Below are 56917 nucleotides of genomic sequence, written 5' to 3'. Positions count from 1 at the left end.
CGCGATCTGCAATGCCTGCGCAAAGCACGCCGCCGCCTCGTCCGCCTTGCCCTCAGTCGCGCGCAGGCTGCCGATGTTGAAATGCAGAACGCTCGAATCGGGCCGCAGCGCCAGCGCAGTGCGGTAGCTGATGGCCGCGTCGTCCAGCTTGCCTTGCTCCTTCAGCGCGGCGCCGAGGTTGTTGTGGGCGTCCACACAGTGCGCATCGAGCGCCAGCGCGCGCAGCGAACAGGCAATCGATTCGTCGTGCAGGTTCAGTTCGTTCAGCGCCGCGCCGAGGTTGCCGAGGGCGCCGACATGGTCGGGATTGCGTTCGAGCGCCAGCCGGCAATACGCCGCCGCCTCGCTGAATTTGCCCTGGTCCTTGAGCGCTGCGCCCAGGTTGGCGTAGGCGTCGACATAGTCGGGATTGAGCGAAATGACCTTGTAATAGCACTTGACCGCCTCATCGAACTGGCCGAGGTCGCGCAACACCACCCCGAGATTGTTGAGCGCATCGATATAGCGCGGCGCCAGCGCGACCGCCTTCTGGTAACTCATGCGGGCGTCGCCGAGCCGGTCCAGCGCACGGCAGGCCAATCCCAGGTTGAAGTGGTAAGTGGCGTTGGCCGGAATGGCGCGGATCGCTTTCCTGAACAACTCGACGGCCTGTGCATGGCGGCCGCTCTGATAAGCGACGACACCGGACAGGTTCACCGCATCGGCATTGTTGGGCAACTTGCGATAGATGGCGTCGGCCTGCTCCAGGCGCCCGGCCTGGTGATGCTCGATCGCGCTCTGCAGCTGGGAAGACGGGTTGCCCTGTTGCCTGGGTTTGCTCATGCAAAAACCTTGAAATTGAGATAAGCCGAGTCAGGTATGCGCCTGGCAGTGTGTTTCGGATCGCAGTACGCGGGCGCCCGGGCCTCACGCCGGACGACTGTTTAACCGGGCGATTCTTACCCAAGCGCACTAATTTGTACAGAACTTTATGCTTCGAAGTAAAACCGCGCGGCGCCCTTGTGTTGACATCCACGCAACGATGCGCGCGCCCGGGGGCGCCGCTCAATTTCCTGATCGCCACTGCCGGCCCGTTTTGGCGGGCAATAATAAAACTATTTTGCCCCTAAAGATGTCGGTATCGCTGTCGTCTAACGGGGCAGCGGCAGCGATATGTAGGGCGCAAAAGCGGATTTATTCACACATTGGCCCATCAACTTTTCACCCCTGCCTCCGTTACCAGCAACAACAGCGGTTTGATTGTTTCGGAACAGCGAGACAGACCAATGTGACCAAGGGCACGGCGCCCGACCAAGAACACCCAGTTTCGGAGTACACATCATGGCCGCATTCATCAATACCAACATCTCCTCCCTCAATTCCCAGCGTAACTTGAATTCGTCACAGACTGCCCTGACGACCTCGCTGCAGCGTCTCTCGTCCGGCTTGCGCATCAACAGCGCCAAGGACGATGCCGCCGGCCTGGCCATCAGCGAGCGCATGACGTCGCAGATCCGTGGTAACGACCAGGCAGCCCGTAACGCCAACGACGGCATCTCGCTGGCGCAAACGGCCGAGGGCGATCTGACCCAGATCGGTACCAACTTGCAGCGTATCCGCGAACTGGCTGTGCAGGCCGCCAACGGCAGCAACAGCGCCAGCGACCGTGCATCGCTGAACAACGAAGCGAGTTCGCTGATCGCCGAGATCGACCGCGTCGCTTCGAGCTCCTCGTTCAACGGCAACAAGCTGCTCGACGGCACCTTCACGGCGCAATCGTTCCAGGTCGGCGCCAACAACACCAGCAACGACCGCATCTCGATCGATGCCATCGCCAGCGCCAAGGCCAGCAGTCTCGGCGTCGGCTCCGGTTCGAGCTACTCGGCCAGCAAGGTCGGCACCGGCAACGTCACCACCGCCGCGCTGACCGCCGGCGAACTGGCCGTCAACGGCTACAGCGTCGGCGCTTCGACCAACGATGGCGTCTCGTTCGCCAATGCCGACGCCAGCGGCATTGCCAAGGCTGCGGCCATCAACGCGGTCAGCTCCCAGACGGGCGTCACCGCAACTACCGGCGCCACCGCCGCAGTGGGCCAGGTCGCAACCGCCTTCGGCTCGACCTCGACCGGCGACGTCCTGATCAACGGCGTCGACATCGGCGCCATCGGCGCCGGCACCAACGCGGTTGACCGCGGCACCCAGACCGCAGCGGCCATCAATGCCAAATCGGCCCAGACCGGCGTGACGGCATCAGCCGACGCTACCGGCATCGTCTCGCTGGCGGCTGCCGATGGCCGCAACATCACCGTCAAGACCACCACCGCCGGCGGCGCCGGCACCGGCCTGAACGCCGGCACCTCGTCGGCCGGCACCACCACCACGTCGAAGCTGACCCTCACCTCGAGCGGCGCGGCCGGCATCACGGTCGGCGGCACCAGCGGCCTGGCCGCGACCGGCCAGTCGGTGACGTTCGCTGCGTCAACGGCGACCGCCGGCGCCGGCGTGTCCTCGCTGAACCTGACCACCGCGGCAGGGGCGCAGTCGGCCCTGTCGACGCTCGACTCGGCCCTGGCCACGGTGAACAACTCGCGCGCTTCGCTCGGTGCTTACCAGAACCGTTTCGCCTCGGTGGTGACCAGCCTGCAAACGACGTCGGAGAACTTGTCGGCCTCGCGCAGCCGGATTCAGGATACCGACTTCGCCAAAGAGACCGCTTCGCTGACGCGCGGCCAGATCTTGCAACAAGCCGGTACCGCGATGCTGGCCCAGGCCAACTCGCTGCCGAACGGCGTGCTGGCGCTGCTGCGCGGCTGATCGCCAACCGCTCCTGCTCGCTGAGCCCGGCCCGGATCTTCCGGGTCGGGCTTTTTTGCTTTTGCGCGCGGCGTCGACATGTTGCCAGTTCGATTACAAAACGCGTCCGCCTTTCGTCATGAAATAAATTATTTATCACCTAAAGATTTGCCATCTCCTGCCGTTTAACGGGACCGCCCACCCGAATTAAAGGGCAAAAATAAACATAATTAATGTTTTCCAGTATCAACTTTTTGAACGCAGCACCGTTACCAGATTCAACTGCGGCTTGATTGTCCCGGATTAGCGAGACAGACCAATGTGAACAAGGGCACCGTCGCCCACCCCAGAAATACCTAGTTTGGAGAAATACCATGGCCGCATTCATCAACACCAATACCGCTTCCCTTAATTCCCAGCGTAACCTGAGCTCGTCGCAGACCTCCCTGACGACCTCGCTGCAGCGCCTTTCCTCCGGCTTGCGCATCAACAGCGCCAAGGACGACGCCGCAGGCCTGGCGATCTCCGAGCGCATGACGTCGCAGATCCGGGGTAACGACCAGGCAGCCCGTAACGCCAACGACGGCATCTCGCTGGCGCAAACGGCTGAGGGCGATCTGACCCAGATCGGTACCAACTTGCAGCGTATCCGCGAACTGGCTGTGCAGGCCGCCAACGGCAGCAACAGCGCCAGCGACCGTGCATCGCTGAACAACGAAGCGAGCTCGCTGATCGCCGAGATCGACCGCGTCGCTTCGAGCTCCTCGTTCAACGGCAACAAGCTGCTCGACGGCACTTTCACATCGCAATCGTTCCAGGTCGGCGCCAACAACACCAGCAACGACCGCATCTCGATCGATGCCATCTCCAGCGCCAAGGCCAGCAGCCTGGGCGTCGGTTCAGGTTCGAGCTACTCGGCCACCAAGGTCGGCACCGGCAACGTCACTTCGGCCGCGCTGACCGCAGGCGAACTGTCGATCAACGGCTACAGCGTCGGCGCCTCGAGCACCGACGGCGTCTCGTTCGCCGACGGCGCTGCCAGCGGCATTGCCAAGGCTGCGGCCATCAACGCTGTCAGCGCCCAGACCGGTGTCACGGCAACTACCGGCGCCACCGCCGCAGTGGGCCAGGTCGCAACCGCCTTCGGCTCGACCTCGACCGGCGACGTGCTGATCAACGGCGTCGACATCGGCGCCATCGGCGCCGGCACCAACGCGGTCGACCGCGGCACCCAGACCGCAGCGGCGATCAACGCCAAAACGGCCCAGACCGGCGTGACCGCATCGGCCGACGCGACCGGCATCGTCTCGCTGGCCGCTGCCGATGGCCGCAACATCACCGTCAAGACCACCACCGCCGGCGGCGCCGGCACCGGCCTGAACGCAGCAACCTCGTCGGCCGGCACCACCACCACGTCGAAGCTGACCCTCACCTCGAGCGGCGCGGCAGGCATCACGGTCGGCGGCACCACCGGCCTGGCCGCGACCGGCCAGTCGGTGACGTTCGCTGCGGCAACGGCCACCGCCGGCGCCGGCGTGTCCTCGCTGAACCTGACCACCGCGGCAGGGGCGCAGGCGGCCCTGACGACGCTCGACTCGGCCCTGGCCAACGTCAACAGCTCGCGCGCTTCGCTCGGTGCTTACCAGAACCGTTTCGCTTCGGTGGTGACCAGCCTGCAAACGACGTCGGAGAACTTGTCGGCTTCGCGTAGCCGGATTCAGGATACCGACTTCGCCAAAGAAACCGCTTCGCTGACGCGCGGCCAGATCTTGCAGCAAGCAGGTACTGCGATGCTGGCCCAGGCCAACTCGCTGCCGAACGGCGTGCTGGCCCTGCTGCGCGGCTAAGCGCCAAGCATCTGGTTCTATGCCTGACCCGGCCCGGATTTTCCGGTCCGGGTTTTTCTACATTTGGGACTTACCATGAATATCAGTCAAATCAGCAGCAGCGCGGCTCCGGCCGCCGCCACCGCCGAACGCAAGGCCGCGATCGAGCCGCAGGCACCCAAGGCCACGGCGCGCAGCGGCGGCGCCGACAGCCTCAAGGAGACGTCCGCCGAGGAGCAGCAGCAATTGCCCGAAGCCCTCAAACGCATCAATACGGTGCTGCAGGTGCGCGCCCCCGGTCTCGAATTTTCGGTCGACGACGACAGCGCGCGTGCCATCGTCAAAGTGATCGATACCAACACCAACGAAGTGATCCGCCAGATGCCGTCGAAAGAGGCGCTCGAGATCGCCAAGGCGCTCGAACGGCTTGACAGTCTGCTCATCCGCGATAAGGCTTAGTGTTAGCCAGAAATAGAAGGTGAATCCCCTTCTCAAGTTCGAATAGCCACTGCCGTTAACAAGTTATATTCTAGACTTTCGCGGGAGCACAAATGGCACTTTCCTCAGCAGGCATCGGTTCGAACCTCGACGTCGACGGCATCGTCTCGAAGCTGATGTCGGTCGAGCGCCAGCCACTGACGAAACTGGCCAGGCAAGAGGCCAGCTACCAGACCAAGCTGTCCGGCTTCGGCACCCTCAAGGGCGCCCTGACCTCGTTCCAGACGTCGGTGCGCAACCTGTCCGACATCAGCAAATTCCAGGGGCTCAAGGTCAGCGCCGCCGACGCCACCGTCGTCACCGCCAGCGCCACGGCGGCGGCCGTGCCAGGCACCTACGCACTCAACGTCACCCAATTGGCGCAAGCGCAGAAACTCGTCGCCGGCGGCGTTGTCAGCGACATCGCCCCGGTCGGCAAAGGCGTCATCACGTTCGACTTCGGCACCATTGCAGGCGGCGCCTACGACGCCGTCACCGGCAAATACACCGGCTCGACCTTCACCACGGCCGGCTCCGGCGTCAAGACCGTCACCATCGATTCGACCAACGACTCGCTCAGCGGCATCCGCGACGCCATCAACAAGGCCGCCATCGGCGTCACCGCCACCATCGTCAACGACGGCAGCGGCACGCCGTACCGCCTGTCGCTGAGCTCGAGCACGACCGGCGCGGCCGCCAGCATGAAGATCTCGGTGGCCAACACGGCGCCGGACACCGGCTTGGGCACGCTGCTCAACCACAACCCGGCCGGCAGTCAGGCGCTGGTGCAAAAATCCACCGCACAAAACGCCGAATTCACCGTCGACGGCATCGCCGTGTCCAAGCCTGCCAATATCGCCAGCGACGTGATCGGCGGGGTCACGCTCAATCTGCTCAAGACGACGACCACGCCGACCACGATCAGCATCGCGCGCGACACCGCGGCGGTGACCACCGCCGTCAATGACTTCGTCAAGGCCTATAACGAGATCAGCAAGAATTTCGTCGATGCCACTGCCTACAACGCCTCGACCAAGACCGCGGCGATCCTGAATGGCGAGGCGTCGGTGCGCGGCATGCAAGCCCAGGTGCGCGCGGTGCTTACCGCCCCCATCACCGGCGGCGCCAGCGCCTTTTCGAGGCTGTCGGAAATCGGCGTGGCGGTACAGAAGGACGGCTCGCTGGCCGTCGATGCCACCAAGCTCGGCAACGCGATCACCAACAACTTTAGCGATTTCGCCGGCTTGTTCGCTTCCGTCGGCAAGAGCAGCGACAGCCTGGTCGGCTACAAGGGCTTCACCAGCGCCACCAAGCCCGGCGCGTACGCACTCGACGTGTCGCAGCTTGCCACCAAGGGCAGCGCGACCGGCACCGCCGCCGTTACCGGCACCGCGCTGGTGATCGGCGCCGGCAACGACACGCTCGAGGTGCTGCTCAACGGCGTCAGTTCGACCATCCAGCTGACGCAAAAAACCTATGCCAGCGCGGCCGACCTGGCCGCCGAGGTGCAGTCGAAAATCAACGGCGCGCCGCTGTTTTCCGCTGCCGGCTCGGCCGTCGCGGTCAGCGCCCCCGGCGGCATCTTGTCGATGACGTCGAATAAGTATGGGTCGGCCTCGACCGTGTCGATCACCGGCGGCAGCGGCCAGGCCAACCTGAACTTCGTCGCCAGCGGCGCCACCGTGGTAACCGGGCTCGACGTCGCCGGCACCGTCAACGGCATGCCCGCCACCGGCAACGGCCAGGTGCTCACCAGCAGTTCGGGCGACTCGGCAGGACTGGCGCTGACGGTCGGCGGCGGCGCCATTGGCGCGCGCGGCACCGTCAATTACTCGCAAGGCTACGCGCACCAGTTCGACACGCTGGCCACCTCGATCCTCGGCACCACCGGCTCGCTGCTGGCGCGTACCGACGGCATCTCGGCGTCGATCAAGGGCCTCGGCAAGAGCCAGGAGGCGTTGCTTGCACGACTCGCCGTGGTTGAAAAGCGCTACCGCGCGCAGTTCACCGCGCTCGACCTGACCATCAGCAGCATGAATACGACCAGCAATTTCTTGACCCAGCAGCTGGCGCAGTTCGCCAACCTCGCTTCGCAGTAACCCGATAAAACAGAAAGGAACCGTCCATGTTTGGATCGTCGCACAAGGGAGCCAACGCCTACGCCAAGGTCGGCCTCGAAACCGGGGTCGTCGCCTCCAGCCCGCACAAGCTGATCGTCATGCTGTTCGACGGCGCGCTGGTGTCCTTGCGGGCCGCCGTCGTGCACATGAAGGCGGGCGAAATCGAAAAGAAGGGCAATGCGATTTCGAAAGTCATCATGATCGTCGAGAACGGCCTGCGCGCCAGCCTCGACAAGACAGCCGGCGGCCAGATCGCCCACAGCCTCGACGCCCTGTACGAATACATGGGGCGCCGGCTGATGCTGGCCAACCTGACCAACGACACCGCCATCCTCGACGAGGTGCACACCTTGCTGGCCGACCTGAAGGGCGCCTGGGAAGCGATCGGCGACAGCGTCAATACGGTTGCCGCGCCGCCGCCGCGGCCGACCGCCTACGACAGCCTTGCCCCACGTACTGCATCTTTTGTGAGCGCCGGATAATGATGAATAGTGACCAGGTAATTTCGCTGTACGAAACCGTGTCCGAACTGACCGGCCAGATGCTGCAGGCCGCCCAGGTGCGCGACTGGGAAAACCTCGCCGCGCTCGAGTCGCATTGCGCCAGCCATATCCAGTCGCTCAAGGATGGCGAGCCGGTCGTCGCGCTGAGCGGTGACAGGCGCCTGCGCAAGGTCGCCATCATCCACCAGATCCTCGCCCACGATCGCGAGATCCGCAACCTGACGACGCCGTGGATGGCCGAACTGTCGGCCCTCATCAACAGCAGCGGCGCCTCGCGCAAGCTGTCGGCGGCGTACGGCGCCTGATCGGAATTGACCGCCATGCCCGCCCGTGCGGTGACTGACGCCGGCGGCCTGACTGCAACAGGGGCGCAATGAGTCCCGCCGACAGCATCCACCTCGCGCCGGTCGGCCGCGTCACCGCGGCCACCGCCGTCGAAGCGGTCGCCGATGCCCGCCAGCAGGAGTTCCAGCGCTCGCTGGCCGGCCAGCTCGGCAAATCGATGCCCGCCGAAGTGCTGGCGCGCCTGACCGACGGCAGCTTCCTCGTTCGTGTGGCCGGCACGCCGGCGCGCATGATGCTGCCGGCGAACGCGCAGCCGGGCGCCGAAGTACCGCTGACCTTGGTGTCGATCAGTCCGCGCCCCACCTTCCAGGTCACCAACGCGCCGCAGTCGGCGCCGTTCCAGGCGTTCGCCGACAACCTGCCCGACCAGCCGTCGCTGTACGGCGCCAACGGCAATGCGGCCGGCAGCGCGGCCGGCAGCGCGGCCGGCACCGCCCGCGCCGGCGCCATGCAGCGCGCCGCCGGCCTGTTCAGCGATGCCCCGCCGGCCGGCCAGCTTGCCGACTCCGACTCCTCCAGCACGCGCTCGACCATCAGCGAGGCTGCGCGCGTCATCACCACCGTCCTCGGCGCCGCCGGCCGCGCGCCCAATCCCCAGACGACCATCGTCGCGCCGCTGCCGCTGATGGCGGCGCCGAGCGCCGACCCGGTCAAGCTGGCGGCGGTGCTGAAGGACGCCATCGGCGCCAGCGGCCTGTTCTACGAATCGCATGTCGCCGAATGGTCGGCCGGCAAGCGAGATCTCACCGAGCTGCAGCGCGAGCCGCAGATGCAGCGCGCCGCAGCCAGGCAGGAAGCCGGGCCCGCGGCGCCGGCGCCTGCATCTGCCGCGGCCGCCGCAGCATCGGCCGCGTTCGCGCCGGGCGGCGCCATCCCCGCCGATCCGGCCACCGCCCAGTTCATCAACCTGCAGCTGGCCAGCCACGAGCAGGGCCGCGTCGCCTGGCAGGGCCAGTTGTGGCCGGGTCAGGACATGTCGTGGCAGATCAGCCGCGACCCGCCCGAGCGCGGCGAGCGCCAGGCGAGCGGCGGCGAAGCGCCCGAAGCGCCCTGGCGCAGCGCGCTGCGGCTGCGCTTTGCCGCGCTCGGCGAAATCGGCGCCACCGTGGTGCTCGCCGGCGACCAGCTGCACATCCAGCTGCAGCCGGGCTCGGACGCGATCGGCAACCTGCTGCGCGCGCGCGCCGGCGAACTGCAGCGCTCGCTCGAAGCGTCCGGCAATCCGCCCGCCTCGCTGACCGTCGGCGCCGCCCGGGAGCCGGGCAATGTCTGACGACGCCGCCAGCCGCCGGCACCAGAACGCGGTCGCGCTGGCCTACCAGGACGGCGACGGCGCGCCCAAGGTGGTGGCCAAGGGCAAGGGCCTGATGGCCCAGCAGATCATCGGCCGCGCCCAGCAGGCCGGCGTGTTCGTGCACGAGTCGAAGGAGCTGGTCGCGTTGCTAATGGAAGTGGACCTCGACCGCCAGATTCCGCCGGCGCTGTACCGCGCGATTGCGGAACTGCTGGCCTGGCTATATCATATTGAATCTGCACAAGGAAATGGCGGCCCGGCGACGCCGGTTCCCGACGTGGTCCGACTCATCAATACCTAACATACCCGGCTGGGAACGATGCAACCAATAAACGATGTAGGTCTGGAAAACTGGCACGATTTCGAGGTCAGCTCGCGCCGTGAAATCATCGCGCTGCTGCGCAGCATCGGCGAAAAGAACCAGCTGGTACGCATGCTGGTCCAGGGCGAGGCCGACGTCTGCGTCACCTCGGTGCTCGACGTCGACGCCGACACCAATTCCGTCATCCTCGACCGCTCGATCGACAGCGCCCAGAACCTGCGCATCCTGCGCGGCCAGCGCATTTCCTTCGAAACCTCGCTCGACAAGATCCGCATCCTGTTTTCCGGCGAAGGCGTCACCGAGACCACGTTCGAAAACGCGCCGGCGCTGAAACTGGCCTTGCCTGTGTCGCTGATCCGCCTGCAGCGGCGCGAGTTCTACCGCATGGCCACGCCCCTCGGCAACCCGGTGCGCGCGATGATCCAGATGCCCGAGGAACTCGGCGGCACCACGGTCGGTTTTCCGCTGTCGGACATCAGCTGCGGCGGCATCGCCATCCTCGACAACAAGCTGGTGCTGGGCGACACCATCGGCATCAACTACGAAGGCGTGCGCATCGACCTGCCCGAGATCGGCGCCGTCACCACCACGCTGCAGGTGCGCAACTCGGTCGACCTCACGCTGCTCAATAACAAGACCAACCGCCGTCTCGGCTGCCACTTCATCGACATCTCGCGCGGCAACCTGGCGATGGTGCAGCGCTACATCACCAAGCTCGAGCGCGAACGCAATGCCCGCATCGCCGGCCTGAACTGATCACTTCGCGCTGATCGGCGAAGACATCGCAAACACCCGGCACGGATCTTGCTTGCAGCACCGGCATGAAATCGCGTCAACCTCCTCCCCCGAAGCTGCGCATCGTCGTCGCCACCACCATCGTGCCGCCTGGCGAGCACGATGACGCCGCCCTCGCCGCCCAGGTTCGGCGCGGCAACGCGCTGCGCATCGGCCTGCTCGAAGCCGGCTACGACCTGGTCGCCTCGCTACCGGCCGACATGTTCCTGCCCGAGCGCATCGCCCAGCTGCAGCCCGACCTGATCATCATCGACGCCGAATCGGACGCCCGCGACGTGCTCGAACACATCGTCATCACCAGCCGCGACGAGAGACGCCCGATCGTCCTGTTCACCGAGGACGACACCACCTCCAGCATGGAAGCGGCGATGGCGGCCGGCGTCTCGGCGTACATCGTCGCCGGCCTCAAGGCCGAACGCATCAAGCCGGTGCTCGGCGTGGCGCTGGCGCGCTTCCGGCAGGAACAAAAGCTGCTCGACGAGCTGGCCGACACGCGCCACAAGCTGGCCGAACGCAAAGTTGTCGAGCGCGCCAAGGGCGTGCTGATGGCGCACCAGCAGCTGACCGAGGAACAGGCCTTCCAGAAGCTGCGCAGCATGGCCATGAACAAGAAGCTGAAACTGTCCGAGATCGCCCAGCGCATCCTCGACGTCGAAGACCTGCTGGGCTGACCCGGCGCACCAAACAAGGAGTGGTATGGCAGGAGTGGCAAATGCGGGAGTCGGCGCACCCGAGCAGGAAATCGTGCGGGTCGGCTTCATGCCGCTCACCGACTGCGCCTCGCTGGTGATGGCGTCGGTGCTCGGCTTCGACCAGCGCTACGGCATCCGCATCGAACTGTGCCGCGAGATGTCCTGGTCGTCGGTGCGCGACAAGCTGTGCGACGGCGCGCTCGACGCCTCGCACGCGCTGTACGGCCTGGTCACCGGCGCCCACCTCGGCTTTGGCGCCCGCCAGCGCGACATGGCCGTGCTGATGGGCCTGAGCCAGAACGGCCAGGCCATCACGCTGTCGCGCCGCCTCGCCAGCCGCGGCGCCGTCGACGGCCCCTCGCTCAAGGCGCTGCTGGCGGTGACCGAGCGGCGCATGACCTTCGCCCATACTTTCCCGGGCGGCAATCACGCATTGCTGCTCAACTACTGGCTCGCCGCCCACGGCATCGATCCGCAGCACGACGTGCGCCTGGTCACCTTGCCGCCGTCGCAGATGGCCGCCAGCCTCGAAGCGGGCCACCTCGACGGCTTTTGCGCCGGCGAACCCTGGAGCGCCCGTGCGGTGCAGGACAACTGCGGCGTCACCGCCTCCACCAGCCAGCAAATCTGGCGCAACCATCCCGGCAAGGTGCTTGGCGCCAGCGCCGACTTCGCACGCCGCAGTCCGCGCACCTGCATCGCGCTGGTCGCCGCGGTACTCGACGCTGCCCGCTGGATCGAGGCCGACGAGGCCCACCGCGAGGCCGCCGCCGAAGTGCTCGCCAGCCCGGCCTACATCAACGCTGCCCAGGAGCTGATCGCCGCGCGGCTGCTGGGGCGCTACCAGGACGGGCTCGGCAAGAGCTGGACCGACCACGACCGCCTGCGCTTCCACGGCGAAGGCGACGTCAATTTTCCGTGGCTGTCGGACGCAATGTGGTTCATGACCCAGCAGCGCCGCTGGGGCATGCTGAAGACCGACCCCGACTACCTGGCGGTGGCCGGCGCCATCAACCAGGTCGAGCTGTACCGCGAAGCGGCCGAGCTCAGCGGCACGCCGGTCCCGGCCGGCGTGATGCGCTCTTCAACGCTGATGGACGGCAAGCCGTAGGACGGCAGCGACCCCGCCGGCTACGCCGCCTCCTTCACCGCGGGCATATCTCCGACCGCTATCCGGTGATCCGTCGAAGCAAAAGCTAGCGGTGTGAACATCGCATGCACGTTTCACGCTGCATCGCATCATTTTCGGGCATGCACGCACCGCGATGATGCGTATCGGTTTGCCCGCTCACCTCAGCACGGGCACGCGCCTCTGGCACGCTTCCTGCTCATACAACCATAACGGATCAACGGCGATCCCCTTAGATACACAGCGCTGGTCCAAAGGCGGACCGGCAAGGACAACGGCGTCCGCCCAACCTGGTTATACCAACCGGGCTTGTGCGGACGCCTTTTCGTTTTTAACGGGACTGACATGGCCAGCAAAGCAACCAGCATCAAACTGTTCTCCTTCTCGACGCCACCGATGCGCGCCTTCCACCTGACCTGGATGGCGTTCTTCGTCTGCTTCTTCGCCTGGTTCGCCTGCGCCCCGCTGATGCCGGTCATCAAAGGCGAATTCGGCCTGTCGATCGCCCAGATCGCCAACATCAACATCGCCGCGGTCGCCATCACCATCCTGGTCCGCCTGATCATCGGCCCGATGTGCGACCGCTACGGCCCGCGCAAGACCTACACCGGCCTGCTGCTGCTCGGCGCCATCCCTGTACTCGGCGTGGCGCTGTCGCAAAGCTACGAAAGCTTCCTGTTCTTCCGCCTCGGCATCGGCGCGGTCGGCGCCAGCTTCGTCATCACCCAGTACCACACCTCGGTCATGTTCGCGCCCAACGTCGTCGGCACCGCCAACGCCGCCGCCGCCGGCTGGGGCAACACCGGCGGTGGCGCCGCCCAGGTCCTGATGCCGCTGCTGATGGCCGCCGTCATCATGATGGGCGTCAGCGAAACGCTCGGCTGGCGCGTCGCCCTGCTGGTCCCTGGCGTGCTGATGATCATCATGGCCGGCCTGTACTACCGCTACACCCAGGACTGCCCGCAAGGCAACTACTCCGAGATGCGCGCGGCGGGCATCGCCGTTGACGGTGGCAAGAAGGGGGGCTGGGACAGCTTCAAGGCCGCCGCCGCCAACTACCGCGTCTGGCTGCTGTTCGTCACCTACGGCGCCTGCTTCGGTATCGAGATCTTCATCCACAACATCGCCGCTGTTTACTACGTCGACCACTTCGGCCTGTCGCTCGGCGCCGCCGGCATGGCCGCCGGCAGCTTTGGCCTGCTGGCGCTGTTCGCCCGTGCCCTCGGCGGCTACCTGTCCGACCGCGGCGCTGCCCGCGGCAACCTCAACAGCCGCGTCACGCTGCTGTTCATCATGATGATCGGCGAAGGCCTGGGCCTCTTGTGGTTCGCCAACGCCGACACCGTCACCTACGCCGTCATCGCCATGCTGTGCTTCGGCCTGTTCACCCACATGGCTTGCGGCGCCACCTACGCGCTGGTGCCCTTCATCGACAGCAAGGCGCTTGGCGGCGTGGCCGGCATCATTGGCGCCGGCGGCAATGTCGGCGCAGTCGCAGCCGGCTTCCTGATGAAAGGCACCGGCGACATCCAGCAAACCCTCAGCATCCTGTCCGCCCTGGTGGTGATCGCCGCGCTGTGCGCCATCGCCGTCCGCTTCAGCATCAACACCACCACCGAACTTGCACCGGCCGGCGCCGCGGCATAAGGAGAACACGCATGAAAATCATCGTCATCGGTCACGGCATGGTCGGCCACAAATTCCTCGAAACGCTGGCCGCGGAAGCCGCGCACCTCGAAGTGACGGTGCTGTGCGAAGAGCCGCGCCCCGCCTACGACCGCGTCCACCTGTCCGAGTTCTTCGCCGGCAAATCGGCCGACGACCTGTCGCTGGTGGCGCCTGGCTTCTTCGACAAGGGCAACGTCGCGCTCAAGCTCAACGCCAGGGTAACGGCGGTCGACCGCGCGGCGAAGACCGTCACTGTCAACAGCGGCGAAGTGCTCGCCTACGACAAGCTGGTCTTCGCCACCGGCTCCTACCCGTTCGTGCCGCCGCTGCCCGGCAAGGACCGCAAGGACTGCTTCGTCTACCGCACCATCGAAGACCTCGAAGCGATGCTCGAATGCGGCCAGCGCTCGAAGACCGGCGTCGTGATCGGCGGCGGCCTGCTAGGCCTCGAATGCGCCAAGGCGCTGCGCGACATGATGCTCGACACCCACGTCGTCGAATTCGCGCCGCGCCTGATGGCCGTGCAGGTCGACGACGGCGGCTCGCGCGTGCTGCGCAAAAAGATCGAGCAGCTCGGCGTCACCGTCCACACCCAAAAGAACACCCTTGAAATCATCGACGGCGAAGACGGCACCCACCGCATGCAGTTCGCCGACGGCAGCCACCTCGACGCCGACATGATCGTCTTCTCCGCCGGCATCCGCCCGCGCGACGAACTGGCACGCGACTGCGGCCTGGCCGTCGGCCCGCGCGGCGGCATCGCCATCGACAACAGCTGCCTCACCTCCGACCCCGACGTCTACGCCATCGGCGAATGCGCGCTGTGGGGCGGCCAGATTTTCGGCCTGGTCGCACCCGGCTACGAGATGGCGCGCACCGCGGCGCGCCACCTGCTTGGCGGCGCGCCCGCCTTCACCGGCGCCGACATGAGCACCAAGCTCAAACTGATGGGCGTCGACGTCGCCAGCATCGGCGACCCGCACGCCACCGAAGAAGGCAGCCGCTCCTACCAGTTCACCGACGAGCGCAAGCAGGTCTACAAGAAGATCGTCGTCTCCAGCTGCGGCAAGTACCTGCTCGGCGGCGTCCTCGTTGGCGACGCCGCCGAATACGGCACGCTGCTGCAGATGATGCTGAACCGGATCGAGCTGCCCGAGTCGCCAGAATTCCTGATCCTGCCGCAAAGCGACGGCAGCGCGCGCCCCGCCCTCGGCGTCGACGCCTTGCCCGACACCGCCCAAATCTGTTCCTGCAACGACGTCTCCAAGGGCGCCATTTGCGCCGCCGTGTGCGGCGGCGCCATCACCATCGGCGAAGTAAAAAGCTGCACCGCCGCCGGCACCAGCTGCGGAGGCTGCGTCGCCCTCGTCACCCAGGTCATGAAGGCCGAAATGAGCAAGCAGGGCCTGGCCGTCAACAACAACATCTGCGAGCACTTCGCCTACTCGCGCCAGGAGCTGTTCCACCTGATCCGCGTCGGTCAGATCAGGACCTTCCCCGAGCTCTTGGCCGCCCACGGCAAGGGCCTCGGCTGCGACGTCTGCAAACCCGCCGCCGCCAGCATCCTCGCCTCCACCTGGAACGACTTCGTCTTGACCCCCGTGCACGCCGCGGTACAGGACACCAACGACTACTACCTCGGCAACATCCAGAAGGACGGCACCTACTCGGTGGTGCCGCGCATGCCGGGCGGCGAAGTCACCGCCGACGGCCTGATCGCCGTCGGCCAGGTCGCCAAGAAGTACGGCCTGTACACCAAGATCACCGGCGGCGCCCGAGTCGACCTGTTCGGCGCCCGCGTCGACCAGCTGCCGCTGATCTGGGAAGAACTGATTGCCGCCGGCTTCGAATCCGGCCACGCCTACGGCAAGTCGCTGCGCACCGTGAAGTCCTGCGTCGGCAACACCTGGTGCCGCTACGGCGTCGGCGACAGCATGGGCTTCGCGATCGCGCTCGAGAACCGCTACAAGGGCCTGCGCACGCCGCACAAGATCAAGTTCGGCGTCTCCGGCTGCACCCGCGAATGCGCCGAAGCGCAAGGCAAGGACATCGGCCTGATCGCCACCGAAAAGGGCTGGAACCTCTACGTGTGCGGCAACGGCGGCATGAAGCCGCGCCACGCCGAACTGCTCGCCACCGACCTCGATGAAGCGACCGCGGTTCGCTACATCGACCGCCTGCTGATGTTCTACACCCGCACCGCCGACCGCCTGCAGCGCACCAGCGTCTGGCGCGACAACCTCGAAGGCGGCCTCGATTATTTGCGCGCCGTCGTCGTGAACGATTCGCTCGGTTTGGCTGTCGAACTTGAAGCGGACATGCAGCGCGTCGTCGACACGTACACCTGCGAATGGAAGGCTGCCATCGAAGACCCGGAAACGCGCAAGCGCTTCCGCCACTTCGTCAACAGCGAGCAGGCCGACCAGAACGTGGTGTTCATGTCCGAACGCGGCCAGATTCGTCCCGCCACGATCGAAGAACGCCAGCGCAAGACGATCCCGATCATCGCCCTCACCGCCTAGGAGAACCACATGAACCGCGACCTTCAAATCGCTAACTGGACGGCAGTCTGCGCGCTCGCCGACATCGTGCCCAACACCGGCGTGTGCGCGTTGTTCAACGGCGAGCAGGTCGCCGTCTTCCATGTCGACGACGGCGCCTCGCACGTCTACGCGATCGGCAATTACGACGCCAACTCCGGCGCCTCTGTCATCTCACGCGGCCTGGTCGGCAACCTGGGCGAGCGCATCGTCGTCGCCTCGCCCATCTACAAGCACCACTTCGACCTGCGCACCGGCGAATGCATCGAGGCGCCGGAGCACTCGGTCGGCAGCTTCCACGCCCGCATCGCCGAAGGAAAGGTCTGGGTCGGCGCATGAACGCGCCGCGGCAGTCGCTGGTCGTGATTGGCAACGGCATGGCCGGCATGCGCACGGTCGAAGAACTGCTCAAGCTCTCGCCCGAGCTGTACGACATCACCGTATTCGGCGCCGAGCCGCACGGTAACTACAACCGCATCCTGCTCTCGCCCGTGCTGGCGGGCGAAAAGAACATCGACGACATCATGCTGCACCCCCGCCAGTGGTATGCCGACAACGGCATTACGCTGCACGCCGGCGATCCGGTGGTCCACATCGACCGCCGCCGCCGCATGGTGCGCTCCAAGTCCGGCCGCGAAGTCTGGTACGACCGCCTGCTGCTGGCCACCGGCTCCACGCCCTTCATCGTGCCGGTGCCTGGCCACAAGCTGGCCGGCGTGATCGGTTTCAGGGACATCTGCGACGTCGACACCATGCTCGAAGCTGCGCGCAGCGGCGGCCGCGCGGTCGTCATCGGCGGCGGCCTGCTCGGCCTCGAAGCGGCCAACGGCCTGCTACGGCGCGGCATGCACGTCACCGTCGTCCACGTCACCGACAGCCTGATGAACCAGCAGCTCGACAAGCCGGCGTCGCTGCTGCTCAAAAACGCGCTCGAACTCAAGGGCCTGCACTTCATGCTGGACGCACACACCGCCGAAATCATCGGCGGCAAGCGTGTCAGCGCCGTGCGCTTCAAGGACGGCAGTGAGATCGCCGCCGACCTGGTCGTGATGGCCGCCGGCGTGCGCCCCAACATCGCGCTGGCGCAGGAAGCAGGCCTGCACTGCGAGCGCGCCATCGTCGTCGACGACACCTTGCAAACCTACGACCCGCGCATCTACGCTGTGGGCGAATGCGTACAGCACCGCAGCAGCACGTTCGGCCTGGTAGCGCCCATCTGGGACCAGGCCAAAGTCTGCGGCGCCCACCTGGCGCGCAGCGGCCACCGCCGCTACGTGCAGACCGCCACGCCGACGAAACTCAAGGTCACCGGCGTCGACCTCTATTCGGTGGGCGACTTCATCGGCGCCGAGGGCACCGAAGACCTGGTGCTGCGCGATCCGCGCCGCGGCATCTACAAGCGGCTGGTCCTGAGCGGCAACCGCATCGCCGGCGCGGTGCTGTACGGCGACGTGCAGGACGGCCCGTGGTATTTCGGCCTGATCCAGGACCGCACCGACATCTCCTCCATGCGCAACCGATTGTTGTTTGGCGAAGCGCTGTGCGCGCAAGCCGCCTGACGAGGAACCCTTCAATGAATCTCTCCCCCATTCCACTGGCCATTCGCACTGCCTGTCCGTATTGCGGCGTTGGCTGCGGCGTGTTGGCCACCCCGGTCGGCGACGGCGCCGTCATCATCGCGGGCGACGACGCCCACCCCGCCAATCGCGGGCGCCTGTGCGTCAAAGGCTCGGCGCTCGGCGACACCCTTAGCTTGGACGGCCGCCTGCTGCATCCGTCCGTGCGCGAAGATGGCGCGCTGCGCCAGGTATCGTGGGACGCCGCGCTCGACAAGATCGCCGGCGGCTTTCGCGATATCATCGCCGAGCACGGTCCCGATGCGGTCGCGCTGTACGTCTCCGGCCAGCTGCTGACCGAAGACTACTACGTCGCCAACAAACTCATGAAAGGTTACATCGGCAGCGCCAACATCGACACCAATTCGCGCCTGTGCATGTCGTCAGCCGTGGCCGGCCACAAGCGCGCCTTCGGCGAGGACCTGGTGCCTGGCTGCTACGACGACTTCGAGCAGGCCGACATGGTGGTGCTGGTCGGCTCCAACACCGCCTGGTGCCACCCGATCCTGTTCCAGCGCATCTCCGCGATCAAGGAAGCGCGTCCCGAATTCAAGGTCGTCGTCATCGACCCGCGCCGCACCGCCACCTGCGAGCTGGCCGACCTGCACCTGCCGGTCAAGCCCGGCACCGACGTCTGGTTGTTCAATGGCCTGCTCAGCTACCTGGCCCGTAATGGCAAGGTCGACGCCGGCTTTGTCGCCGCGCACACCAGCGGCTTCGATGGCGCCCTCGACGTGGCGGAACACGACTGCGCCGATCCGCTGGCGGTGGCCAAGGCCTGCCGCGTCGAACCGGAAGCGCTGCTCGACTTTTACCGTTCGTTTGCCGCCACCACGAAGGTCGTCACAGCCTTCTCGCAGGGCGTCAACCAGTCGTCGGCCGGCACCGACAAGGTCAACGCCATCATCAACTGCCACCTGCTGACCGGCCGTATCGGCAAGCCTGGCATGGGACCGTTCTCGCTGACCGGCCAGCCCAATGCGATGGGCGGGCGCGAAGTCGGCGGCCTGTCGAACATGCTGGCCGCCCACATGGATCTCGACAACCCGCTGCACCGCGAGACAGTCCAGGGATTCTGGCAGGCGCCACGCATCGCCGATAAACCTGGCCTGAAAGCGGTCGACCTGTTCCGCGACATTGAGGCGGGCAAGGTCAAGGCCGTGTGGATCGTCGCCACCAACCCGCTGGTCAGCCTGCCGGACGCCAACCAGGTGCAGCGCGCACTCGAAAAATGCGAGCTGGTGGTGGTGAGCGACATCGTCGCCGGCACCGACACCAACGCCTTTGCCGACGTCCTCCTGCCGGCGCTCGGCTGGGGCGAAAAGGACGGCACCGTCACAAATTCCGAACGCTGCATATCTCGCCAGCGCGCATTCCTGCCGGCGCCCGGCGAAGCGCGCGCCGACTGGAAAGCGCTGTGCCAGGTCGCGCAGCGGATGGGCTTCGACGGCTTCGATTTCGACGGCCCGCATCAGATTTTCGACGAACACGCTCGCCTGAGCGCATATCGCAATACGCCGGCGGCCGCGCCGCGCGCTTTCAGCATCGGCGGCTTGAGGGGCCTGACGGCGCGCCAGTACGATGAACTTGAGCCAGTACAGTGGCCCGTGTCACCAGGTGGCGCCGGCACCGCCCGCCTGTTCGCAGACGGCGGCTTCGCCCACCGCGACGGCAGGGCGCGTTTCATCGCCACCGCCACCCGCGCGCCGGTGCACATGCCGGACGCCGAGTACCCGCTGGTTCTCAACACCGGGCGCGTGCGCGACCAGTGGCACACGATGACGCGCACCGGCAAGGCCGCGCGCCTGTCCGGCCACGTATCCGAATCGTTCATCGACATGCACCCGCAAGACGCGCTCAAATTCGGCGTGCGCGAAGGCGAACTGGCGCGCGTGTCGAGCCAGTGGGGCGCCATGGTCGCGCGAGTGCAGCATGGCGGCGGCATCGCCCGCGGCGGCGTCTTCATTCCGATCCACTGGAACGGCCAGACCGCGTCCGACGCGCGCGTTGGCACGGTAGTCAATCCTGCCGTCGACCCGATCTCGGGCGAGCCCGAATTCAAGCACACGCCGGTGACGATCGAGCGCTTCGGCGTATCGTGGCACGGCTTCATCCTGAGCCGCAGCGACCTGCCGCTCGACGGCGTGGCCCACTGGACGCGGATCCAGGGCCAGCAATTTACGCGCTACGAGATGGCCGGGCGAGGCGCAATTCCCGACCATGGCGCCTGGGCGCGCGCGCTGCTCGGCGTGGCCGATGCCCACGCCGACTGGCTCGACTACGCAGATCGCAGCGGCGCCGTCTACCGCGCGGTGCACATCGTTAACGAGCGCATCGAACAGTGCGTGTTCATCTCGCCGCGGTCGGACCTGCCCTCGCGCGCCTGGCTGGAGAGCCTGTTCGCCAAGGACGAGCTGTCGCAGCTTGACCGCGTGGGACTGCTAAGTGGGCAGGCAGCCGAAAAAGGTGTCGACGTCGGGCCGACGGTGTGCTCCTGCTTCGGCGTCGGCCGCAACACGATTTGCGATGCGATCCGCGCCAACCGCCTGACAACAGCGGCCGAGATCACTGCGTGTGTGAAAGCCGGCGGCAACTGCGGCTCGTGCGTGCCCGAGCTCAAACAACTGCTGGCACAGACGCGGGCAGCCGAGGCCCTTGCGTAATTCACCGTAGGCTAAACGCGAATGGCGTTGCGCTGCTTGATCCAGTAGCACGCGGCAAGCACAACGACCCATGCCGGCATCATGGCCACGGCGATCCGCATCGACGGCGTCAGCAACATGATCACCACGATCCCCGCCATGAACGCCAGGCACAGGTAGTTAGTCCAAGGCTTGCCCCAGCTCGGAAATGTGGTGGTCTGACCTGCCAACTGCTTGCTCTTGCTGAATTTAAGATGCGTGATGCTGATGGTTGCCCAGTTGATCATCAAGGCCGCCACAACCAGCATCATCAATATCTCGAACGCTTTCTCCGGCATGACATAGTTCACCACGACGCCGAAGGCGGTGGCCGCCGCCGACACGCCCAGCGCATGCAGCGGGATCCCGCGCGCGTTGAGGTGCGCCAGCTTGCGCGGCGCGTGGCCCTGCAGCGCCAGGCCGAGCAGCATGCGGCTATTGCTGTAGACGCAGCTGTTGTACACCGACAGCGCCGCCGTTAGCACCACCATGTTGAGCGCGGATGCCACCCACCCGTTGTCGAGCGCCTGGAAAATCAGCACGAACGGGCTGCCGCCTTGCTGGACCTGGCTCCACGGATACAGCGACAGCAGCACCGACAGCGCGCCGACATAGAAAATGAGGATGCGGTACACGACCTGGTTGGTCGCCTTCGGAATAGTCTGTTGCGGCGACTGTGCTTCGGCGGCGGTAATGCCGACCAATTCCAGGCCGCCGAACGAGAACATGATGATGGCCATCGCCATGACCATGCCGCCGACGCCATGCGGGAAAAAACCGCCCAGCTGCCACAGGTTGGCGACGCTGGCCTGCGGTCCGCCGGTACCGCTTAGCAGCAAGTAGCTGCCGAAACCGATCATGCCGACGATCGCCGCCACCTTGATGATGGCAAACCAGAATTCCATCTCGCCGAACAGTTTCACGTGCAGCAGATTGATACAGTTAATCAGCACGAAGAAGCCCAGTGCAGAGGCCCACATCGGCACGCCGGGCCACCAATACTGGATGTAGATGCCGACGGCCGTCAGTTCGGCCATGCTGACGAGCACGTACAGGATCCAGTAATTCCAGCCGGATGCAAAGCCGGCGAACGGGCCCCAGTAGCGGTTGGCGAAGTGGCTGAACGAGCCGGCGACCGGCTCATCGACCACCATCTCGCTCAGCTGGCGCATGATTAAGAAGGCCATCAGGCCGGCAATCGCGTAACCGAGGATGACCGATGGCCCGGCGAGCTTGATCGTTTGGGCGACGCCCAGGAACAGTCCGGTACCGACCGCGCCGCCCAGCGCGATCAGCTGGATGTGACGGTTGCTCAGACCGCGCTCGAGCGTGTTTTGATGGGATTGTTGGATCATTGAGTCGGAAAATAGTGGAAATGGGCGGGCAAGCGTTGCGCCGTCCCGATGCCGCAAGCCGCACCGGCGCGCCCGCGCGAACTGCGATTGCGTCGCCGCAAAGCCATCTATTCTAGCGCCTTGTTCGCGTTCGCATCTTCACGCCGGCCGCCGAGTTGCCCTTCGCCGTCCATCCGATGCCGGTGTCCGATGCCGGTGTCAGGTCTGACATTCGGACATTTCGTTTTTGAAATGTCCGAATGTCAGACCTGACACCAGCTTTTAGCGCAGCAACGCCGCTACATCGGCAAGGCATACATCATGCATTTGATGCAGGTAAGCGTCAAAGTAAGCCTTGTGCGAGGCCCCGACGACTACCAGCAAGCGGCTGCCAGGCCGCGCCGTCAACACGTCGCGGATGTTCGCCACCATGCGCAGATTGCGTGTTTCCCAGTAGCCGACATAGTTGCGGCCGAAGCGCTGCGGCGACGGCTCGTTGAGCGCCGCGCCGAAATCGCTGTCGAACACCAGCCGGCCCACACCCGGCCCGTTGTGCGCCCGGTACATCGCCAGCACATCGTCGGGCGTGCCAAGCCGTTTGTTCAGCTCTTCATTTGCGCGCATGCGCTTTTTCGTCGCAGGGTTGTCCCATGCCTTCATGACTGCTTCGCCATACGCTTTTCGGTCGGTACTTATCGAGTCGGCGGATTGATCGTCCATCGCATAGACCCGTTCGTGGCCCAAGCGCGCCGCCAGCCGCGCGGCGATCTGGTAGCTTTCGTCACGCTTGCCCTCCAGCGTGCGCAGTTGTTCGACCAGCGTCGCATCGAGGCCGTCGCCGGCTTGCCGTTCGCTTTCCGGCAGCCGCAGCCACTGGACGACGGCCGGTGCCCGCTCACCGCCAGCGAGGAACACGGCTGCCAGGTGCCTGCGCTGGGACGCGCTCGGTGCTGCAGGCCAGGCGGCAAGCAGCTGCTCGGCTTGCGCCGCGGCCGCCGGGACATCGAGCCCGGTAGCCGCAGGCGCCGGCGCCAGGTCCCAACAATAGGAGGCGATGGATTCCTTGTAGCGATGCGGAAAACGGCGCAGAAAATCGCACTGCATCCCGGACAGCGCTTCGATCGCGATCGCCTGCGGCTTCCAGCTCGCCAGCCGGTCGTTCAGCAGCTGCAAGTTGGTAGCGTCGAAGGAAGCCGGCAGTTGCGACAGGTGCGGCGTGGCCAGTACCAGCACCTCATTCGGTGTCCCCGTGGCAGGACCTTTGAGCGCACTGGGACTGAAATCGAGCTGATAACCCTGCGCGGCAGCCAGGCTGGATAGCGCCATCGACACAAGCAAGCAAAATAGGCGCGACACTCAGTTTCTCCCTCAGGTTGATGATTTTTTTGGATATTTACATCAGCGCCGAAAAATGTCACTTCAAGATGGATGCATATGCCCGCTCGCTTGCGCTATATTGTTTATAGATTTTGATCCCCACATTCAGCCCAAGGCCAGTCGATGCACAGTATCCCATTCAAGCAAGTCGATGTCTTCACCGCCGTCCCTTTCAAGGGCAATCCGCTGGCCGTGGTCCTCAAGGCCGACGGCCTCACCGGCGAGCAGATGCAGCAGATCGCCAACTGGACCAACCTGTCGGAGACCGCGTTCGTGCTGCCGGCCAGTTCGTCCGCCGCCGACTACCGCGTGCGCATCTTCACGCCCGCATCCGAATTGCCGTTCGCGGGCCATCCGACGATCGGCACGGCGCACGCGCTGCTGGAGGCCGGGCTGATCGAAGCGCGCGACGGCGTACTGGTGCAGCAATGTGCCAAGGGGCTGATACCGCTGCGCGTGGAATCCGACGCCGCTGGCGGCCGCTGGATTTCGTTCGAACTGCCAAAGCCGGAGTTGACGCCGCTGACCGAAGCTGAAACGCGCGACCTGGAAGCGAACCTCGGTTGCGCCGTATCGCGCGACGCCCCGCCGCAACTGGTCGATGTTGGCGCCCGCTGGATTGTCGCGCAGTTGACGGATGCGCAGGCCGTGCTGGCTTGCCAGCCTGATTTCGCGCGCCTGAAAATCCAGGATACCAAAGCGCGCGCGACCGGCGTCCTCATTTTTGGCGCTCACGCAACGGGCGCAGCGGCGCAGGTGGAGGTGCGCGCGTTCGCGCCGGCAAGCGGCATCGACGAAGATCCGGTTTGCGGCAGCGGAAACGGCTGCATGGCGGCGTTTATTCGGGCAACGGGCCAGATCGAGCGTTTCGGCGCGCGCTTTGTCGCCTCACAGGGAATGGCGGTCGGCCGCGCCGGGTTGATCCGCATCGCCATCGACGTCGACCGGATTGAAGTTGGCGGCATGTCGGTTACCTGCGTTGACGGCCAACTGCGGCCGGAACGGGAATGACAGCTTAAGCGGGCGGCACAGAAGACCGCGGATTACACCTGCATATTCATCATCTCGTGGTACGCCGACACCATCTTGTTGCGCACCTGGACCGTCGCCTGAAAGCCAATGCTGGCCTTTTGCATCGAGATCATCACGTCCGACAAGCTGACCGAATCGTCGCCCATGGCGAACTTGTGGCCCAGTTCCTCGGACTTGAGCTGCGCGCCGCTGACCTGCTCGAGCGACGACTTCAGCGCGTCGGAGAAGTTGACCTTCGCCGCCGGCGTCTCGCCCGCGCCAACCGGGGCCACCGGCGCGCCGGTCGGCTTGGTCGCCGCCGCCTTGAGTTGGGCCATCATCGCTTCGATGCGCCCACTGTCGATTCCGCCTACATTCATTGCTGCCTCCTGTTATGCCGGCCCGCGCGCAGGTACAATGTGCGTACAAGCGGACTCAGGCTGTCACAATAGCACCGCGTGCAGACGTATTCCCGTGGAGCAAGGCCGCAAACCACGCTCTGTTTCAGCGATTGACTGTGGTGCGGCAACCCCATAATTGTGGTTAAGCCCCATTCCTTGTTCAAGGTGCGGGAAGAATTCACACATTGGGCGTGTCGCTCTCGGAAATCAACATGGCAGCAGCAGCGGAAAACCTGGTCCTCGACCCACCCGGGCAACAGACGTTCCTCCAGACTTCGTTTGGACGCAACATCGTGCTCGGCGTCGGTGCGGCGGTCGTGCTGGCAGTCATGGCGGCTGTGTGGATGTGGAGCCAGCAGCCGGAATACCGTGTCCTGTTTGCCAACTTCACCGACCGCGACGGCGGCGCCATCACCGCCTCGCTCGACCAGATGGCAGTCAAGTACAAATTTTCCGAAGGCGGCGCCGCGATCCTGGTGCCGGCCAGCCAGGTCCACGACATCCGCCTCAAGCTGGCCGCGCAGGGCCTGCCGAAAGGCGGCAACGTCGGCTTCGAGCTGATGGAAAACCAGAAGCTGGGCGTGTCGCAGTTCCTCGAACAGGTCAACTACCAGCGCTCGCTCGAAGGCGAACTGGCGCGCTCGATCCAGTCGCTGGCCGCCGTCAGCGCCGCCCGCGTCCACCTGGCGCTGCCGAAACCGACCGTGTTCGTGCGCGACCAGCAAAAGCCGACCGCCTCGGTGCTGCTCAACCTGCAGACCGGCCGCGTCATCGATGCCGCCCAGGTCAGCGCGATCGTCCACCTGGTCGCCTCCAGCGTGCCGGAACTGCCGCCGTCGAACGTCACTGTCGTCGACCAGGCCGGCAACCTGCTGTCGGATACCTCGAAGCCGGCCGGCGCCAAGAACCTCGATCCGAACCAGCTCAAATATGTCATGCAGATCCAGCAGGGCATCGTCAAGCAGGTCGAGTCGCTGATCGTGCCGCTGGTCGGCCAGGGCAACGTGCGCGCCGAAGCGACCGCCGACGTCGACTTCGCGCAGGTCGACACCGCCGCCGAAATCTACAAGCCCAATTCGCCGCCGGCCGCGTCAGCCATCCGCAGCCAGCAGTCGTCGGAAGCTGCCACGCCAGGCGCCACCGCCGGCGGCGTGCCGGGCGCGCTGTCGAACCAGCCGCCGGGCGTGGCCACCGCGCCGATCACCGGCGGCGCTCCCGCCCCGGGCGCGCCCGCGGCCGGCGCTGGCCCCAGCCGCAAGGACAGCACCACCAATTACGAAGTGGACAAGACAGTGCGCTTCGAGCAGCGCCCGATGGGCGGCATCAAGCGCCTGTCGGTCGGCGTGGTGGTGAACTACCGCCGCATCGTCGACGCCAAGACCGGCAAGGTCACCATCAAGGCGCTCACCACCGCCGAAGTGGCGCAGATCAATGACCTCGTCAAGGAGGCAATGGGTTTCTCGAAGGAGCGCGGCGACACCCTCAACGTGACCAACGCGCCGTTCGACGGCGTCGACAAGCCGGTCGCGCCGGCCGAGGCGCTGGCGTGGTGGCGCGATCCCGAGCTGCAGGAGATCGGACGCCAGGCGCTGAAGTACCTCGCCGCCGGGCTGCTGCTGCTGTTCCTGTACTTCCGCCTGCTGCGCCCGATGCTGCGCCCGGTGATGCGCAAGTTCGACCAGATCACCGACCTGCCGCCGGCGCCGGTCAAGCCAAGTATCGAAGAAGTCGAGGAAGAAGCCGAGCGCGCCGAACAAAGCGCGGAAGTGTCGCAGCAGGTGGCTGGCTACCGCGAAAATTTAAACATGGCGAAAAAGCTGGCCCACGAAGATCCGCGGGTGGTGGCCAACGTCGTCAAGGCATGGGTAGGCGCAAATGAATGATAACGGCATCCAGAAGGCTGCCATCCTGATGCTCGCCATCGGCGAGACGGAAGCTGCGGAAGTGATGAAGTTCCTCGGCCCGCGCGAAGTGCTGAAACTGGGCGCGGCGATGGCGACGATGAAGAGCGTGCAGCACGAACAGGTGGTCACCGTGCTCGACGCGTTTCGCGCGCAGACCGAACTCAATTCGACCGTCGGCCTCGATTCGGACGAATACATCCGCCAGGTGCTGACCAAAGCGCTCGGCGACGACAAGGCGTCGGTGCTGCTGTCGCGTATCCTGGGCGGCAAGGACGCTTCCGGCATCGAGAGCCTGAAGTGGATGGACGCGTCGTCCGTGTCGGAGCTGATCCGCAACGAGCACCCGCAGATTATCGCCACCATCCTGGTCCACCTCGAGCGCGACCAGGCCTGCGAAATCCTCGGCAATTTCACCGACCGCCTGCGCAACGACGTGGTGCTGCGCATCGCCACATTGGATGGCGTGCAGCCGGCCGCGCTGCGCGAACTGAACGACGTGCTCACCAAGCTGTTGTCGGGTAACGAGAACATCAAGAAGTCGTCGCTCGGCGGCGTGCGCGCGGCGGCCGAAATCCTCAACTTCATGAGCGGCGAGCAGGAAGGCTCGGTCATGGACAACATCAAGAACTACGACAACGACATGGCGCAGAAGATCATGGACGAGATGTTCGTGTTCGATAACATCATCGACATCGACGACCGCGGCATCCAGCTGCTGCTGCGCGAAGTGCAGTCGGAGATGCTGATCATCGCGCTGAAAGGCGCCTCGCAGGACCTGCGCGAGAAGATCTTCCGCAACATGAGCCAGCGCGCCGGCGAGATGATGCGCGAGGACCTCGAATCGAAGGGCCCGGTGCGCCTGTCTGAAGTCGAAGCGCAGCAAAAACAGATCCTGCAGATCGTGCGCCGCCTGTCCGACGAAGGCCAGATCGTATTAGGCGGAAAAGGTGAGGATTCGTTTGTCTGATACGCCCAAAGAGATGCAAACCGCTTACCAGCGCTGGGAAATGAACTCGTTCGGCGACGACCGTCCGAGCGTGGTGGCCAAGCGCGCCGCCGCCGCGCCGGTCGAACCGGTCGTGTTGCTGCCGTCCGACGAGGAACTGGCCGCCATCCGCGAGCAGGCGCGCGCCGCCGGCCACGAAGAAGGCCACGGCGCAGGCTACGCCGACGGCCTGGCGATCGGGCGCGCCGAAGCTGCGCGCGAACTCGAACACCTGCAGGCGATCGCGCTCGAATTCAGCGGCGCGCTGGCCGCCGCCGCCGAGACCATCGCCGCCGATGTGCTGGACCTGGCGCTGCACCTGGCCAAGGGCATGCTGCGCAGCGCGCTGGAGATCAAGCCCGAACTGGTGATCCCGGTGGTGCGCGAGGCGATCGAATACCTGCCGGTGGTGCAGCAGCCGGCGGTACTGATGCTTAATCCCGCCGACATGCCGATCGTGCGCGAAGCAATCGGCGAAGAACTCGACAAGGGCGGCTGGCGCGTGGTGCAGGACGCCAGCATCGCGCGCGGCGGCTGCAAAGTCGATACCGCCACCAATCAGATCGACGCCCAGCTGGCGACGCGCTGGGAACGCATGACGCACGCGCTGGGCAAAGACCTCGACTGGCTCGGCCCGTGAGCGTGCCGCCGGACCGCCACACCGCGCGCTGGAAGTCCTACCTGCGCGACTGCGATTCGCTGCTCGACTTTGTCGAACCGATGCAGGTGTCGGGCCGCGTCACCCGCGTCGCCGGCCTGGTGATGGAATGCGTCGGCCTGCGCCTGGCCGTCGGCAGCGCCTGCACCATCCCGATGGCCAACGGCATCCGCGTCGAAGCCGAAGTAGTCGGCTTCGACGGCGACCGCCTGTTCCTGATGCCGCAAAGCGATGTCGAAGGCATCGTGCCCGGCTCGCGCGTGTTCCCGATCGAGGCCTCGGTGCCGAAACCTGGCAGCGTGGCGCACCCGCGCCGCCGGCCAAGCGACCGCGCGCGCCACCTGCCGGTCGGTGACGCCCTGCTCGGACGCGTGGTCGACGGCGCCGGCCGCCCGCTCGACGGCCTGGGTCCACTGGGCGCCCAGCACATGGCGCCGATCAGCGCGCGCCCGGTCAATCCGCTCGACCGCGCGCCGATCACCGAAACGCTCGACGTCGGCGTGCGGGCCATCAACTCAATGCTCACCGTCGGCCGCGGCCAGCGCCTTGGTCTGTTCGCCGGCACCGGCGTCGGCAAGTCGGTGCTGCTGGGGATGATCGCGCGCTACACCACCGCCGACGTCATCGTCGTCGGCCTGATCGGCGAACGAGGCCGCGAGGTGAAGGAATTCATCGAGCAGATTCTGGGTCCCGTCGGGCGCGCGCGTTCGGCCGTGGTGGCGGCGCCCGCCGACAGCCCGCCGCTGATGCGGCTGCAGGGCGCCGCCTACGCCACCGCGATCGCCGAACACTTTCGCGACGAGGGCAAGAGCGTCCTCCTGATCATGGATTCGCTGACCCGCTACGCGATGGCGCAGCGCGAAATCGCGCTGGCGATCGGCGAGCCGCCCGCCACCAAGGGCTATCCGCCGTCGGTGTTTGCCAAGCTGCCGGTGCTGGTCGAACGGGCCGGCAATGGCCTCGAGGGCGGCGGTTCGATCACCGCGTTCTACACCGTGCTGTCGGAGGGCGACGACCAGCAGGATCCGATCGCCGACGCCGCGCGCGGTATTTTGGACGGCCACATCGTGCTCGACCGCCACCTGGCCGAAGCGGGCCACTACCCGGCGATCGACATCGAGCAGTCGATCAGCCGCGCCATGCACGGCATCACGTCGACGCCGCACCAGCACGCGGCGCGCCGTCTCAAGCAGCTGTATTCGCGCTACCAGCGCTCGCGCGACCTGATCAGCGTGGGCGCCTACGCGCCCGGCAGCGACCCGGTGCTCGACCAGGCCATCGCGCTGCACGACCGCATCGAAGCCTTTCTGTGCCAGGAGATCCCGGACAAGGTCGACATGCAGGAGAGCTTGACCCAACTTACCGCTCTGTTTGAGTGATGGCGGCGGTGCCAGGCCGACTATAATCTTTCACTATGGCAAGCCTCTCCGCACTCGACACCCTGATCGACCTGGCCCAGCGCGAGTGCGACGCGGCGGCCAAGCGGCTCGGTGCGGCGCTGAAGGCGGCCGAGGAGTGCGAAGCGAAGCTGACCATGCTGCTTGGCTACCGCGACGATTATGCGATGCGACTCGACGCGGCCCAGGTGGCCGGGATCACACCGATGGCGTACCGTAATTTTGTCGCTTTCCTGGGCAAGCTTGACAACGCCATCAACGGCCAGCGCGAGGTAACCAAGCACGCGCACCACAAGAGCGCGGTGGAGAAGACCAGCTGGCAAACGAGCGAGAGGAAGCGCCTGTCGTACCGCACGCTGTCCGAACGCGCCGCCGCCGAAACGCTGCGCATCGAGAACAAGCGTGACCAGAAGCAGGTGGACGAATTCGCGGCTCGCAAGGCCTTTTACAAACGCTGACCTGATAGACAGCCAACGAACCCAAACGACCATGCACACTCCTCCCCTGCCCCAGATTTCCGCCGCCGCGCCGCGCGCGAACGTCAACGCCAACGCCAACGCCAATGCGTCCGGCGACGGCGCGCAATTTAGCCAGGCGCTGTCGCGCGAGATCGAACAGCGTAAGCCTGCCCCGAGCCCGGCCGCCGCGCCGGTCAAGCCGCAGGCCGCCGCCGCCAAGCCGCAACAGGCGGCACCGGCGCAGCAGGCCGAACGCCAGCCGGCGGCCGCGCCGGCCACGCCGGCCGACGGCAAACGCACCGCGGCAAGCGGCGACGCCGCCACCGACGAGGCCAAAGACGACGCCGCCGACGCGGCCGCGGTCAGCCCGGTGGCCGACATGCTCGCGCTGGTCGCCGCTTTCAACCAGCCGGCCGCGGTTGCCGCCGCACCGGTCACCGATCCGCTGGCCGCGGCTGCCGCACTCGCCGCGTTGAAGAAGGCGTCCGCGCCGATCGAGTATTCCACCGAGCCTGTCAAGCTCGACTCCACCGCGCTGAGCGAAACGCTCGCCGGCGCGGCGCTGCCGGCCGCCGATGGCAAGACGTTGTCGTTCAAGGAAGTCGCCGCCGCGGTCGACGGCGCCGCCGCGCGCATGATGGATGCACCGGCGCCCGAGCCGCTCAAGGTCGACCTCGCGCTGCAGCGCGGCGCGGTCGATGCCGACGCCACTGCCGTCGCCGACAAGGCCCCCGCCAGTTTGACACCGCTGGCTGCGGTTGCCACTCAGGGCGACGGCGAGGCCGTGCCGGCGATGACGAAAGCCGAACCGGCGCTGGCGCCGACGATGGTCAAAGTCGATGCCGCCGCGCCGCGTGCACGCGAAGGCGCGGTCGACATCACCGCCATCAAGGAGCCGGCCGCGGTTGCCGCCGCGCCGGTCAGCGCGCCGGTGCAGCAGGCGTCGCAGGTGATGGCGCAGGGAGTCAATGCCGCCAACCCGGGCGAGCGCATCGCGGCGCGGGTCGGCACCCCCGGCTGGGATAACCAGGTTGGCCAGAAGATCGTCTGGATGGTCGCCGGCAAGGAGCAAAGCGCCACGCTGACCTTGAACCCGCCCGACATGGGACCGATGCAGGTGGTGCTGAGCGTGACGAACGACCAGGCGACGGTATCGTTTACCGCCGCGCAGCCGGAGGTGCGGCAGGCGCTGGAAAACGCGATGCCGAAGCTGCGCGAGATGATGAGCGAGAACGGCATTTCGCTGGGCAACGCGTCAGTCAGCGAAGGCGCGCAGGATCAGCGCCAGGCGCAGCACGGTGAGAAGTCGCGCGGCCAGGGCGGCGGCAACCGCTTCGGCGACGGCGGCGACGTCGCCGGCACGGCCGAAGCGCCACGCGCGACCCGCGGCGGCACCGGCCTGGTCGATACGTTCGCATAAACGCCCGCACCTGGCACCGTCATCCTCGCGCATGCGGGGATTTATACTGAATCAGTCGCAGTGGCAAAACCCAATTCGCCACTGCGTTATAAATGGCAGCGGTTCCCGCCTTCGCGGGATGGCGATCGCTTTACTGGATTATCGACCGCCGTATTGGCTTATCGACATCCATTCCCGCGCCGTTTGTTTTTACTTTCGCATTAATGTCCCCAGCAAGCCACGAGTTGGAAGCTGTTATTCCTTCTTTTCCACGCATCCGATCGCCCGGTTAATCCCGATAATGACATAATGACGGCGACGATCCACTTACAGCATCTGGAGTATCTTGAAAGCGAATGACAAAATGAAGGCTGATTCCAAAGCAGAGCCAGCGTCGGCGCCGAATGGCTCGAAGAAGAAAATGCTTATCATGATAATCATGGCCGTCGTGGTCATCGGTCTCGGCGCCGGTGCGGCCTGGTTTTTCATGCAGGACAAGCCGGCCGGCGCCGCCCAAAAGGTCGCCAGTACCGAGCCGCCCGTCTACGTGCCGATCGAATCGTTCACCGTCAACCTGCAGCCGGAAACGGGCGAACAGTTCTTGCAGATCGCATTCACGCTGCAGGTGCAGAACGCGAAAGAAGGCGAAACGATCAAGGCCAACATGGCCAAGGTGCGCAGCCGCGTGCTGCTGCTGTTGTCCGGGAAAAAAGCGTCCGAAATTTCGACCGTCGAAGGCAAGCAATTGCTGGCCAAGGAAATCGTCGCCGCGGTCAAGCAGCCGTTCGTCGACAAGGGCGAAGCGCAGCAAGTGAGCGACGTGCTGTTTACCGCTTTTATCATCCAGTAACGCTCAATGGCCGATAATTTTCTCTCCCAGGAAGAAGTTGATGCCCTCCTCAAGGGCGTCAACGGCGATCAGGACGACGCTGCCGCGCCGGAAGAGAGCACGGGTGTCCGCACCTACAACCTGGCGACGCAGGAACGCATCGTGCGCGGCCGTATGCCGACGCTCGAGATCATCAACGAGCGCTTCGCGCGCCTGCTGCGCGTCGGCCTGTTCAACTTCCTGCGCCGCAGCGCCGAAGTGTCGGTCGGCTCGGTGCGGGTGTCCAAGTACAGCGAATTCATCCGCAACCTGGTGGTGCCGACCAACCTGAACCTGGTGCACATGAAGCCGCTGCGCGGCACCGCCCTGATGGTGTTCGATCCGGGCCTGGTGTTCCTGCTGGTCGACAACCTGTTCGGCGGCGACGGCCGTTTCCACACCCGCGTCGAGGGCCGCGACTTTACCCAGACCGAGCAGCGCATCATCTTGCGCATCCTCGATATCGTGTTCGAGGCCTACACCAAGTCGTGGGAGCCGGTCTTCCCGGTCGAGTTCGAATACATCCGTTCCGAGATGAACACCCAGTTCGCCAACATCGCCACGCCGAATGAGGTGGTAGTGTCGTCGACCTTCACCGTCGAGCTCGGCTCGGTGTCGGGCCAGATCCACTTCTGCATGCCGTACTCGATGATCGAGCCGATCCGCGATGCGCTGACGTCGAGCCTGCAGGGCGAGGCGCTGGAAGTGGACAAGCGCTGGATCCGCCTGATGACCCAGCAGATCCAGATCGCCGAAGTCGAGCTGATCGCCACGCTGGGCACCGGCCGCGCCTCGTTCGACGACATCCTGAACATGAAGGTGGGCGACATCATTCCCCTCACCGTGCCGGAAACGATCCAGGCCACGGTCGACGGCGTGCCGGTGATGGATTGCACCTACGGCGTGCTCAACGGACAGTACGCGCTGAAGGTCGAGAAACTGCTCGCCAATTCCGATTCCACTAAATAAAAGCAGCACCACAGGAGAGCACGATGTCCGATAATCAAGACGACCAGAGCATGGATGACGACTGGGGCGCCGCCATTGCCGAGCAGGCCAAGGCGGAAGCCGACGCGCTGCAGAACCAGGCCGCCAGCGCCGCCGTGTTCAAGGATTTCTCGAACAAGGGCACCAAGCTCGATACGCCGAACGACATCGACTTCATCCTCGATATCCCGGTCCAGCTGACGGTCGAGCTTGGCCGCACCAAGATCGCCATCAAGAACCTGCTGCAGCTGGCGCAAGGTTCCGTGGTCGAACTCGACGGCCTGGCCGGCGAGCCGATGGACGTGCTGGTCAACGGCTGCCTGATCGCCCAGGGCGAGGTGGTGGTCGTCAACGACAAGTTCGGTATCCGCCTGACCGACATCATCACGCCGTCCGAGCGGATCAGAAAACTGAATAAATGATGGTCCGTTTCCTTCTCGCCGTCGCCGTCGCAGCAACATTTGCGGGCGGCGCGGCGCAGGCCCAGGCGCCGGCGGTCCAGCCGCCGGCCGCCACCGTCCCCGCCCCTGCCACCGCCACCGCGTCCGTCCCCGCCGAGCAGAACACCACCACCGCGCCCGGCCGCCCGGTCGTGGTGCAGCCGATGACGTCGGCGCCGGCCGCCGGCAGCCTGATCCAGACCATCCTGGCGCTGTGCGCCGTGCTCGGCCTGCTCGCGGTGCTGGCCTGGTTCATGAAGCGCTATGGCCCGAAGGCCATCGCCGGTTCGGCCCACGTACGCCTGGTCGGCGCCCTCAACCTTGGCGGGCGCGAGCGCATCATGGTGGTCGAAGTGGGCGACCAGTGGATCGTGGTGGGCGCCTCGCCCGGCCGCGTCAACGCGCTGGCGACGATGCCGCGCCAGGCCGCCTTTGACGCCGCCACCGCCGCGAATGCCAGCTTGCACCCGCACCAGCCACCGGCGTCCAGCTTTGCCGAATGGCTCAAACAGACGATCGACAAACGTAATGCGAAATAAGAAACTCCTGCTGGCGCTCGCCATCCCCGCGCTCGCCCTGCCCGCCTTGGCGTTCGCCGCGCCCGGCATTCCTGCTTTCACCAGTGCGCCGGCCGCCGGCGGCGGCACCGCCTATTCGCTGCCGGTGCAAACGCTGCTGTTGATGACGGCGCTGTCGTTCCTGCCGGCCGCGCTGTTGATGATGACCAGCTTTACCCGCATCATCATCGTGCTGTCGCTGCTGCGCCAGGCGCTCGGCACCCAGTCGGCGCCGCCGAACCAGGTGATGGTCGGGCTGGCGCTGTTTCTCACGCTGTTCGTCATGGGCCCGGTGTTCGACAAGATCTACACCGATGCTTACTTGCCGCTGCAGGAAAACAAGATTCAGATGAGCGAGGCGATGGACAAGGGCGTCGCGCCGCTGAAGGCGTTCATGACCAAGCAGACGCGCCAGTCCGACCTGGCGCTGTTCGTCAAGATTTCGCGCTCGCCGGCGCTGCAGGGCCCGGAAGACATCCCGCTGCGGATCCTGATCCCGGCGTTCGTCACCAGCGAACTGAAGACGGCGTTCCAGATCGGCTTCGCCATCTTCATTCCGTTTTTGATCATCGACATGGTGGTCGCCTCGGTGCTGATGTCGATGGGTATGATGATGATGTCGCCGGCGGTCATTTCGCTGCCGTTCAAGCTGATGCTGTTTGTGCTGGTCGACGGCTGGCAGCTCCTGCTCGGCTCGCTGTCTCAAAGTTTTTACTAGGGGAAGCGAGATGACTCCGGAAACCGTCATGACGATGGGCCGCAACGCGATGGAAGTGACGTTGATGGTGGCCGCGCCCATGTTGCTGGTGGCGCTGATCATCGGCCTGATCGTCAGCATCTTCCAGGCCGCCACGCAGATCAACGAAGCGACCTTGTCGTTCATCCCGAAACTGGTCGGCATTTTTGTCGCGCTGATCATCGCCGGGCCATGGATGCTGGCCGTCATGCTCGACTACATGCGCCAGGTATTCACCAGCATTCCCGGCCTGATCGGCTAGGCGCGCGGCGCCTTCCTTACCATGCTGACGCTTACCAGCGGCGAGATGAACACGTGGATCGCGGCCCTGTTGTGGCCGCTCACGCGCATCCTCGGGCTGATCGCCGCCTCGCCCCTGTTCGGCAACAGCAGCGTGCCGCAATCGATGAAAATTTCGCTCGGCGTGCTGCTGGCGATGATGATCGCGCCGGCCATTCCCGCGTTGCCGGCGGTCGACCCGATGTCGATGGCGGGCTTTCTGATCCTGTTGCAGGAGTTGCTGATCGGGCTGTCGATGGGCTTTGCCATGCGCATCGTGTTCGCCGCCATCGAGATGGCCGGCGAGGTGTCGAGCCTGACGATGGGCCTCGGCTTCGCCACCTTTTTCGACCCGCTGTCGAAGGGCCGGTCGTCGGCGGTGAGCCAGTTCCTGGCGCTGATCGCCACCATGGCGTTCCTGGCCGTCAATGCGCACCTGGTGCTGCTGGAGGCGCTGGCCGAAAGCTTCATCAGCATGCCGGTGTCGGCCACGCCGATGGCGGCCGGCGCGCCGCTCGAGCTGGCGCGCTGGGGCGCGCGCATCTTCAGCGCCGGACTGCAGCTGTCGTTGCCGATCGTCGCCGCGCTCTTGATCACCAACGTCGCTCTCGGCATCCTGACGCGCGCCGCGCCGCAGCTGAACATCTTCGGCATCGGCTTTCCGGTGTCGCTGGGCGTCGGGCTGCTGGTGATCAGCATGTCGCTGCCCTACCTGAGCGCGCCGATCCTGAACCTGTTCAACCAGGGCATCGAAGCGGCGCGCAGCCTGCCGCGCGCCGGCGCCGCGCGCACGCCGCCGCCGGCGCCGCCGCCGCCGCCGCGATCGTAAAGAGCGTCAACCTCGCGCAGCGGGGATGACGCTCTGGAGTGAGAGGGAAATTGTCGGGCGTTTCAGTAGCGCGACCGCCAAGGGACGACGCTATTGAAGCCGATGGGAAGTGACGCGGAGGTGGCGGCGCGCACCGCCCGTGCGGCTTTACCTGATGTAATTGAACAGCGACAAGCTCGAGATCGTCTTGAAGGACATCTGCGCCGCTTCCAGCGACGATTTCTGCTGCGAAAACTGGGTGATCGCCTTCAGCACGTCGAGCCCTTCCAGGTCCTGCAAGGTTGCCGTGTACTGGATGTCGGCGTCGTCGCCGGCCAGGTCGAGGGTGTCGAATTCCTTCATGCGCGAACCGACCGACGAGCGCACCGTCAGCACGTTGTCGAGCGCGGTGCTGAGGTTGCCGTTCGCTTCGGCCAGGCCAGCCGTCATCGCTTTCTTTTCGACGTCGGTGTTGGCCGGCGCGCGCAGCGTGTCGATCATCTTGCTCAGCGTCTGGAACAACGACTGGCGCTCGCTCGGCTTGACGCTGAAGTTGTCGGTGTTGGCCGGCGTGCCGGTGACCTCGAATTTCATGCCGCCAACCAGGATTGGCTGGCCGCTGGTGTATGGCACCGACGCCACCGCCGGCGCCGGCGGCACGGTCACGCCCATGGTCGTGTCGGTGATCACGTAGCTCACCTGTTCCGGCGTGCCCGGCACGGCAGGCACGACGGTGAAATCGATGCTGTAGGCATGGCCCGTCAGCTGGCGCGCGTCGGCCACGGTGCCGGCCGAAATGACCGCGCCGCCGGTGTTGGTGCCGCCGGCGCCGGTGACGAAGTTGCCGTTGCCGGTAGGCAGATTGGTAAACACCGAACTGCCCGAGTCGCCGATCGCCACCTTGCGCGACGCGGCGATCTGCAGCTGGGCCTGGCCCTGGTCGCCGTGGTAGTCGACGCCTTGCGACGTCTTGACGAATGGAACCGTGTTCGACTGGTAGCCGGAAAACACATAGCCGCCATTGCCGTCGGAACTGTTGGCCAGCGACATCAGGTCTTCGAGCCGGCCCTGCAGTTCGTTGGCGTAGGTGGTGCGGTCGCTGTTGTTGTTGGCGCCGCCGGCGGCCGCCACCGCGATCACCTGGACGTCCTGGATCAGCTGCTGCACGCCGGTCAGCGCAACTTCTTCCTGCGACAGCGCGGAGCGGGCGTTCTGCCGGTTCGTGGCGTACTGGGCATTGATCGATTGCGATTGCGTCACTTCCAGCGCGCGAGCGGCGGCGATCGGGTCGTCCGCCGCGCTGAGCATGCGCTTGTTGCTCGACAACTGCTGCTGCGTGCGCGCCAGCTGGCTTTGCAGGCTGCTGAGCTGGTTGGTCGACGTCGTGTACATCATATTGGTGCTGATACGCATGATCATCCTTGATTATCGTCCGAGCGACAGCAGCGTGTCGAACATGGTACTGGCAATCTGCATCACCTTGCCGGCGGCCTGGTAAGCCTGTTGGTATTTCAGCAAGTTGGCCGCTTCCTCATCGAGGTTGACGCCCGACACGCTCTGCTGCACCGCGTTCGCGCGCGCCAGCATCGATTCGCTCGCCAGGCCGTTGACCTGCACTTCGCGCGCCTTGTTGCCCACCGAGCTGACCAGCTGGGCAAAGCCGGCCTGGTAGGTCGCCGTACCCTTGTCGAGCAGCGGCTTGGAGGCCAGCTCGCCCATCAAGACCATGTTGCGGTTGTCGCCGACGCCGCCGCTGTTGCGCTTGACGGTGAACTGGTCGCCGTCGACCGGCAAGCCGCGCATCGTCATCGTCACGCCGCCGAATTCGTAGCTGGCGCCGGCGACGAACGGAATCACCGGCGCCGTGCCGGCCGTGTATTGCGTCTTGACGCCGGCGACGGTGACTTCCACCGTCTGGTTGTTAACAAAACCGCTCAGCTCGTTGGTGGCGGCGTTGTACTTGATCGTCACGGGCGCGAATGCCGGATTCGGCGGCAGGAAGTTGCCGTTGACGCTGCCGTCGCTGACGACCGCGTTGCCCTTGTTGCCCGTCCAGCCCGGTGGCGAAGCCGGCAACGGGCCGATGATCACCGGCGAGGCCGCGGCGATGTCGCCGACCTGGCGTGGCACGACGGCGAACTGGGCGGCGCCGTTGATGGTCGGGCGTACCAGGAACGCGTCGCCGCTGACTTCCTTGCCGGTAATGGTGAAGCTGATGCCGTCCTTGGAACCGACGTGCGCGCCCGACGGCGAATACGGCACAATCGTGACGTCGCGGTCGGACAGCCTGGTGATGGTGTAGGCGGCCTCCGAATCGTTCCACTCGACCATGTAGTCGCTGGTGGTCAGCATGCTCGGGTCGATCACCTGCGCGGTGACGTCGGAGGGCGGCGAATCTGGCGGCGCGCTGTTCATGTTCGCGCTGACCGACGCCGGCGCCACCTTGAACAGGTCGCCGCCGAGGTTGCCGGCGCTATCCTGGCCCATACGGTGCTGGGCATTGAAGCTGACGGCCATGCCGATGGCGACGCGGCCGATGGCATTTTGTGCGTGGTCGAGCGTGGTCGAGCGGAAATCGAGCAGGCCGCCCAGTTCGCCGCCGCCAAGCGATGCTGCCGACAGTTGCGTGACCCTGGTGCCGGTGACATAGCCCACTTCGAGACGGCTGCGGTCGCCCGGCGCCGGCGTCACCGCCAGTTCGAACGACTTGTTGCCCACTACCAGCGGCTGGCCGCTGCCGATCGACACCGTGATCGTGTTGTTGTCGCCGCGCATCGCAGTCGCCTTGATCTGCTTGTTCAAATCGAGCACGATCTGGTCGCGCTGGTCGAGCAGGTCGTTGGGGGCATGACCGGTAGAATTGCTCAGCGAGCTGATCTGGTCATTCAGCGTGGCGATCTGGGTCGCGTACGAATTGATCAGCGTGACGTTCGACGTGATCTGGCTGTTGACGCCGGAGCGCATTTCTTCGAGCTGGCCGTTGATGCCCTGGAAGCGGGCCGCCAGCGTTTCCGCGCTCGACAGGAAATTCTGGCGCGACGGCGTCGAGGCGGCGTTCGCACTCAGGCTTTGCACCGACTTGAAGAAATCCTGCAGCGCCGGCGACAGGCCGGACGTGGTGTTGGCCAGCAGGTTGTCGACCTGCGTGATCTGGGCATTGTAGGACGCCAGCGCGCTGGTGGTGCTTTGCGCGTTGCGTACCTGGACGTTGAGAAACTCGTCCGAATAACGCTTGATGTCGGCCACCTGGGTACCGCTGCCGACGAAGCCGTAGCCGGCGTCTTGTGCCGTCATGGTCGTTTGCACGGTCTGCTGTCGGCTATAGCCGGGCACGTGGGCGTTGGCGATGTTGTGGCCGGTCGTCGCCAGGCCTGCCTGCGCCGCGAACAACCCGGTCTTGCCGATACTGAGGAGATTTCCAGCCATGATGGATTCGATTCTGTTTGAATTCGTTACTCTACTCTACGGCAGATTTGCGGAAAACTTGACTTGCCGTAAACACAAGCCCGGTTTTGGCTAGCCGACCAGCGAGTGCGTGATGATGCGGCTAAGCTTGGCAGCGTACTGCGGATCGGTGGCGTAGCCCGCCTTTTGCAGGCCGCGCGCGAAGCTGGTGGCGTCGCCGGCGCTGGCCATGACCTGCTCGTAGCGCGGGTTCTTGCTGATCAGCCTGGCGTAATCCTTGAAGCCGTCGGCGTACGTGTCGTAGGCGCGGAACTTCTCGACCCTGGTCTGCGGCACGCCGTTGACGTACTCGGTCGTGACCGCGGTGGCAACCTTGCCTTTCCAGCCAGGACCGGCCTTGATGCCGAACAGGTTGTGGCTGGCGCTGCCGTCGGCGTTCTTGATCTCGCGCTTGCCCCAGCCCGACTCCAGCGCCGCCTGGCCGAGCATGAACTTGGCCGGGATGCCGGTGCTGCGGCTCGCTTCTTCGGCGTGGGCGCCGAGCTTGTCCTGGAACGAGCGCACGTGCGGTGCCTGCACGCGGCCCGACGCCGTCAGCGCCGCCGGTGCGGCCGCCGCCGACGCATTGTTGGCGGCGCGGTTGACGGCGCCGTTGACAGCGCCGGCGGCCGCGCCGTATTGGAGCGCGGCCGGCGACAGCACCGGCGGGCGCGACGGCGCCAGCAGCGCGCCGGGCGTCTTGAGCAGCCCGTCGGCCGCCATCGGCGCCGGCATCGCACTCGACGTCGGCACGTTCTGGTCGCCGCCGATGGCCAGCGCCTGCGCGTTGGTCGCCTGCGCCGTCAGCTGGCGGATCAGCACGTCGGCCAGGCCGACGCCGCGCTTGGCCATGTTCTGGCTCAGCTGCTGGTCGAGCATCGACGTAAACATCTTCGTCTGCTGGTTGTCGAGCATGCCTTCCTGCGGCGTGGCGTCGCGCATGCTCTTCATCATCATGTTGATGAACATCGCCTCGAACTGGGTGGCGGCGCCCTTCAGCGCTTCGGGCGAGCCAGCTTTGGCCGACTGTTTCAGTTCGCCCAGGCCCTTGGTGTCGAACGCGAGTTTGGACGACAGGTCGTTGGATGTCGGAATCATGGCGGCGCCTAGATGATCTCGAGCTCGGCGCGCAGCGAGCCGGCCGCCTTCAGCGCCTGCAGGATCGACAGCAAGTCTTGCGGCGAAGCGCCGATCGCGTTCATCGCCTTGACTACTTCGGCCAGCGAGGCGCCGCCCTTGACCATGACGACCTTGCCCGGATCCTTCTTCACTTCGACCTGGCTGGCCTGGGTGACAACAGTCCTGCCGCGGCTGCCCGGCGCCGGCTGGCTCACCTGCGGCTCCGGGCTGATCGTCACCGACAGGTTGCCGTGCGAAATGGCGCAGCTCTCCAGGGTCACCGCCTGGTTCATCACGACCGAGCCGGTGCGCGCGTTCATGATCACCTTGGCGTTGGCGGTGGCCGGGTTCACTTCGAGCGACTCGAGGATGCCGAGAAAGGCGACGCGCTGGTCGGACGACGACGGCGAGCGCACGCGGATGACGCGCCCGTCCAGCGCGGTAGCGATGTCCGGGCCGAAATGGTTGTTGATCGCTTCGACGACCCGGCTGGCGGTCATGAAGTCGGTGGTATTGAGCTCGAGGCGGATCTGGTTGTCGGCGCCAAGGCTGTTGGCGACAGCGCGCTCGACGGTGGCGCCGCCGGAAATCTTGCCCACCGCGAGGTGGTTGACCTGCACCACGGCGCCGCCGGCGGCAGCGCCGACGCCGCCGACCAGCACGTTACCCTGAGCCATTGCGTAGACCTGCTGGTCGGCGCCGTGCAGCGGCGTCATCACCAGGGTGCCGCCGCGCAGGCTCTTGGCGTTGCCGATCGACGACACGGTGATGTCGATCGTCTGGCCCGGCTGAGCGAACGCCGGCAGCGAGGCGGTGACCATCACGGCGGCGACGTTTTTCAGCTGCAAGGTGGTGCCGGCCGGCAGGTTGACGCCCTTTTGCTGCAGCATCGCCATGATCGACTGCACCGTAAACGGCGTCTGCGTGGTCTGGTCGCCGGTGCCATCCAGGCCGACGACGATGCCGTAGCCGGACAACTGGTTCTGGCGCACGCCGGCGATGCTGGCGAGGTCCTTCAGGCGCTCGGCGTGGGCGAGCGGCGCCAGCAGTGCCGTTGAGACCAGCGCGCAGGCAATGGCGGCGAAAAAGCGCATCGGGATTCCCATCAGAATGGCAGCAGCGACTGGAAGAAGCGCGACACCATCGCCGTCATTTCCGCGCGGTCGATCTGGCTGTTGGTGCGGTACTCGATGCGGGCATCGGCGACCTGGGTCGACGCCACCGTGTTGCCGGCGCCAATCGTATCCGGGCTGACCATGCCGGAGAAGCGGATGAACTCGACGCCCTTGTTGAGCGCGATCTGCTTCTCGCCGGCGACGATCAGGTTGCCGTTGGAAAGCACCTCCGTCACCGTCACGCCGATGACGCCGGAAAACGTGTTGGTGGCGCTCTGGTTGTCGCCGTCGGCAAACTTGTTGGCCGCATTGGCCGCCACGTTGACGCCGAGCCGGCTCTGCAACAGGCCGGGGGCGTTGAAGCTGACCGAGCCGGACTTGCTGCCGGAACTGGCGCCGGCCTTCATCGCGTTGGTGCGCTCGGTGATGCTGATGGTGAGCATGTCGCCGATGTGGCGCGCGCGCCGGTCTTCGAACATCGGCTTGTAGGCCGCCGCCTGGTAGATGGCGCCATTGCTGGCCAGCGCAGGTTCCGGCAGCATCGGCCGCACGCTGGTGGGACGCTGCACGATCGAGGTCGGGGTGGCCGAGCAGCCGGCCAGCGCCAGCAGCGCGAGAATAGTGAGCGATTTCATAACTGGGACAGCTTTTGCAGCATCTGGTCGGAGGTGGTGATCGCCTTGCTGTTGATCTCGTAGGCGCGCTGGGTCTGGATCATGCTGACCATTTCCTCGACCACGTTGACGTTCGAGGTCTCGACATAGCCCTGCATCAGCACGCCGGCGCCGTTGGTGCCTGGCGTGTTGGTGTTGGCGGTGCCGGAGGCGCCCGTCTCGACGTACAGGTTCTCGCCCTTCGACTCCAGCCCGGCCGCGTTGACGAACGTGGTCAGTTGCAAGCTGCCCACCTGCGACGGCGTATTGGTGCCGGGCAGGGTCACCGACACGACGCCGTCGCGGCCGATCGTGATCGACTGCGCGTTGGGCGGAATGGTAATGGCCGGCTGCACCACGTAGCCGGACGACGTTACCAGCTGGCCATTGGCGTCGGTCTGGAACGAACCGTCGCGGGTGTAGGCCGCGGTGCCATCAGGCAGCAGCACCGACAGGAAGCCGGCGCCATTGATCATCACGTCGCGCGAATTGCCGGTGCTCTGGGGATTGCCCTGGGTGAAGATGCGTTCGGTGGCGACGGCGCGCACGCCGGTGCCGATCTGCAGGCCCGACGGCAAGTTGGTCTGCTGCGACGACTGCGCGCCCGGCTGGCGTATGTTCTGGTACAACAAGTCCTCGAACACGGCGCGCGAACGCTTGAAGCCGTTGGTGCTGACGTTGGCCAGGTTATTGGTGATGACGTCCAGGTTGGTCTGCTGTGCTTCCAGGCCACTCTTGGCGATAAATAGGGAACGGATCATTTGATTCTCCAGTAACGTGGCAGACGAACACCGCCATGCACACGTTAATTATGCCTTGGAGAAACTCAACTCAAAGCGAGGATCTGGGTTGCTTTCGCCGCGTTATTCTCGGCGTTCTTCATCAGCGACATTTGGGTGTCGAAAGAACGTGCCAAAGCGATCATGTTGACCATCATGTCGACCGGGCTGACGTTGCTGCCCTCGAGCGTGCCGCCGGCCACCACCACGGCCGGATCGGCCGGCGCGGCGGCGCCGTCGCGCAGCCGGAACAGGCCGTCGTCGCCGCGCACCAGGTCGGCCTCGGGCGGGTTGACCAGCTTCAGGCGCCCCAGCACGGCCGCCGCGCCCGGCGTGGCGCCGGCCGCCACCGTCGAGACGGTGCCGTCGCCGCCGATCGTCACCATCACCTCCGGCGGCACCGTGATCGGGCCGCCCTCGCCGGCGATGTTAAAGCCGCCGGCGCTTTGCAGCACGCCGTTGGCATTGGTCTGCAAGGCGCCGTTGCGGGTGTACGCTTCGGTGCCGTCGGGCATCTGCACGGCCAGCCAGCCCTTGCCGCGCACCGCCACGTCGAGGTCGCGTCCGGTCATCTGGATGGCGCCGCTGTCGAAATTGGCGCCGGCGGTCGAATTGACGACGAAGGCGCGCGTCGGCAAGCCGCCGGACTCGACCTGCACCGCGCGAAACGCATCGATCTGCGCGCGAAAACCGGTGGTGCTGACGTTGGCCAGGTTGTGCGCCGTCGTCGCCTGCTGCTCCAGGATGTGCTTGGCGCCGCTGGCGGCCGTGTAGATTAAACGATCCATCTGCTCCCTCTTGAAAAAATACCGGTGCGTTTGACCTTGCTTGAGCTGCGCTTAGCGCAGGTTCACCAGCGTCTGCAGCACCGAGTCCTGGGTCTTGATGGTCTGCGCATTGGCCTGGTAGACGCGCTGCGCGGTGATCATGTTGACCAGCTCGGCCGTCAGGTCGACGTTCGAGTTTTCCACCGCCGACGATTGCAGCACGCCGAGGCTGCCGGTGGTCGGCGCGCCGACCAGCGGCACGCCGGATGCGGACGTTTCGGCCCACGCATTGTTCCCCAGTGGCGACAGGCCGTTCGGGTTGGCGAAGTTGGCCAGCACGATCTGGCCCAGCGCCTGCGACTGGCCGTTGCTGTACTGCCCGAGGATCCTGCCGTCGGCGCTGGCGGCAAAGCGCTGCAGGGTGCCGGCGGTATAGCCGTCCTGGCTCGATTTCTTTTCACTGGTGGGCGCGCCGTACTGCGACGAGCCGGTGAAGTTGAGCGTGACCGACAGCACCGCGGCGGCGCCGGTCGGTGGGAAAATCGGCAGGTCGACCTGGATTGGCGCGCTCGCGGCGATCAGCGAACCTTTCGAGTCGAACTTCAGGCGGGCGACCGGTTCCGGCTTCATGCTGACGGCGGCGGCGATATCCCTGTCGACGGCTTCCGGCGTGTTGCTCTGCACCCGCGCGGAGTCGTCGCCGGCGGTGGTGATGGCAGTTGCCTGCACAGCGTCGCCGCCGGCCAGGCTCGAGGCCGCGGCCACGGCGTCGCCGGCCGCGTCGGCGTAAGCGATCAAGGCGTTGCGCAGCTGCGCCGGGGTCGATGCGGGGTCGGCCGCCAGCGTGCGCCAGGCGCCGCGCTTGGCAGTGATGTCGTCAAGCACCACCGTGCCAGTGCCCTGAGCGGCCGAGGCGACCGCCAGGCTGTTCACTTCGGTGCCATCGTTTGCGACGTAGACGTCCCATTCGCCGGCGTCGGTGCGCACGTAAAACGACGACATCACGTGTGGATTGCCGAGCGTGTCGTAGACGTCGATCGGGATTTGCTTGTTATAGGTGTTTGGATCGCTGGCGTCGAACGGGTTCTTGACCGGGTTCAGCGAGCGGGAATCGAGGTTCAGCTGGGTATCGATCCTGGTGGTGGCGACCGGCTTCAGGTCGGCCGTATTGACCTGGATTGGTACGGGCGAGCCGGCCAGTATGCCGCCGGTGGCGCTGGTGGCGTAGCCGGTCAGCTTGGCGCCCTGGGCGTTGACCATGAAGCCGTCTTTATCGAGCGAGAACTGGCCATTGCGCGAGTATTGCGTGGCGCCGGCGACGGTGGTGCGGAAAAAGCCGGCGCCGTTGATGGCGATGTCGAGCGGGTTGGCCGACGACTCGACGTTACCTTGGGTAAATTGCTGGGCGATCTGAGACACCTTGGTGCCGATGCCGGCCTGGTTACCGCCTGCGCCGTTGAGCGAATTGGCGTAGACGTCGGCGAACTGCGCCTGCGAGCCCTTGAAGCCGACGGTGCTGGCGTTGGCGATGTTGTTGCCGATGACGTCGAGCGATTTCGCCGCGCCGTTCAAGCCGCTAAGTCCTTGTTGGAAAGACATGATGTTCTCCTGGTAAAAGTTATTGTAAACGGCCGGGCTTACAGAATTTGCCTGATATCAGCCATCGACACGACACCCGAGGTGGGCAGGTTCAGTTGGACGCCGTTCTTGGCGCTGGTGGTGACACTGGCGACGGTGTCGAACGACAGCGCCTTGACATCCTTGAGCACTTCCTCGCCGCGGGTGGCGACGATACGGATCAGGTATTTGCCGTCCTTCAGCGCGACCGGCAAGCCGTCGGCGCCGACCTTGGTGGCATCGACCACGCCGTCCCACGGCAGCGGGATGATGCCCGCCTTCTGCGCTCCGAGGTCGATCGTCTGCACGTCCTTGCCGGTGCTCGGGTCGGTAACGATCAGCTTGACGCTGTCGGCGTCGCTGCCGACGTCGACGCCCATGATGCCCTTGCCCTGGTACAGGTCGACGTGGCCGCCTTCGACCAGCACGCCGTGGCCGATCATGTTGGCCGCCTGCAGCGCTTCGGACGACACGTAGCTCGCCTTGAGCGACTCGAGCGTCGTGTTCAGCTTGTTGACGCCGGTGACGGTCGACAGTTGCGCCAGCTGGCTGGTGAGCTGCGCGTTGTCGAGCGGATTCATCGGATCCTGGTTCTTCAGCTGGGTGACGAGCAAGGTCAGGAACTTGTTGGTGTCGGCCTCGACGCTGCCTTCGGCGGCGGCCGCCTTCTTCGGGTTGACCGCGTTGAGCAGGTCTTGCGAGACGAACGGGGGAGCGGTATTGACGGTTGCCATAAAAGCCTAAAGTGGGTTATTGACCGAGCGTCAAGGTCTTGAGCAGCAAGGTCTTGGCCGCATTCATCGTTTCGACGTTGGTCTGGTACGAGCGCGACGCCGACAGCATGTTGACCATCTCGTCGACCACGTTGACGTTGGGCATCGCCACATAGCCCTTGGCGTCGGCCATCGGGTGCTTCGGGTCGTACACCTGCTTGAGCGGGCTTGGATCGTCGACCACCTGCGCCACCTTCACCGCGGTGCCGCCGGCGTCGAGCGGGACCGCTTCGAACACGACCTGCTTGGCGCGGTAGGCCTGGCCGCTGGCGCTGGTGGCGCTGTCGGCATTGGCCAGGTTCGAGGCGACCGTGTTGAGCCGCTGCGCCTGGGCGCTCATGGCCGAACCGGACACGTTAAAGATATTAAACAGCGACATGGTTACTGGCCTCCCTGGATCGCCGCGAGGATGCCGCGGATCTGGTGATTGATCATCGTGATGCCCGCTTCGTAGCGCAAGGCGTTGTCGGCGAACTGGTTGCGCTCGACATCCATGTCGACCGTGTTGCCGTCGACGGCGCCCTGCACCACGCCGCGGTATTTCAGCGCCGTGCCGTCGGGCAGCATGTCGCCGGTCTTGCCGGCGCCGCCGATGTGGCTCGCCGACGTCGCCGCCATCACGCCGGCCGCCGGCGCGCTGCGCGCCATCACGCCTTGCAGCGCGCTGGCAAAGTCGATGTCGCGTGCCTTGTAGTTAGGCGTGTCGGCGTTGGCGATGTTCGATGCGAGCACTTGCTGGCGCTGTGAGCGCAGGCTCAGCGCGGCTTCGTTGAAACGCATGTAGTCGTCGAGTTTGCCAATCATGTCAGCTCCAGGTGGGTCAAGGCGCCAGGCTGGCGGCAATGATCTTGTTATGACAGGATCGATCATACGGCGGCCGGCACCGACTCAATCGAAAGAGGAAGATGGGCAAAGCGCGGCTATTCGATGTTTCACCGGGGAATCATGCGATCTACCATGGCATCACTCGAACAGGCAGTCCCTTCATGAAACCGACCCTCTTTACCGCTCTCTTTCTCGCTTCCTCGCTGGCCTTCGGGCAGCAGGGGGCCAGCCCGCGCCAGGACCTTTCGGCGCTGCGCGCCGTCGCCGAGCAGTTCCTGCAGGCGCAAAGCGCCGGCATGCCCGGCCAGGTGCAAGTCGAGGTCGGCGCCATCGACCCGCGCATGAGCCTGGCCGCGTGCGCGGCGCCGCAGGCCTTCCAGCAGCCCGGCGCGCGGCCGTGGGGCAAGACCACGGTCGGCGTGCGCTGCGCGGCCCCGACCGCGTGGACGGTATATATTCAAGCCAGGGTGGCGGTGCACGGCGAGTATGTTGCCGCCGCCGTGCCGCTGGCGCAGGGCCAGCCGATCACGCAGTCGCAGCTGGTCGTCATGAGCGGCGACCTGGCGGCGCTGCCGGCCGGTGTGGTCACCGACATGGCGCAGGCGATCGGGCGCAGCGCGACGATGTCGCTGCCGTCGGGCGCGCCGCTGCGGCTCGACGCGCTGCGCAGCAAGCCGGTGGTGCAGAGCGGCCAGCAGGTGCGCGTGGTGTCGAGCGGGGCCGGCTTCAAGGTGTCGACCGAGGCGCGCGCGATCGGCAATGCCGGCGAAGGCCAGGTGGTGCAGGTACGCACCGCCGCCGGCGCCATCCTCAGTGGCGTGGCGCAAGCGGGAGGCCTGGTCGAAGTGGTTTTTTGAACTTTCGTTTCGGAAAATCCATTGATGTGCGCTAAAGTTTGGGACGGCATCGCCGTTACTTACGCATATCCCGGAGTTTGATGCTCTGGTCAGAGAAGGATACCGCTGTGAAAATTAACGATACATTAAAGACAACCCCTGGACTGCCGGCGGCAAATACGCCCGCAGCCGGATCGAAAGGCACCGAACGTGCCGCCGGCGCCAATGCGGCACCGAGCGACAACGTGCGCCTGTCTTCGCAGGGCCAGGCCCTGGCCGCTACCGCCGGCGCCAGCGCCGTGTTCGACACCAAGAAAGTCGAACGCATCAAGCTGGCAATTGCCGACGGCCAGTTCCAGGTCAATTCAGAAAAAGTGGCGGACGGCTTGCTGGAAACAGTGCGCGACCTGCTGCATTCCCGCAAACGGTAAAACACCATGCCCAGCCCGACGACCACCCTGCCCGACGAACAACACCTGATCGCATCGCTGATCGAGTTGATGAAACAGGAACAACAGTTCCTGGTCAAGGCTGACACTGACGGGCTCGACCAGATCACTCCGCAAAAAGCCGAGCTGGTGCAGCAAGCCGCGCGGATGGCCAGCGTCCGTCACCAGGCGCTCGGCGCCGCCGGCGTTGCCGCCAGTGAAGCCGGCATGGAAGACTGGCTGGCCAGCAGCGGCGACGCCGCTGCGCGCGCCGCATGGGTCACCTTGCTCGATCTGGTGCGCGAAGGGAAAGAACTGAACCGCGTCAACGGCATGCTCGTCAACAAGCAGATGACCAACACCCAGGTGGTGATCAACGCGATGCGCACGCCGACCGGCGGCAGCGACGCCGGCGTCTACGGCCCCAGCGGCCAGACCGGCGCCGGCGGACCGTCGCGCCGCTTCGTCGTCGGCTGACCTGGGCCCGCAGGTCAGACCCCTACCGCGCCGCAATACCCTTGCGTTTTAACGCGTGCGCGCCAGATAAATTTTACTTCCCCGCAGCGATCCGTGATCATCAACTGATGAGTTTGTCACATCTACGGAGACCAGCATGAACCATATCTTTAGGGCAGGTATCGCGGCATTGACGGTTGCCGTGTGCGTCGGCGCGCAGGCGGCGTCGAACGGCATCGCCGTCAGCATCAGCACCGACAAGTCATCGCTCGGCAAATCCGACGACGTCGTCGTCACCGTCACGCTGACCAACACCTCGGCCACTCCCCAGGCGGTGCTGCGGTGGCACACGCCGTTCGGCGGCGAGATCGAAGAGCCGCTGTTCGATATCCGGCGCGACGGCGCCAAGGTGCCCTACCTCGGCGCGCGCTACAAGCGCCCCGCCCCCACCGCGGCTGATTATTACGTGCTGGCGCCGGGCGCGTCGCGCAGCGCCCGCGTCGAACTGTCGAGCCTGTACGAGATGAGCGTGACCGGCGACTACACGATCCGCTACGACACCGAGTCGCTGACCTTGTTCAATCCGCACGTCAACGGCCGCGGCACCGTGGCGCAGCGATTCGGCGAACTGAAGTCGCAGCCACTGACCTTGTTCATCGACGCCCGCCTGCCGCGCGGCGCGGTCAGCCAGCCGGCGCCGGAGCTCGACGCCGCGCGCGGCAGCGGCGCCAGCTTGTCGTTTGCCAAATGCAGCGCCTCGCAGCAGAGCGCGCTGACGACGGCGGTGGCGGCCGGGCGCGCGATGGCCGACGATGGCGAGCGCTACCTGATGGCGCGCAAACTGCTCGGGCCGCGCTATACCAACTGGTTCGGCGCCAGCGACCCGGCGCGTCAGGCCACGGTGCGCGGCAACTTCGCCGCCATCAAGGACGCGTTTGCCACCAGGCCGGTGACGGTCGATTGCGGCTGCAACAAACCGTATTTCGCCTACGTCTATCCGACCAAGCCATACGCAATCTACGTGTGCCGCGCGTTCTGGACGGCGCCGATGACCGGCACCGATTCGAAAGGCGGCACGATGGTGCACGAGATGAGCCACTTCAACGTCGTCGCCGCCACCGATGACTGGGTGTATGGGCAGGAAGGCGCGGCCAGCCTGGCCATCAGCGACCCGGCCAGGGCCGTCAACAACGCCGACTCCCACGAGTATTTCGGCGAGAACACGCCGGCGCTGGACTAATTACTGTTTGCCGACGTGGGCGAACATCGTTGCCCCAGGCTCGACCGGCGTAGTCTGGTCGAGCTTTTTCAGGTCGGCGACGTAGTGGCCGCTGTGGTGGAGCTGATAGGCGCGCCGGCCCGGCAAGAAGGCGTAGGCGTCGGTGATGTCGATCAGGTTCTGATGGCGCGTGTGCGGCTTGACCGCCAGAAAGTCTTCCTTGCCGAGCGGGCCGCGCTTGACCATCGGGCCGATGTAGTTGAGCGGGTCGCCGTTGGAACTGTCGCGCACCTCGAAGTAGTTGCCGAACAACTCCTTGTCGGAGGCGACCGAGCGCGGCACGTAGATCGTGTGTTCGCTCTGGTTGTCGAACGTCAGGCGCACCAGCACCTTGCCGTCGCGCGATTCGACCTTGACCATTTCGTGGACCATGTCCCTCACCCCATCCTTCGCCGCCGCGCTGGCGGTCAGCATGAATGCTGCGCCCAGCAGCACCGTGTTTGCTACCTTCGTTGCCAGACCCATTGCTGCTCCTTCGCTGAATAAGGCGGCATTCTGTGCCGGTGCCTTGGCGCTGCCAAGCCCAGTTGCGCATGGTTACAATCACGCCGCCGCAACGCTGGTGTCAGGTCTGACATTCGGACATTTCCACGTCAGAATGTCCGAATGTCAGACCTGACACCCGAACTTGATCGGCTAGCGGGTGGGGATTTCGGTGGTGGTGTCGGGCAACGCCGACAGGATCGTCACCGCCACGCGGCGATTGCGGGCGCGGCCGTCTGGATCGGTATTCGCGGCCACCGGAATGTTGGCGCCGTGGCCGATGACGGTCATGCGCGTTTCCGGCACGCCGGCCTCGGCAAACAGGCGCACCACGCTGCTCGCGCGCGAGGCCGACAGTTCCCAGTTCGACGGGAACAGCGGGCTGCGGATCGGCGCGGTGTCGGTGTGGCCTTCGACCTGCAGCGCATGCGGATCGTTCTTCAGCAATACCGCCAGCGCCAGCAGCGCTTCCTTCGAGCTGGCATTGAGCATCGCGTCGCCCGAATCGAACAGCACGCTGGCATTGATTTCGACGCTGACGCCGCGGCTGTTCTGCGTCACCCGCACCTTGCCTTCCTTTACCAGCGGCGCCAGGGTCGACGTCAGGTCGCGCGCCAGCAACGTCAACAGCTCGCGCTCGCGCCGCATCGCTTCGGCGCGCCGCCGGCCGGCCAGGTTCGGCAGCGAAATGCTCGGCTGGATCTCGTCGACCATTTTTGGCGCCACCCGCTTGCCGCCGAAGGCGTCGCCGAGCGCGTTGGAAAACACCCGGTACTTGCCTTCGTTGACCACCGAAATGGCGTACATGACGACGAAAAATGCGAACAGCAAGGTGATGAAGTCGGCGTACGAAATGAGCCAGCGTTCGTGGCTTTCGGTTTCTTCGTCGAATTTCTTGCGCGCCATGACGTCCGGCTACGGTCGCGACATCAGGCTGGCCACACGCTCGTCGATGACGCGCGAATGGTCGCCGCTGGCGATGTCGTAGAACACGTCGGTGAGGATTTCGTACTGGGTCACCGTCTCGGCGACGATGCTTTTGAGCTTGTTGGCCACTGGATAAAAGAACAGGTTGGCCAGGCCGACGCCGTACACGGTCGAAACGAACGCGACGGCAATGCCGGCGCCCAGCTTGGACGGGTCGGTCAGGTTTTCCATTACGTGGATCAGGCCGAGGACGGCGCCGAGGATGCCGATGGTCGGCGAATAGCCGGCCGCCGCCTCCCAGATCTTGACCGCCTGGCGCTGGCCGAATTCATACGCCGTCACTTCCGTCTCGAGCAGCCCGCGCAGCTTGTCCGGATGGATGCCGTCGATCATCAGGCGCAAGCCTTTCTGGACGAACTTGTCGGTCGAGTCGAGCATGTGCTGCTCGAGCGAGAGCAGGCCGTCGCGCCGCGCGTGCAGGCTCCACAGCGCGATGTCGCGCGCCAGCTTGGCGCGCTGGCTCGGCGGCGGCCGGAACACCCAGCGCAGCATGCGCATGCCGCGCGTAAAGGTCGGCGCCTCGGTCTGCAGCAGCACCGCACCGAAGGTGCCGATGACGACGATGGCGAACGCGGCCGGCTGCAGCAGCGAAGCGAGCTTGCCGCCGTCGAGGCCGTGCCCGATGAACAGCCCGGCCAGCGCGAGGGCTATGCCAATTACGCTGGCCCAGTCCACGCCTGCTCCCGTAATGCCGCACGCAACCGCGCCACCGCCTGCGTGTGCAGCTGCGACACGCGCGATTCAGACACACCCATGACGGCGCCGATTTCCTTCAGGTTCATTTCTTCCTCGTAGTACAGGCCCATCAGCATCTTTTCGCGCGGCGGCAGGTTGTCGATCGCATCGACCACGGCCTGGCGGAAGTCGCCGTCGAGCAGGCTGCGCAATGGATCGGCATCGTCGACCGCATAGCGGTCGAGGAAGTTGTCGTTGCCTTCGTTATCGTGGAAATCTTCGTAGTACACCAACTGGTGGCCGCCGCCGTCGCCGAGCATGTCCTGGTATTCCGACAGCGACAGCTTGAGCAGCTTGGCCACTTCCGATTCGGTCGGCGGATGGCCGAGCTTTTGCTGCAGCGAACTCATCGCCGCTTCGATCTTGCGCATGTTTTGCCGCATCGAGCGCGGCAGCCAGTCGCTGTTGCGCAGCTCGTCGAGCATGGCGCCGCGGATGCGCAGCACCGCATACGTTTCGAACTGGGCGCCGTGGGTTTCTTCATAGCGGCTGATGGCGTCGAGCAGGCCGATCATGCCGGCCTGGATCAGGTCGTCCACTTCCACGCTCGGCGGCAGCTTTGCCTTCATGTGGTGGGCGAGACGCTTCACCAGCGGCATATGATCCGTCAGCAAGTGATTCTTGTCCGCTTTCCCTTTGACCGTGTACATGGTTAAACTTTGTTATCAAGAGCCAAAACGGGTGTTCCCCCCTGTCCGACCGAGCTGAGGCATTCCAGACAGGGCAAAGCGCCCTGCCAGGCGGCGAAACGCAACCGATGCGCCCGCCAGCGGGAACGCATCGACTACCGCGCGCCCGAGACGCGCGGCGCGTTGCAGATATTCGTCGGCCGGAACCGAACCCATCGAGATGAGCTGGACCGCGAGATACCGACTTGCCGCGGAACACATATTATCGTATACCACCTTTGCTTCGATTTCGGAAGCGCCCGTCACCAGGATGCCGAACGGGCGGCGCCCGAGTTGCTGCGACAGCCGCTTGATCAGGCTGTAGGCGGCGGTGATCGAGGCGGCCGACGTCGACACCTGCACGACGATCTCGGAGCTGTCCATGATCGGCACCGGGAAGCTGTCGTCGTCGGAGAATTCGCCGTCGACGATGACGATGCCGGTCTGCTTGACCAGCACGTCGAAACTCTTGGCCAGGCGGCGCAGCTCGTCGGGGCCGGGACGCTGGGCGCCCTGGCCGCGTTTCAGGCTGGCCACGCCGAAGCCTTGCGGCACCTGGTGGATCACTTCATTGAGGCCGCATTCCTGGCGCGCCACCTGCAGCAAGGACACGCCGCGGTCGACGCCGAGGCGCTGGGCGACGCCGTACTCGTGCAGGCAGGCATCGACGATCAGCACGTCGTTGCCGGCGCGCGCCAGCGAAGCGCCGAGGTTGACCAGCATCGCGCCCTTGTCGTCCTGGGCGGTGGCGGAAAGAAAGGTAACGATGCGCGGCTTCGGGCCGGCGAGCATCCGGCGCAGGCCTTCGGCCTGGTCAAAATCGAAATTAGCCAAGGGACACCCCGCGCAGGCTGCGATCGTTGGCGGCGTTGCCGGCTTGCGCCATCAGCAGCGGCAGCTCGTTGTCGGCGTACTGGGTGGCGGCGTTGTCGCGCGTCAGGCGGAAGGCGCGGTCGACCAGCATGGCGCGGTCGGCCAGGTGCAGGTCTTCCGGCACGCGCTGGCCGTTCGAGATATAGAACAGGCGCAGCTTCTGGCGGATCACGACGTCGAGCACGTTGCCGATCGAGGCCGCTTCATCCATCTTCGTCATGATGCAGCCGGCCAGGCCACTGCCCTGGTAGGCACGCACAACCTCGTTGAGCGTTTCGTTGGTCGACGTGGCGTTCAGGCACAGCAGGCGTTTGACGTCGGCGCCGGACTCGCTCAGCATGGCAACTTGCTCGGTGACCATCTGGTCGCGCTGCGACACGCCGACCGTGTCGATCAGTACGGTGTGCTTGTTGCGCAATTCTTTCAGGGCGATGCGCAGGTCCGCTTCGTCCTTGACCGAGTGCACCATCACGCCGAGAATCTTGCCGTAGATGCGCAGTTGTTCGTGGCCGCCGATACGATAGGCGTCGGTGGTGATCAGGGCCAGCTTTTCCGGGCCGTGGCGCATCACGCAGCGCGCCGCCAGCTTGGCCGTGCTGGTGGTCTTGCCGACGCCGGTCGGGCCCACCAGGGCAAACACGCCGCCCTTTTCCAGCACTTCGTCCTCGTCCGTCATGCTCGTCAGGTTACGGCACAGTACCGTCTTAATCCAGCGCATGCTCTCGGCCGCGTCCTTACCGGACGGCATTTTCTCGATCAGGTAGCGCGCCAGCGTGGCGGAAAAGCCGGCCGCCAGCATTTCGCGCAGCACGCCGGCTTTTTCCGGCTCGCGCTGCTGGGTGGTGCCCCACGAGATCGCCGCCAGCTGGGTTTCCATCAGGCCGCGCATGGCGCGAATTTCGCTCATCATGCCGGACATCTCGGCGGCGGCGGTGTCTTTGGCGTGGGCGATGGCGGCGGCCATCATCGAGCTCATCTGGGCCATGTCGACGCTGTCGGGCTGCGGCAGCGGCGCGCGGCGATTGGCGTAGCCCTCAGGCGGCGTGATGTGTTGCAGGGCCGGCGCAGGCTGGGCCATCTCGGTGCCGTGCGCCGGCGACGAGATCGAGGCGACGTCGTCGTTGGCGAGGGCGAGGATCTCGACGACGCCATCGACCGGGCGATTCGACAGGATTACCGCATCCGGACCGAGGGCGTCGCGCACTTTGCGCAGGGCTTCACGCGAGGTGGCGGCGGTAAATTTTTTGACATTCATCGATCAACTCCTGGGTACCTGCGCTGCGTGCCTCAAATGAGCCACTGCAACTTCTCACAGTCACAAGTATCGACGATGCCGCACGGAAACCATCTGGCGAAAAGGTGGGTGAAAGTGCAGCTATTCGCGCGCGCCGGGGCCAAGCGCGGACGCCATGGTGAGGATCATTCGGTCAGGGTGACGATCCGCACGCGCCGGTTTTCGGCGGCGGCCGGGTGTTCCTTGTTCAGCTGCTCGGTGTCGCCCTTGCCGAGCGCGACCAGCCGCGCCGGGGCGACGCGCAGCTGGCCGACCAGGTGCTCGCGCACCGCCTGCGCGCGTTCCTGCGACAGCCTCATGTTGCGCTCGCCGGTGCCGCGCGCATCAGCATGCCCCTCTATATTGAAACGGAACTGCGCCAACTGCGCCGAATTGAGGGCGATGGCCAGATTGCTCAGGATCCGCTTCGAGTCGGCCGACAGGGTGCTCGACTCGGTCTCGAAGGTGATCATCACCGAGGCGCTGGCCGGTTTCGCCGCCACTTTGGCCGGCGCTGCCGCGGCGCCGCCGCCGCCTTCCGGCTCGCTCTTCATCACCTTCAGGCTGCGGCTTCGCCGCTCCTGCGGCAGCGGCGCCTCGCGCGCCGGCGTCAGCGCGTCGAGAAACGTCTGCGCTGTCGCGTCGCTTTTCAGGACGTCATGCGTCTGCGCCGCCGACGGCGCGCCCATCATCAGCAGCGCGCCAGCGATGCACGCCACGCCCAACTTACCAGCAATGCCTGACATATGACCTCCAAGAAAAAACAGCTTAACAACGCGACAACTACCTGGCCGCGACCTCTTCGATGCGCATCAGCGTGGCGCCGTAGCCGGCATCGCACCCGGCCGCGCCGGCGCAAACCGGGGTGCCGGCCAGCACCGGCGCCGCCGCCGGCGTCGCCGCCCAGGCGCGGCGTGCCTGCGCGAGATCGAAGCTTGGCATGGTGTCCCCGCTGCTCAGCCCGACGGCAGCGAAGTCGCGCGGCGCGCGCGAGACCATGACGAGTACGTGATTGACGCCCGGCGGGCCGGCGGCGCCAATCTGCCAGCTGTCGCGCGGCAAGTTCACCGTGGCGTCGGCGGCGATGCGGTTGTCGCGGTCGATCCCGTTCGGCAGCAGCAGCTGCATCTGCTCGCTGCCGGTGCCGACGAAGAACACGTACAGGTGGCCCGCTTCGCTCGATGTGACGCGGAACTGCATCAGGTCCTTGCCGATGACGATGCGTTCCTTCTGGGCCAGGGTGTTTACCGATATCAGCGGGTCGCGGTGGCGGACGATGTCGTCGAGGCCGGCAAGCGCGGTGAACGGCGCGCGCGCGGCGGCGGCGGCGGCGGCCGGCGCCGGCAGCGCCGCCGGCGCGGCGGCGCGGCTGGCGTACCACGCCGCGCCGGCGGCCAGCAACAGTGCCCCGGCCGCCGCGGCGCGCAC

57 protein-coding genes (1 of these 57 cut by a window edge) are annotated in these 56917 nt (G+C 65.6%); 34 read left to right on the top strand and 23 right to left on the bottom strand.

All coding sequences use genetic code 11. The features are described from left to right. A protein-coding gene (locus CR105_RS19220; RefSeq protein WP_099791156.1) for a tetratricopeptide repeat protein crosses the window boundary here: on the bottom strand, positions 1-822 show its 5' portion. It extends 5256 nt beyond the left edge of the window; only the first 822 of its 6078 coding nucleotides appear in the window; it begins with the start codon at positions 820-822; its stop codon lies beyond the left edge, outside the window. Positions 823-1320: 498 nt separating this feature from the next. Between CR105_RS19220 and CR105_RS19215 the strand changes: the two genes are divergently transcribed. The 16 genes from CR105_RS19215 (at position 1321) to CR105_RS19140 (ending at position 20762) form a co-directional block, all read left to right on the top strand. Beyond that, complete coding sequence (locus CR105_RS19215) at positions 1321-2793, top strand: flagellin N-terminal helical domain-containing protein (RefSeq protein ID WP_099791154.1); 1473 nt, start codon at positions 1321-1323, stop codon at positions 2791-2793. A gap of 353 nt (positions 2794-3146) precedes the next feature. Continuing rightward, positions 3147-4619, top strand: a complete 1473-nt coding sequence (locus CR105_RS19210; protein ID WP_099791152.1) for a flagellin N-terminal helical domain-containing protein — start codon at positions 3147-3149, stop codon at positions 4617-4619. Positions 4620-4694: 75 nt separating this feature from the next. Continuing rightward, positions 4695-5057, top strand: a complete 363-nt coding sequence (locus tag CR105_RS19205) for a flagellar protein FlaG (protein ID WP_099791150.1) — start codon at positions 4695-4697, stop codon at positions 5055-5057. A 92-nt stretch (positions 5058-5149) separates the two neighbouring features. Then, on the top strand, positions 5150-7174 hold the full coding sequence (gene fliD, locus CR105_RS19200) for a flagellar filament capping protein FliD (protein WP_099791148.1): 2025 nt from the start codon (positions 5150-5152) through the stop codon (positions 7172-7174). Positions 7175-7200: 26 nt separating this feature from the next. Then, positions 7201-7677 carry a flagellar export chaperone FliS gene (gene fliS / locus CR105_RS19195; RefSeq protein ID WP_099791146.1) on the top strand — a complete coding sequence of 159 codons (477 nt, stop codon included), beginning with the start codon at positions 7201-7203 and terminating at the stop codon, positions 7675-7677. Further along, entirely contained in the window at positions 7677-8003 is a 327-nt protein-coding gene (locus CR105_RS19190) for a flagellar protein FliT (protein ID WP_307189647.1), read from the top strand. The genes fliS and CR105_RS19190 overlap by 1 nt, the downstream gene beginning before the upstream one ends. 68 nt (positions 8004-8071) lie before the next feature. Continuing rightward, entirely contained in the window at positions 8072-9316 is a 1245-nt protein-coding gene (fliK, locus tag CR105_RS19185) for a flagellar hook-length control protein FliK (protein ID WP_099791144.1), read from the top strand. Next, positions 9309-9638, top strand: a complete 330-nt coding sequence (locus CR105_RS19180) for an EscU/YscU/HrcU family type III secretion system export apparatus switch protein (protein WP_099791142.1) — start codon at positions 9309-9311, stop codon at positions 9636-9638. Before fliK ends, CR105_RS19180 begins: the two co-directional genes overlap by 8 nt. 18 nt (positions 9639-9656) lie before the next feature. Next, a complete protein-coding gene (locus CR105_RS19175) occupies positions 9657-10415 on the top strand; it encodes a flagellar brake protein (protein WP_099791140.1) in 759 nt (252 codons plus the stop codon). Positions 10416-10480: 65 nt separating this feature from the next. Further along, a complete protein-coding gene (locus CR105_RS19170; RefSeq protein ID WP_099791138.1) occupies positions 10481-11125 on the top strand; it encodes an ANTAR domain-containing response regulator in 645 nt (214 codons plus the stop codon). A gap of 25 nt (positions 11126-11150) precedes the next feature. Continuing rightward, positions 11151-12257: a CmpA/NrtA family ABC transporter substrate-binding protein gene (locus CR105_RS19165; protein WP_099791136.1), complete on the top strand. Its 1107-nt coding sequence runs from the start codon at positions 11151-11153 to the stop codon at positions 12255-12257. Positions 12258-12620: 363 nt separating this feature from the next. Beyond that, complete coding sequence (locus CR105_RS19160; protein WP_099791135.1) at positions 12621-13922, top strand: MFS transporter; 1302 nt, start codon at positions 12621-12623, stop codon at positions 13920-13922. An 11-nt stretch (positions 13923-13933) separates the two neighbouring features. Then, positions 13934-16465, top strand: a complete 2532-nt coding sequence (nirB, locus tag CR105_RS19155; protein ID WP_099791133.1) for a nitrite reductase large subunit NirB — start codon at positions 13934-13936, stop codon at positions 16463-16465. A 9-nt stretch (positions 16466-16474) separates the two neighbouring features. After that, positions 16475-16822 carry a nitrite reductase small subunit NirD gene (gene nirD, locus CR105_RS19150; RefSeq protein ID WP_099791131.1) on the top strand — a complete coding sequence of 116 codons (348 nt, stop codon included), beginning with the start codon at positions 16475-16477 and terminating at the stop codon, positions 16820-16822. Continuing rightward, complete coding sequence (locus tag CR105_RS19145) at positions 16819-18042, top strand: NAD(P)/FAD-dependent oxidoreductase (RefSeq protein WP_099791129.1); 1224 nt, start codon at positions 16819-16821, stop codon at positions 18040-18042. Before nirD ends, CR105_RS19145 begins: the two co-directional genes overlap by 4 nt. 14 nt (positions 18043-18056) lie before the next feature. Beyond that, the gene (locus CR105_RS19140) at positions 18057-20762 is read left to right on the top strand and encodes a nitrate reductase (RefSeq protein WP_099791127.1); all 2706 of its coding nucleotides are present in this window, start codon (positions 18057-18059) and stop codon (positions 20760-20762) included. Positions 20763-20773: 11 nt separating this feature from the next. On the opposite strand, the gene CR105_RS19135 is transcribed toward CR105_RS19140, so the two are convergent. Both CR105_RS19135 and CR105_RS19130 read right to left on the bottom strand, forming a co-directional pair. Continuing rightward, positions 20774-22135 carry an amino acid permease gene (locus tag CR105_RS19135; protein WP_099791125.1) on the bottom strand — a complete coding sequence of 454 codons (1362 nt, stop codon included), beginning with the start codon at positions 22133-22135 and terminating at the stop codon, positions 20774-20776. A 261-nt stretch (positions 22136-22396) separates the two neighbouring features. Continuing rightward, positions 22397-23470 (bottom strand): DUF5694 domain-containing protein, encoded by a 1074-nt coding sequence (locus CR105_RS19130; RefSeq protein WP_229414015.1) that lies wholly within the window; start codon positions 23468-23470, stop codon positions 22397-22399. A 144-nt stretch (positions 23471-23614) separates the two neighbouring features. Between CR105_RS19130 and CR105_RS19125 the strand changes: the two genes are divergently transcribed. Beyond that, positions 23615-24502, top strand: a complete 888-nt coding sequence (locus CR105_RS19125; RefSeq protein WP_099791123.1) for a PhzF family phenazine biosynthesis protein — start codon at positions 23615-23617, stop codon at positions 24500-24502. A gap of 32 nt (positions 24503-24534) precedes the next feature. Here CR105_RS19125 and fliE read toward each other — a convergent pair whose 3' ends face one another. Continuing rightward, the gene (gene fliE, locus CR105_RS19120; RefSeq protein WP_099791121.1) at positions 24535-24882 is read right to left on the bottom strand and encodes a flagellar hook-basal body complex protein FliE; all 348 of its coding nucleotides are present in this window, start codon (positions 24880-24882) and stop codon (positions 24535-24537) included. Positions 24883-25115: 233 nt separating this feature from the next. Between fliE and fliF the strand changes: the two genes are divergently transcribed. The 13 genes from fliF (at position 25116) to fliR (ending at position 36400) form a co-directional block, all read left to right on the top strand. Then, the gene (gene fliF / locus CR105_RS19115; protein WP_099791284.1) at positions 25116-26786 is read left to right on the top strand and encodes a flagellar basal-body MS-ring/collar protein FliF; all 1671 of its coding nucleotides are present in this window, start codon (positions 25116-25118) and stop codon (positions 26784-26786) included. Further along, on the top strand, positions 26779-27774 hold the full coding sequence (fliG, locus tag CR105_RS19110) for a flagellar motor switch protein FliG (protein WP_099791119.1): 996 nt from the start codon (positions 26779-26781) through the stop codon (positions 27772-27774). Before fliF ends, fliG begins: the two co-directional genes overlap by 8 nt. A gap of 13 nt (positions 27775-27787) precedes the next feature. Further along, entirely contained in the window at positions 27788-28432 is a 645-nt protein-coding gene (locus CR105_RS19105) for a flagellar assembly protein FliH (RefSeq protein ID WP_099791117.1), read from the top strand. Further along, on the top strand, positions 28327-29829 hold the full coding sequence (fliI, locus tag CR105_RS19100; protein WP_370660696.1) for a flagellar protein export ATPase FliI: 1503 nt from the start codon (positions 28327-28329) through the stop codon (positions 29827-29829). The genes CR105_RS19105 and fliI overlap by 106 nt, the downstream gene beginning before the upstream one ends. A 35-nt stretch (positions 29830-29864) precedes the next feature. Beyond that, on the top strand, positions 29865-30305 hold the full coding sequence (gene fliJ / locus CR105_RS19095; protein ID WP_099791113.1) for a flagellar export protein FliJ: 441 nt from the start codon (positions 29865-29867) through the stop codon (positions 30303-30305). Between the two features lie 31 nt (positions 30306-30336). After that, positions 30337-31725: a flagellar hook-length control protein FliK gene (locus CR105_RS19090; RefSeq protein WP_099791111.1), complete on the top strand. Its 1389-nt coding sequence runs from the start codon at positions 30337-30339 to the stop codon at positions 31723-31725. 343 nt (positions 31726-32068) lie between these two features. Next, entirely contained in the window at positions 32069-32554 is a 486-nt protein-coding gene (fliL, locus tag CR105_RS19085; protein ID WP_099791282.1) for a flagellar basal body-associated protein FliL, read from the top strand. A gap of 6 nt (positions 32555-32560) precedes the next feature. Then, positions 32561-33541, top strand: coding sequence for a flagellar motor switch protein FliM (gene fliM / locus CR105_RS19080; RefSeq protein ID WP_099791109.1), 981 nt, complete (start codon positions 32561-32563; stop codon positions 33539-33541). 23 nt (positions 33542-33564) lie between these two features. Next, a complete protein-coding gene (fliN, locus tag CR105_RS19075) occupies positions 33565-33981 on the top strand; it encodes a flagellar motor switch protein FliN (protein ID WP_099791107.1) in 417 nt (138 codons plus the stop codon). After that, a complete protein-coding gene (gene fliO / locus CR105_RS19070; protein WP_099791105.1) occupies positions 33978-34538 on the top strand; it encodes a flagellar biosynthetic protein FliO in 561 nt (186 codons plus the stop codon). Before fliN ends, fliO begins: the two co-directional genes overlap by 4 nt. Beyond that, the gene (fliP, locus tag CR105_RS19065; protein WP_099791103.1) at positions 34528-35274 is read left to right on the top strand and encodes a flagellar type III secretion system pore protein FliP; all 747 of its coding nucleotides are present in this window, start codon (positions 34528-34530) and stop codon (positions 35272-35274) included. Before fliO ends, fliP begins: the two co-directional genes overlap by 11 nt. Before the next feature lie 10 nt (positions 35275-35284). Beyond that, a complete protein-coding gene (gene fliQ / locus CR105_RS19060) occupies positions 35285-35554 on the top strand; it encodes a flagellar biosynthesis protein FliQ (protein WP_099791101.1) in 270 nt (89 codons plus the stop codon). Positions 35555-35575: 21 nt separating this feature from the next. Next, on the top strand, positions 35576-36400 hold the full coding sequence (gene fliR / locus CR105_RS19055) for a flagellar biosynthetic protein FliR (protein ID WP_099791099.1): 825 nt from the start codon (positions 35576-35578) through the stop codon (positions 36398-36400). Between the two features lie 147 nt (positions 36401-36547). Here fliR and flgL read toward each other — a convergent pair whose 3' ends face one another. The 11 genes from flgL to flgB all read right to left on the bottom strand — a co-directional run bounded on the left by flgL (position 36548) and on the right by flgB (position 47450). Further along, positions 36548-37792: a flagellar hook-associated protein FlgL gene (gene flgL / locus CR105_RS19050; protein WP_099791280.1), complete on the bottom strand. Its 1245-nt coding sequence runs from the start codon at positions 37790-37792 to the stop codon at positions 36548-36550. A gap of 12 nt (positions 37793-37804) precedes the next feature. Next, entirely contained in the window at positions 37805-39805 is a 2001-nt protein-coding gene (gene flgK / locus CR105_RS19045; RefSeq protein WP_099791097.1) for a flagellar hook-associated protein FlgK, read from the bottom strand. Between the two features lie 90 nt (positions 39806-39895). Beyond that, entirely contained in the window at positions 39896-40921 is a 1026-nt protein-coding gene (gene flgJ, locus CR105_RS19040) for a flagellar assembly peptidoglycan hydrolase FlgJ (RefSeq protein ID WP_099791095.1), read from the bottom strand. A gap of 8 nt (positions 40922-40929) precedes the next feature. Next, positions 40930-42036, bottom strand: coding sequence for a flagellar basal body P-ring protein FlgI (locus CR105_RS19035; RefSeq protein WP_099791093.1), 1107 nt, complete (start codon positions 42034-42036; stop codon positions 40930-40932). 11 nt (positions 42037-42047) lie between these two features. Continuing rightward, the gene (locus CR105_RS19030) at positions 42048-42692 is read right to left on the bottom strand and encodes a flagellar basal body L-ring protein FlgH (RefSeq protein ID WP_099791091.1); all 645 of its coding nucleotides are present in this window, start codon (positions 42690-42692) and stop codon (positions 42048-42050) included. Beyond that, complete coding sequence (gene flgG, locus CR105_RS19025) at positions 42689-43471, bottom strand: flagellar basal-body rod protein FlgG (RefSeq protein ID WP_099791089.1); 783 nt, start codon at positions 43469-43471, stop codon at positions 42689-42691. The genes CR105_RS19030 and flgG overlap by 4 nt, the downstream gene beginning before the upstream one ends. A 65-nt stretch (positions 43472-43536) precedes the next feature. Continuing rightward, positions 43537-44277 (bottom strand): flagellar basal-body rod protein FlgF, encoded by a 741-nt coding sequence (gene flgF / locus CR105_RS19020; RefSeq protein WP_099791087.1) that lies wholly within the window; start codon positions 44275-44277, stop codon positions 43537-43539. Between the two features lie 51 nt (positions 44278-44328). Next, complete coding sequence (locus CR105_RS19015; RefSeq protein ID WP_099791085.1) at positions 44329-45855, bottom strand: flagellar hook protein FlgE; 1527 nt, start codon at positions 45853-45855, stop codon at positions 44329-44331. 38 nt (positions 45856-45893) lie between these two features. After that, positions 45894-46607: a flagellar hook assembly protein FlgD gene (locus CR105_RS19010; protein WP_099791083.1), complete on the bottom strand. Its 714-nt coding sequence runs from the start codon at positions 46605-46607 to the stop codon at positions 45894-45896. A 16-nt stretch (positions 46608-46623) separates the two neighbouring features. Next, entirely contained in the window at positions 46624-47025 is a 402-nt protein-coding gene (gene flgC / locus CR105_RS19005; protein ID WP_099791081.1) for a flagellar basal body rod protein FlgC, read from the bottom strand. A gap of 2 nt (positions 47026-47027) precedes the next feature. Then, positions 47028-47450 carry a flagellar basal body rod protein FlgB gene (gene flgB / locus CR105_RS19000; RefSeq protein WP_099791079.1) on the bottom strand — a complete coding sequence of 141 codons (423 nt, stop codon included), beginning with the start codon at positions 47448-47450 and terminating at the stop codon, positions 47028-47030. 182 nt (positions 47451-47632) lie between these two features. On the opposite strand from flgB, the gene flgA reads away from it, so the two are divergent. The 4 genes from flgA to CR105_RS18980 all read left to right on the top strand — a co-directional run bounded on the left by flgA (position 47633) and on the right by CR105_RS18980 (position 50431). Then, on the top strand, positions 47633-48328 hold the full coding sequence (flgA, locus tag CR105_RS18995; protein WP_099791077.1) for a flagellar basal body P-ring formation chaperone FlgA: 696 nt from the start codon (positions 47633-47635) through the stop codon (positions 48326-48328). A gap of 107 nt (positions 48329-48435) precedes the next feature. After that, positions 48436-48738, top strand: coding sequence for a flagellar biosynthesis anti-sigma factor FlgM (gene flgM, locus CR105_RS18990; RefSeq protein ID WP_099791075.1), 303 nt, complete (start codon positions 48436-48438; stop codon positions 48736-48738). 6 nt (positions 48739-48744) lie between these two features. Next, positions 48745-49212, top strand: coding sequence for a flagella synthesis protein FlgN (locus tag CR105_RS18985; RefSeq protein WP_099791074.1), 468 nt, complete (start codon positions 48745-48747; stop codon positions 49210-49212). 136 nt (positions 49213-49348) lie between these two features. Further along, a complete protein-coding gene (locus CR105_RS18980; RefSeq protein WP_099791072.1) occupies positions 49349-50431 on the top strand; it encodes a M35 family metalloendopeptidase in 1083 nt (360 codons plus the stop codon). On the opposite strand, the gene CR105_RS18975 is transcribed toward CR105_RS18980, so the two are convergent. From CR105_RS18975 to CR105_RS18940, 8 genes are all read right to left on the bottom strand, one after another. Then, positions 50432-50935 carry a hypothetical protein gene (locus CR105_RS18975; RefSeq protein WP_099791070.1) on the bottom strand — a complete coding sequence of 168 codons (504 nt, stop codon included), beginning with the start codon at positions 50933-50935 and terminating at the stop codon, positions 50432-50434. Positions 50936-51106: 171 nt separating this feature from the next. Continuing rightward, complete coding sequence (gene motD / locus CR105_RS18970) at positions 51107-51859, bottom strand: flagellar motor protein MotD (RefSeq protein ID WP_099791069.1); 753 nt, start codon at positions 51857-51859, stop codon at positions 51107-51109. 9 nt (positions 51860-51868) lie between these two features. Further along, entirely contained in the window at positions 51869-52615 is a 747-nt protein-coding gene (locus CR105_RS18965) for a flagellar motor protein (RefSeq protein ID WP_099791067.1), read from the bottom strand. Then, the gene (locus tag CR105_RS18960; protein WP_099791065.1) at positions 52597-53325 is read right to left on the bottom strand and encodes an RNA polymerase sigma factor FliA; all 729 of its coding nucleotides are present in this window, start codon (positions 53323-53325) and stop codon (positions 52597-52599) included. Before CR105_RS18960 ends, CR105_RS18965 begins: the two co-directional genes overlap by 19 nt. Positions 53326-53340: 15 nt before the next feature. Next, positions 53341-54177, bottom strand: coding sequence for a MinD/ParA family ATP-binding protein (locus tag CR105_RS18955; protein WP_099791063.1), 837 nt, complete (start codon positions 54175-54177; stop codon positions 53341-53343). Then, complete coding sequence (gene flhF, locus CR105_RS18950) at positions 54170-55471, bottom strand: flagellar biosynthesis GTPase FlhF (RefSeq protein WP_099791061.1); 1302 nt, start codon at positions 55469-55471, stop codon at positions 54170-54172. Before flhF ends, CR105_RS18955 begins: the two co-directional genes overlap by 8 nt. A gap of 164 nt (positions 55472-55635) precedes the next feature. Then, positions 55636-56235 (bottom strand): OmpA family protein, encoded by a 600-nt coding sequence (locus CR105_RS18945; protein WP_099791059.1) that lies wholly within the window; start codon positions 56233-56235, stop codon positions 55636-55638. A 37-nt stretch (positions 56236-56272) separates the two neighbouring features. Beyond that, the coding region (locus CR105_RS18940) for a DUF4384 domain-containing protein (RefSeq protein ID WP_143752793.1) at positions 56273-56917 on the bottom strand (645 nt) is incomplete at its 5' end.

This window comes from Massilia eurypsychrophila (assembly GCF_002760655.1).
Classification (GTDB): domain Bacteria; phylum Pseudomonadota; class Gammaproteobacteria; order Burkholderiales; family Burkholderiaceae_D; genus JAFCUW01.
The sequence above is the reverse complement of the archived record's forward strand: the minus strand, read 5'-3'. Positions and strand labels throughout refer to the sequence as shown.

Coding starts and splice junctions, on each gene's coding strand:
- CR105_RS19160 (WP_099791135.1), top strand. CDS start 12,621: ATGGCCAGCAAAGCAACCAGCATCAAACTGTTCTCCTTCTCGACGCCA.
- fliD (WP_099791148.1), top strand. CDS start 5,150: ATGGCACTTTCCTCAGCAGGCATCGGTTCGAACCTCGACGTCGACGGC.
- CR105_RS18975 (WP_099791070.1), bottom strand. CDS start 50,935: ATGGGTCTGGCAACGAAGGTAGCAAACACGGTGCTGCTGGGCGCAGCA.
- CR105_RS19165 (WP_099791136.1), top strand. CDS start 11,151: ATGGCAGGAGTGGCAAATGCGGGAGTCGGCGCACCCGAGCAGGAAATC.
- CR105_RS19090 (WP_099791111.1), top strand. CDS start 30,337: ATGCACACTCCTCCCCTGCCCCAGATTTCCGCCGCCGCGCCGCGCGCG.
- fliL (WP_099791282.1), top strand. CDS start 32,069: ATGAAGGCTGATTCCAAAGCAGAGCCAGCGTCGGCGCCGAATGGCTCG.
- CR105_RS19125 (WP_099791123.1), top strand. CDS start 23,615: ATGCACAGTATCCCATTCAAGCAAGTCGATGTCTTCACCGCCGTCCCT.
- fliF (WP_099791284.1), top strand. CDS start 25,116: ATGGCAGCAGCAGCGGAAAACCTGGTCCTCGACCCACCCGGGCAACAG.
- CR105_RS19035 (WP_099791093.1), bottom strand. CDS start 42,036: ATGCGCTTTTTCGCCGCCATTGCCTGCGCGCTGGTCTCAACGGCACTG.
- fliP (WP_099791103.1), top strand. CDS start 34,528: ATGCGAAATAAGAAACTCCTGCTGGCGCTCGCCATCCCCGCGCTCGCC.
- CR105_RS19170 (WP_099791138.1), top strand. CDS start 10,481: ATGAAATCGCGTCAACCTCCTCCCCCGAAGCTGCGCATCGTCGTCGCC.
- fliM (WP_099791109.1), top strand. CDS start 32,561: ATGGCCGATAATTTTCTCTCCCAGGAAGAAGTTGATGCCCTCCTCAAG.
- CR105_RS18945 (WP_099791059.1), bottom strand. CDS start 56,235: ATGTCAGGCATTGCTGGTAAGTTGGGCGTGGCGTGCATCGCTGGCGCG.
- fliQ (WP_099791101.1), top strand. CDS start 35,285: ATGACTCCGGAAACCGTCATGACGATGGGCCGCAACGCGATGGAAGTG.
- CR105_RS19010 (WP_099791083.1), bottom strand. CDS start 46,607: ATGGCAACCGTCAATACCGCTCCCCCGTTCGTCTCGCAAGACCTGCTC.
- CR105_RS19140 (WP_099791127.1), top strand. CDS start 18,057: ATGAATCTCTCCCCCATTCCACTGGCCATTCGCACTGCCTGTCCGTAT.
- nirB (WP_099791133.1), top strand. CDS start 13,934: ATGAAAATCATCGTCATCGGTCACGGCATGGTCGGCCACAAATTCCTC.
- flgJ (WP_099791095.1), bottom strand. CDS start 40,921: ATGATTCCGACATCCAACGACCTGTCGTCCAAACTCGCGTTCGACACC.
- CR105_RS19105 (WP_099791117.1), top strand. CDS start 27,788: ATGCAAACCGCTTACCAGCGCTGGGAAATGAACTCGTTCGGCGACGAC.
- fliK (WP_099791144.1), top strand. CDS start 8,072: ATGAGTCCCGCCGACAGCATCCACCTCGCGCCGGTCGGCCGCGTCACC.
- fliJ (WP_099791113.1), top strand. CDS start 29,865: ATGGCAAGCCTCTCCGCACTCGACACCCTGATCGACCTGGCCCAGCGC.
- CR105_RS19015 (WP_099791085.1), bottom strand. CDS start 45,855: ATGTCTTTCCAACAAGGACTTAGCGGCTTGAACGGCGCGGCGAAATCG.
- CR105_RS19145 (WP_099791129.1), top strand. CDS start 16,819: ATGAACGCGCCGCGGCAGTCGCTGGTCGTGATTGGCAACGGCATGGCC.
- flgG (WP_099791089.1), bottom strand. CDS start 43,471: ATGATCCGTTCCCTATTTATCGCCAAGAGTGGCCTGGAAGCACAGCAG.
- CR105_RS19175 (WP_099791140.1), top strand. CDS start 9,657: ATGCAACCAATAAACGATGTAGGTCTGGAAAACTGGCACGATTTCGAG.
- CR105_RS18980 (WP_099791072.1), top strand. CDS start 49,349: ATGAACCATATCTTTAGGGCAGGTATCGCGGCATTGACGGTTGCCGTG.
- nirD (WP_099791131.1), top strand. CDS start 16,475: ATGAACCGCGACCTTCAAATCGCTAACTGGACGGCAGTCTGCGCGCTC.
- CR105_RS19215 (WP_099791154.1), top strand. CDS start 1,321: ATGGCCGCATTCATCAATACCAACATCTCCTCCCTCAATTCCCAGCGT.
- flgF (WP_099791087.1), bottom strand. CDS start 44,277: ATGGATCGTTTAATCTACACGGCCGCCAGCGGCGCCAAGCACATCCTG.
- CR105_RS18960 (WP_099791065.1), bottom strand. CDS start 53,325: ATGTACACGGTCAAAGGGAAAGCGGACAAGAATCACTTGCTGACGGAT.
- CR105_RS19190 (WP_307189647.1), top strand. CDS start 7,677: ATGATGAATAGTGACCAGGTAATTTCGCTGTACGAAACCGTGTCCGAA.
- fliO (WP_099791105.1), top strand. CDS start 33,978: ATGATGGTCCGTTTCCTTCTCGCCGTCGCCGTCGCAGCAACATTTGCG.
- flgL (WP_099791280.1), bottom strand. CDS start 37,792: ATGCGTATCAGCACCAATATGATGTACACGACGTCGACCAACCAGCTC.
- flgC (WP_099791081.1), bottom strand. CDS start 47,025: ATGTCGCTGTTTAATATCTTTAACGTGTCCGGTTCGGCCATGAGCGCC.
- fliG (WP_099791119.1), top strand. CDS start 26,779: ATGAATGATAACGGCATCCAGAAGGCTGCCATCCTGATGCTCGCCATC.
- CR105_RS19210 (WP_099791152.1), top strand. CDS start 3,147: ATGGCCGCATTCATCAACACCAATACCGCTTCCCTTAATTCCCAGCGT.
- flgB (WP_099791079.1), bottom strand. CDS start 47,450: ATGATTGGCAAACTCGACGACTACATGCGTTTCAACGAAGCCGCGCTG.
- CR105_RS19180 (WP_099791142.1), top strand. CDS start 9,309: ATGTCTGACGACGCCGCCAGCCGCCGGCACCAGAACGCGGTCGCGCTG.
- CR105_RS18985 (WP_099791074.1), top strand. CDS start 48,745: ATGCCCAGCCCGACGACCACCCTGCCCGACGAACAACACCTGATCGCA.
- fliR (WP_099791099.1), top strand. CDS start 35,576: ATGCTGACGCTTACCAGCGGCGAGATGAACACGTGGATCGCGGCCCTG.
- fliN (WP_099791107.1), top strand. CDS start 33,565: ATGTCCGATAATCAAGACGACCAGAGCATGGATGACGACTGGGGCGCC.
- flgA (WP_099791077.1), top strand. CDS start 47,633: ATGAAACCGACCCTCTTTACCGCTCTCTTTCTCGCTTCCTCGCTGGCC.
- motD (WP_099791069.1), bottom strand. CDS start 51,859: ATGGCGCGCAAGAAATTCGACGAAGAAACCGAAAGCCACGAACGCTGG.
- CR105_RS19205 (WP_099791150.1), top strand. CDS start 4,695: ATGAATATCAGTCAAATCAGCAGCAGCGCGGCTCCGGCCGCCGCCACC.
- CR105_RS19030 (WP_099791091.1), bottom strand. CDS start 42,692: ATGAAATCGCTCACTATTCTCGCGCTGCTGGCGCTGGCCGGCTGCTCG.
- CR105_RS19135 (WP_099791125.1), bottom strand. CDS start 22,135: ATGATCCAACAATCCCATCAAAACACGCTCGAGCGCGGTCTGAGCAAC.
- fliS (WP_099791146.1), top strand. CDS start 7,201: ATGTTTGGATCGTCGCACAAGGGAGCCAACGCCTACGCCAAGGTCGGC.
- fliE (WP_099791121.1), bottom strand. CDS start 24,882: ATGAATGTAGGCGGAATCGACAGTGGGCGCATCGAAGCGATGATGGCC.
- flgK (WP_099791097.1), bottom strand. CDS start 39,805: ATGGCTGGAAATCTCCTCAGTATCGGCAAGACCGGGTTGTTCGCGGCG.
- flhF (WP_099791061.1), bottom strand. CDS start 55,471: ATGAATGTCAAAAAATTTACCGCCGCCACCTCGCGTGAAGCCCTGCGC.